The following is a 55469-nucleotide window of genomic DNA, read 5'->3' on the forward strand; positions in this document are numbered from 1 at the left end:
CGCCCGTCGTGTCTGGATCTGATCACGTTGCTGCGCAATGAGGTGGTGGAACATCCGGATCTCGTGAAAGAATTCGACCTCGTGATCACTAACCGTGCGCTCACTCACGCCGCTGCGGCGTAAAATATGTAGAAACTCCAGGGGCGCGATTCATCGCGCCCGCGGGCGAAGCGACACCTATGGAACCACCAACCCTGCACGACATCTACGACGCGCGACCCCGCGTGTACCGGCACCTGCGGCCGACGCCCTTGCTGTCGCATCCGCTCCTGGCATCGGAGATTGGTACTGCGGTCTTCGTCAAGCACGAGAATCACAATCCGACCGGCGCCTTCAAGATTCGCGGCGGGTTGAACCTGGTGGCGACCCTCGGGGCGAGTGAACGCAGCGCGGGCGTGGTGACGGCGTCGACGGGCAATCACGGCCAGTCGCTGGCGATGGCGTGCGGCCTGCACCAGGTGCCCTGCACGATCTACGTGCCCAGGGCCAACAACCCGGAGAAGAACGCGGCGATGCGGGCGTACGGGGCGACGGTCATCGAACACGGCCACGACTTCGACGAGGCGCGGGGCCGGTGCGAGCAGGATGCAGGCGAGCGCGGGTACCGGTACGTCCACCCGGCCAATGAACCGCTGCTGCTGGCGGGCGTCGGCACCTACGCGCTCGAGATCTTCGAGGAACTGCCACGCGTGGACGTCGTATTCGTGCCAATCGGCGGCGGAAGCGGCGCATCCGGGCTGGTGACGGTTCGAAGCGCGATCGGCAACTCCACGCGCATCATCGGCGTGCAGGCGGCCCGGGCCGATGCCTTCACGCGATCGTGGCGATCAGGCACGCGCATTGTGGGCGATTACGCCGACACGTTTGCCGAGGGTGTCGCGACGCGCGTGACGTTCGACTTGACCTACGACCTCCTCAAACGCGAACTCGACGATATCGTCACCTTGACCGAGGATGAGCTGGCCGAGGGCGTCCGGCTGGCGCTGCGCGCGACGCACAACCTGGCGGAAGGCGCCGGCGCGGCTTCGCTTATGGCCGCCTGGAAGCTGCGCCGCGAACTGACCGGCAAAACGGTCGTGTGCGTGATGAGCGGCGGCAACATGGACACGACGGTCCTCCGGCGCATTCTGGGCGCCTCAGGACAATCGTAAAGGGCAAGGGAAGACGTAAGAGCCCTTTACGCCATCAACAGCGGATGCTCGAGGAAGCGCTTCAGCGTCTGGAGGAAGCGGGCACCGCTGGCGCCATCGGCGACCCGGTGGTCGACCGACAGGGTCGCCTTCATGCGGTAGCCCACCGTCACCTGGCCGTCGACCGCGATCGGCACCTGGCGAACCGCGCCGACGGCCAGAATAGCCGCCTCCGGCGGGTTGATGATGGCGGAGAACTGCTCGATGCCCATCATCCCGAGATTGGAAATAGAGAACGTGGCGCCGCTGTATTCGCTCGGCTGGAGTGTTCGCGCTCGGGCCCGTTCCGCCAGCGTGCGCGCCTCTTCGGAAATCTCCTCGAGCGGCTTCAGATCCGCATCCCGCAATACGGGCGTGATCAGGCCATCGTCAAGCGCCACGGCCATGCCGATGTGCACCCGCGCGAACTGCTTGACGTGATCGCCGGCGAACGACGCATTGATGTCGGGGTGCTGCCGCAGGGCCAGGGCGGTGGCCTTGATCACGATGTCGTTGATGGAGATCGATGACTTCTGATCACGCAACGCCTTGTAGGCGTCCCAGACGCGATCCATTGCCACGTCGATGGTGAGGTAAAAGTGCGGGATCGGGCCCTTGCTCTGCACGAGCCGCTTGGCAATGGTCCGCCGGACCGGCGAGAGCTCAATCTCCTGCGACTCCGGCGCGGCGTCGCGTGCGGCCACCATGGCCAACGCACGCGAACGCTGTGGCGCCACGGCCGATCCGGCCGACGGCGCCTGGGGCGCGTCGGTCGCGAGCGCGGCTTCGATATCGCGCTTGATGATGCGGCCCTGCGGACCGGTTCCGCGCAGGCTCTTCAGATCGACACCGGATTCCGCGGCCATGCGCAACGCGAGCGGCGAGGCCTTCAGGTGGCGGCCGGCCGCCATCGGTTCGGCGGGCGCAGCCTGGACCTGGCGAGGCGCCGCGTCGGCGACGGGTGCGGGGCGGGCTGGCGCGCTCTCGACGGGGGCGGCGGCAGCCGGCCCGGGCAGCAGCGCCGAGATGTCCTCGTCGGCCGTGCCAATCACCGCGATCTGCTGGCCCACCTTGACGAACTGACCCTCGGCCGCAACGATCTTACGCACGATGCCGTTCGTGTACGCTTCCATCTCGACGGTGGCCTTGTCGGTCTCCACTTCGGCCAGTGCCTGGCCGGTTTCGACCGGATCGCCTTCCTTCTTGATCCACCGGAGGATACGGCCCTCCTCCATGGTGTCACTCAACTTCGGCATCACAACGCGGGAAGCCATGGGATATTCCTCGTCAGAAGCAAGGAGCAAGGAGCAAGGAGCAAGAAAGGGTCAAGAACACACCGCCTCGAACCCCGAACCCCGAATCCCGAACCCCGACACTAATCCAGGTACAGCACCTCTCGCACAGCCGCCACCACGCGTGTGGGTGACGGCATGGCCATGTGCTCGAGATTCTTGGCGTAGGGCATCGGCACGTCGGCGCCGGTGACGCGCGTGACCGGCGCATCCAAATCGCTGAACGCGGCCTGCTGAATCTGGTAGGCGATCTGCGCCCCGAGCCCGACGTACGGCCAGCCTTCCTCGACAATCACGCACCGATTGGTCTTTCGCACAGACGCCAGGATCGGCGCGTCGTCAAACGGCCGCAGCGATCGCGGATCGACGATCTCGCACGAAATGCCCTCGGCGGCCAGCGTCTCGGCCGCCTTCATCGCCACGCTGACCATCTTCGACCAGGCGACCAGCGTGACGTCGGTGCCTTCGCGCTTGATGTCCGCCACCCCAATCGGGATCGTGTAGTCCTCGGCCGGCACCTCACCCTTCGATCCGTAGAGCGTCTCGCCCTCGAAGAAGATCACCGGGTCGTCGTCTCGGATGGCGCTCTTCAGCAGGCCCTTCGCGTCGTACGGTGTCGACGGTGCCACCACCTTCAGTCCGGGGACGTGCGCGTACCACGACTCAATCGACTGCGAGTGCTGCGCGGCGAGCTGGTGGGCCGCCCCTCCCGGGCCGCGCACCACGATGGGGATCTTGAACTGGCCTCCCGACATGTAGCGCATCTTGGCGGCGCCGTTGATGATCTGGTCCATGGCCAGCAGCGAGAAATTCCACGTCATCATCTCGATGACCGGCCTCAGGCCGACCATCGCCGCGCCAATGCCGACGCCGGTGAAGCCTTCCTCCGTGATGGGCGTGTCGATGATGCGGCGCTCACCGAATTCCTGCAGCAGGCCTTTGCTGACCTTGTAAGCGCCCTGATAGACGCCCACTTCTTCCCCCATCAGGAAGACGTTCGGGTCGCGCCGGAGTTCTTCACGCAGGGCCTGATTCAATGCGTCGCGATAACTGATGAGCGGCATGGCTATTATTGTTCACTCCGTCGGAAGGGGCCGTACGGTTCCGTGTACACGTCGGCGTAGAGATCATCGGCCGATGGTTCCGGGCTGGCCTCCGCGAACTGAATCGCCCGCTCGACGACCTCGCGCGCTTCCCGGTCGAACTGTTCGAGGTCTTTCTGGTCAACCAGGCCGGCCGCCAGCAGGTGGCCGAAGTACGCCTTGATCGGATCCTGCTGCTTCTGCTCCTCGACTTCTTCCTTCGTGCGGTAATGACCGTGTACCGGATCCGACATCGAGTGGCCCATGAACCGGTAGCATCGGGCCTCGATGAGCGTGGGTGCATGCTCGCGCCGGCCGCGTTCGACGGCCCGGCTGATGCAGTCGCGAACGGCCAGCACGTCCATACCGTCCACCGTCTCGCTGGCCATGTCGTAGGCGCATGCCCGCGCGGCCACGTCATAGATGGCCGAGGCGCGCTCGATCGAGGTGCCCATGCCGTACCGGTTGTTCTCGACGACGTAGATGCAGGGCAGCTTCCAGAGGGCCGCCATATTCAGCGATTCATGAAAGGCGCCGATGTTGACTGCGGCCTCGCCGAAAAAGCACAGCGTCACCTGGTCCTTCTGCTGGTACTTGCTGGCGAAGGCGACGCCGGTAGCGAGGGGAATGTGCCCGCCGACGATCGCGTGGCCGCCAAACATGCCCACCTTGCGGTCGAACAGGTGCATCGAGCCGCCCTTGCCCTTCGAGACGCCATCCCGGCGGCCGAACAGTTCCGCCATCACGCGGCCGGGATCGCAGCCTTTGACGATGGCGTGCACGTGATCCCGGTACGACGTGAAGATCACATCGTCTGGCCGGAGCGTCGAGAGCGCGCCAATCGCGACGGCCTCCTGGCCGATGTACAGGTGGCAGAAGCCGCCAATCTTCTGAAGCGCGTACATCTCGGCGCACTTCTCTTCGAAGCGCCGTCCCAGCAGCATCTTGTGGAGCATGTCGAGCAGCGTGGCCTTCGGGGTGTCGGCCAGCTGTCGGCTGATATGGTCCGGTGTCGTCGCTGTTGCCATGTCCGCTGTCTGTCTCCCTGTTGCCGCCGGCGTGCGAATCGACGGCGAGCTCGTGCGGGGTCTCCCGTCAGTCGCCGGCCGCTCGGCCTTCCGCCTGATCGAACGCGTCGGCTTGCTCGTGGGCATGATAGGAGCTCCTCACCAGAGGACCACACTCGACGTGTCCAAAGCCCATGTTGATCGCCGCCACGTTGAGCATCTCGAACTCGTCCGGGTGGTAGTACCGAGCCACCGGCAGGTGTGCCGAAGACGGGCTGAGGTACTGACCGATCGTGATGATACCGACGCCCACCTCGCGCAGGTCGGCCAGCGTCGCGATGACCTCCGGCCACTCCTCACCGAGCCCGACCATCACACCAGACTTCGTGGGGATGTCCGGCGCATACGTGCGGGTGCGGTCCAGCAGTTCGAGGGTGCGCGGGTAGCGACCGCCGGGCCGCGCCAGGCGGTAGAGGCGTGGCACGGTCTCGGTGTTGTGGTTCAGCACGTCCGGCCGCGCGTCGAGCACCGTGCGCAGCGCCTGCTCGTCGCCCTTGAAGTCGGGAATCAGGACTTCGATCCGGCACGACGGCCGTTCGGCCCGAATCCCGCGGATCGTGTCCGCGAAGATGCCCGAGCCGCCGTCCGGCAGGTCGTCGCGGTCAACCGACGTGATGACCACGTAGTTGAGCGCCATGTTGCCCACGGCCTCGGCCACGCGTGCCGGCTCTTCGCGATCCAGGCCAGGGGGTTTGCCGTGCCGAACCGCGCAGTAGGGACACGCTCGCGTGCAGACATCGCCGAGGATCATGAACGTCGCCGTGCCGTGGTGCCAGCACTCGCCGATGTTCGGGCAGTGCGCCTCTTCGCAAACCGTGTGGAGTCCCTGCGTGCGCATCAACCCCTTCAGCCGCACGTAGTTGGCGGAGCCTGGTGCGCGCACCTTCAGCCACTCGGGTTTCCTGACGGGTGAGACGAGGGGAAGCGGAACGGCGATGCTCATCAAATCGTCACGGGCGACACGCCGCCCACGCCGTAGCGCGCCCAAGATCAGTTCGGGATGCTCCGAACCGCGGGGGGCGGGGTCTGGCAAGGCTCGCAGTGGGTCGCCAAATTCCGATCATAGCACTCTTCTGATGGCGAAATCGTCTGCGGCGCCGCTGCTATACTCTCCGGTGATCCCGGCGGCGTCGGGGGTATTGGTGGCGCCGGGCACTCTGCTGCGAGGTGATGCCATGCTGCTGTCAGGGCTGTCGGTGACGTGGTTGGGACATGGGACGTTTCTGCTGGTGTCGCCCGAGGGACGCCGCATCCTGATTGACCCCTGGCTGGACGGCAACCCCTCCTGTCCGCCGGCCTTCAGGACGATCGACAAGGTCGATCTGATCCTGGTGACGCACGGGCACTTCGATCACGTGCATGATGCTGCCACCGTCGCGAAGGCGACCGGGGCGACCGTGGTCGGGATCTTCGAATTGTGCGACTGGCTCGCGAGCAAGGGCGTGACGACGGCGTCGGGGATGAACAAGGGCGGCACCCAGGAGCAGTGCGGTGTCAGGATCACGATGGTCGACGCCCGCCACAGTTCCAGCTGCGTGGACGACGGCGTCGTGACGTACCTTGGCGAGGCGGCCGGGTACGTGCTGCGGTTTAGCAACGGCCTCACGGTGTATTTCGCGGGCGACACGGCCGTGTTCGGCGACATGCGCCTCATCAGGGAACTCTACAGCCCGTCGATCGCGTTCCTGCCGATTGGCGATTTCTTTACCATGGATCCATCGGCGGCCGCCAAGGCCGTCGAACTGCTGGGCGTACGCAAGGTCATCCCCATGCACTACGGGACGTTCCCCATCCTCACCGGCCGGCCGGAGCAGCTGCGCGAACTGGTGGCGCCGCTGGGCGTCGAGGTGGTGGAAATGCAGCCGGGGCAGACGCTGGCTTGACGGCCTATTGGATGGCGGGATAGTTTGATAGTTATAGGCGCGCCGATCTGAGCGTCGACGGCGGATCGCGGACCCTGGGCACCCGGGTGCGTGGGGCCAACGGAGGAATGACGAGAATGGCGTACATCATTTGCGAACCGTGTGTGGGGACCAAGGACACTGCCTGCGTCGATGTGTGTCCGGTCGACTGCATCCACCCGCGGAAAGACGAACCTGAATTCCAGACGGCCGAACTGCTCTATATCCATCCGGATGAGTGCATCGACTGCGGCGCGTGCGTGCCAGCGTGCCCGGTCGAGGCGATCTTTGCGCTGGACGAAACGCCTGAGAAGTGGAAGCATTTCATCGCGAAGAACGCGGAGTACTATCAGAAGTAGCCGCGTCTTCGGCCAGGGCGTGACGGGCCCAGGCGCCCAAGGCGCCTGGGGGCCGGCCGCCGCCGACAAGACGGTCCCCGGGAGCGAGGATGTCGACATGGGTCTGATTGATCATCGGTTCGCGGACAACATCATCACCACGAACCTGGACAGCGTCATCGCCTGGGCGCGCAAGAACTCGCTGTGGCCGATGGGATTCGGCCTGGCGTGCTGCGCCATCGAGATGATCGCGGCGGGTGGGTCGCGCTTCGATATCGCGAGGTTCGGGTCGGAAGTCTTCCGGGCGTCTCCCCGTCAGGCTGACCTGATGATCGTGGCCGGCACCGTGACCAAGAAGATGGCGCCCGTACTGCGGCGGTTGTACGACCAGATGGCCGAGCCGAAGTGGGTGATTTCGATGGGCAGTTGCTCGAACGCGGGCGGCCCGTTCCCGACCTACAGCGTCCTGCAGGGCGTCGACAAAGTGGTCCCCGTTGACGTCTACGTGTCCGGTTGTCCTCCGCGACCAGAAGCGCTCTTTTACGGCATCATGAGGTTGCAGGACAAGATCCGCAAGGAGAACACCACCTTCCGCAAGGAACGGGCGATTCACCTGGGCGGAACCGAGCCCATTCTCGTCGAGGACCGCGGCTGATGTTCAAGGACTTCCTGCGCTCGATCTTCCTGGTCGATCTGGCCAAGGGGTTGTGGCTGACGCTCAAATACACGCCCCAGCCGGCGTTCACCTTCCAGTACCCGTCCGAGCGGCGGCAGGTGGCCCCGCGATTCAGGGGCGTGCTGCGTCTTCAGGTCGAGCCCGGCACGGGCGCGCAGACCTGTATCGTCTGCGACCAGTGTGCCAAGGCCTGTCCCGACGATCTGATCTCGCTTGGCGGCCACCGTGAGGCCGGGCTGAAGATCAAGGTGCTCGACTACTTCGATTTCAATCTCTCGCGGTGCAGCTTCTGCGGCCTCTGTTCGGAGGTGTGCCCGACCAAGCCGGTCAAGGCCCTGATCATGAGCGAGGACTACGAGCTGGGCAGCTATAGCCGCGAGGCGCAGATCATGCGGGTCGACGACATGTACGACGGCGTCGCCATCGAACCCTACACGCACTGATATCCGTTTTTTTTCGCGTTACCCGGGATCTCGGTTCCATCGTCGGGCGTCCAAGAGAACACGCTTCATTTCTTGGCGGGGGATGCATGGCAGTCCGAGCACGCTCGTTGTCTGCGCTGCTGGCGGTCGTGGTCGCTCTGGGCCTGGTGAGCGTCCTTCGCGGCAGCGCGCAATCCGACACCCCTGACCTCCAGCTCCAGCGGGGGCGGACCTTCTACGGAGAAGGCCGCTATGGCGAAGCCCTGACGGCATTTATCCAGGCGGCCCGGGCAGAAACCCCGGCCATCAAGAGGCCGGCTCAGATTGGCGTGCTGCAGACCGCGCTGCGCGTCGCCGAGTTCGACCTGGCCCGGTCGACAGCGATGGCGCTCCGGCAGGAACGGCCTGCGGATTCGGGGATTCTCTCGTTGTACGGCGATGCGATGTGGTCGGCCGGCCTGTTTGAGGAAGCCAGCGAGGCCTATACGAGCGCAGCGGCGCTCAATCCGGATGAGGCGCGCGCCCACAACGGCCTGGCGAGGGTACTCTCGGCCAGAATCCGGTATGCAGAGGCCCTGGAGCAGGCGCTCACCGCAATCAGGCTGGCTCCGCAGGAGGGCGACTTCTCCTTCACGCTGGGCACCACCTACCAGCGGATGGGGCGCTACGAGGAGGCCTCGGCCGCGTTCGAACGCTTTATCACCCTGCTGCCCAGGGGAGAGAAGGATGACCGGGCGCTCTTCGCGCGCTCCACGATCAAGGCCTTGCGCTCGTACGGCAAGGATGTGCCCAACAACATTGCGGGAAGGCCCGACACCGTGTACGTGCTGCCGTTCCGTCTTTCCGATGAGAAGATCGTCGTGGCGGGCCGAATCAACCGGGGGTCGGAAATCGAGTTCGTCGTCGACACGGGCGCCGAGTTGGCCACCCTGTCGCGCCGCGCGGCCGAACGCCAGGGCGTGACCCCCATCGCGTACACCATCAGCGCCGGTGTCGGCGAGATCGGCCTGCGCGGACTGCAGATCGGGCGGATCGACAGTCTCGAACTCGGGTCGCTCCGCGTGCAGAACGTGCCCTGCATCATCAAGACGCCCGCGCTCGTGGATCTGCCCACGGCGGAACGCGAAAGCGTCTCGCCGCTGGCCCTCGGCTTGTCGATGGCCGTCGACTACAAGAAGCGCACAATCACGCTGGCGCGCCATCTTCCGGCCGACACGGCACGACCCGACGAGACGATGAGCCTCTGGATGACCCGTCTCGCGACGGTTCGAGGGATGGTGGGTGACCAGCAGCCGCGCAGCTTTGTCGTCGACACCGGTGGCCAGGTGATCTCGATCAGCACCGATACCGCGAAAGCGCTGCCCACAATGCCCGGCGTGTCTCGCATCGCCCTCAAGGTCTACGGGGCGTCAGGATGGGACCGGGACGCGTACCTGTTGTCGGGTGTGAGCCTGGCGTTCAACGACATTCGGTTCAATAAGATGTCGGTCGTCGTGCTCAACCTGCGCGCGCCGAGCGTGCTGCTGGGATATGAACTCGGCGGCATCGTTGGCCACCAGTTCCTGAGCAACTATCACGTGTCGTTCGACCTGGAGAAGGCCGAACTGAGGCTGAAGAAATAAGGAAAAGGGGTCGGACCTCATTTCAATTTCTGCAACCGGTTCGTTATCCGGCAAGAAATGAAATGAGGTCCGACCCCATTCTCCGGGGTCCTCTAGAAGTCGTAGCCGATCCAGAACTGGAAGCGGGCCTTACGGAAGGCGGCGCTCCCGCCAGTGGTCGCGAACAGGACATCCTCCCACGACTTGTTGAGAAGGGTCCGCCACGACCAGTCGAAGTGGATCGGGAAGCCTAACGCAAACGTCTCGAGTCCAATCCCGTACGAGGCCCGGCCGTCGACGAGGCGGAAGCCCGAGATCGTCGTGGGGTCTCCATAGATGGGAGTTGCCCCGCCGGTCACCGGGTCGATCGTGTAGTTGATGATCGGCGTCATCGTCTGCGCCTGGCTCGTCGAGAACTGGTATCCCGATCCCGAGAACCACGCGCCACCCATGTTGGCGAAGAACACGCCCCGGATGCCACCGAGGATCCCGATCGGCGTGGCCATCGCGTCAATCAGCGGGAAGCGCAGTTCCGCGTTTCCGAAGAACGCGTTCTGGCCGATGAACTCCAGGTAATCGTAGCCGCGCATGTCGGAGTTCCCGCCGAAGTACGTGTAGCTGGGCGTCGAGCCCCAGCTCTTGTATCCCTTCGCGCGGAATGCGAGCAGGCCCGTCGAACCAAACTTGAAGTACTTGCGGACATCGCCGTCCACCGCCTGCCAGGACAGATTCTTGGTGACCGGCGGCGCGACCTCGTAACTCGCTCGCATCGTGCTGCCCGCCAGGGGGCCGAACTCCCTGAAAATCGTGGTTTCCTGCACGAACGCCAGGCCGATCGGCGCGTACCAGCCATTCCGGAAGAGCGAACGCCCGTACGTCTGCTGCTGGTACTGGGTGGAGTAGTCCGCCAGGGACTGGTCGTTGTAGCTCTCCTTGACGTAGGCGAATCCCGCCGACAGTTCCACACGCGAGTACCGGCTCAGCGGGTAGATCCCAAACGCCGTGACACCCCGGTTGGACCGGGTCGACGTGGCGAGGCTGCGATCGATATACGGGTCGTAGATCGGATCGTAGTAGACCCCCGCCAACTGGGCGTAATAGAACTCATCCTGCCAGTATCCCTGGAGCGCGTACTGGAACCGGTGCTCGAGATTGATCATCGATCCCGCGAACGTCCGGTACTGGGACATGGACGAAGCGAAGAAATCCAGGCGCTTGTCGCCCAGCACGTCGGTGAAGGAAACCGCGGTGCCCCCGAACAGATTCCCGCCGCTGGTGACGCCGACGTTGATTGGCGGTCGGCCTTCGAGGAACAGTTTGTCCCAGCTGCCTTTGCGCTTGGAGTTTTCCGCGATCAGCGTGTGGCTGAGCGGCGCCTGGAAGTCGATGATGGGCCCGGGAGCGCCAAAGTCGCTCGTATTGGCCGTCATCGTGGCTTCCTTGCGGTCGAGCATGTGCAGCTCGTAGTCGCCCTTGTAGTACGACACGAACGCGGTGCGCGTCGTCTTGCCGTCGCGGAGGATGACGGGCGAGAAGTTTCCGCCAATCGTGTCGGTCCACTGCTTCAGCTCGCCGGTCTTCAGGTTCAGCGTCCACAGGTTGTAGATGCTGCCGTTGCGGGCGACCTCCGGTTCGATCGCCTTGTTCGGGTCGGTGGCGGTCGACGGGAAGATGACCGTCTCGGCGTCGGTGAACTTTGCCGCCGCATCGTCGTGCGTGCCGAAGGTCAGTTGCGTCTTCTTGCCCGTGGTGAGATCGATCTTGAAGAGCTTTTCGTTCCCGCTGATCCGGGCCAGGTACACCACCGTCTTCCCGTCGGGCGAGAAGGTCGGCGCGTAGTCGGCGAAGTCGTCCTTCGTCAGGTTGTCAACCTTCCCCGACTCGAGATCCAGGGTGAAGATGTCGCCGATGCCGTTCTGCATCGCGGCAAACGCGATCCGCCGTCCATCGGGCGAAAACGTCGGCGACTCGGGCTCGTCGACGGTCTTCAGCTCGATGCGCTTCTCAATCTTCCGCGTGAGGACGTTCTGGATGACGATGGCCTTGTACTTCTCCTTGCGCACCACGTAGGCCAGGCGGTCACCGGTAGGGGCCCAGGCCAGCCAGGGAATCGTGACCCAGCGCTCGCCTGGCGTGACGATGTAGTCGAAGCCCATCCCCTGGTCGAATCCCGGCGTCAGATTCCGGATGACCTTTCCGTCCTTGGCCGAGATGAGGACGATGTCCATCTCCCGGTCCTTGCGGTTGACCGTGGCTGCCGCGAGCAGGTCGCCCGACGGCGAGGGTTCCACCGTGAAGACATCCATGAACGACGTCCGCTCCGGCTTCGGGGCCAGGTTCTTTCCGTAGTCGCCTGGCGTCTCCTTGTCGCGGAACGGCTTGAACCGCGCCTTGAGGTACCGGTCGAACTGCTGATCGAAGTCGTCGCCGTCCATCTGGAACGCGGTCTGGAAGGCGCTCTCGCCCCCGCCGATGATGTTCTTGCGCATCGAGAACAGGAACTGGCGCAATCCTTCCTTGCCCCATTTCGATTCGATGAACTCGAAGGCGGCATGTCCGAGGTTGTAGACGAGTCTCGGGTTATTGGTATCCCCGTAACCCTCGAGGTGGCTCATCTTCGGGATGATGTCGGCGATGGCGGCATCACGCACGGTCATCAGGTCGATCGGCCGCCACAGGCCGGTCATGTAGTCCGACAACCCCTCGGCCACCCACAGCGGTGTCGACTGCCGCACGAGCGACTGCGGGATGATGTCGAACTCGAAGATGTGGGTCAGTTCGTGGACGATCAGGTGATAGAGCAGGTCCGGCGGGCTGTCGAGCGGCAGCAGCATCCGGTTTCGGGTCGGTTCGGCGAATGCCCCGACGCCCTCTTCGGCAGCGCCGGGAATGACGTTCTCCTGCTCGAATTCGCTGTGCGTCTTGAAGACAATCAGCGGGATCTTGAACGCCAGATCGTGCTTGAGGTCGGCGCTGATCTGCTGGTAGGCGCTCTCGGCATACCCGGCGATCTTTTCGAGATGCTTGTCTACACCGGTGTAGTAGTAGATCTCGAAGTGCTCGGTCTTGTAGATGTGCCAATCGAACCGGTCGTACCGGACGATGTTCTTCCCGTAGTACGGGACGTACGGCGTCTGGGCGGATACGTCGGCGGCCGGGCACAGCAGAGCCAGGGCCACGACGACGGCCAGCCAGATCGCCACGACAGTGCGCGTCGGGCGCGTAGGCATTCCATCACCTCGCCAGCGGAATCTCAAAGGCAAGCGGACATCACGTGGATGCCATATTACCGTCTCTAAGACGCGGCCTGCAATCCTCCAGATCCGCCCGATTGACCTTTGGTGGCGGATGGGGTTCTATGTAGAGGAGCGGGGCGCTGACTCCGGCCAGGGGGCCGAGGCTCGGCCTGAACGTGCTGAGCGAGCTTGTTGACCGGATCGCCTCGCGAGAATACCCGACCGTAATTGCGAGTCGAAGCACGAAGGACGACACATGAGTATCCGTTGGCTGGTGGCGGCGGTCGCAGCGGCTGGGCTCGCGGCGGCCGTCATTTGGGGTGGAACGCACGCGCCCGCGGCTGGAGGAGCGACGACGTCGGGAGCAGCGGCGACGGCGTCGAAGGCACTGAGTCCTGAGGTGTGTGACGCCGGCGCCAAGCCGGCCAATCTCAACTTCACGCTCAAAGACGTCAACGGGGCGGATGTCAGCCTCGCGTCCTTCACAGGAAAGGTCATTGTGCTCGACTTCTGGGCCACCTGGTGCGGGCCCTGCAAGCTCGAGATACCCGGGTTCGTCGAACTGCACGAGAAGTACAAGGACCGCGGCGTGACGGTGGTGGGCATCCAGGTCCAGGACAACGAGGATGGTCTGAAGCCGTTCGTGCAGCAGTTCAAGATGACGTACCCGGTGCTGGTCGGGAATGGAAATGCCAACCTCGAAGAGGCCTTTGCGCCGATCTGGGGGCTGCCGACCACGTTCATCATCAGCCGGGATGGACTGATCTGCCGGAAGCGCATGGGGCTGCATGCGAAGGAGCAGTTCGAAAAAGACGTGCTCGGTCTCCTGTAGTATGATCCTCCTGTGACCACCAAAGGATTCGCCAACGCCACCCTCGCCTGCGGTTGCCGTCTGGCGTTCCGCGATGGCGTGGAGGGCAGCCCGGTCACCGTGGTGCTGGAGTCGAAGTCGCCAGGTTGCGCCGTGCCGTGGCACGTGTCTGGGCTTCCGGTGTTCGACCACCGCGAAGCGCTGCGGCCGCCGACACGCCTGCTGCCGGCCAAGGAAGAGGGCTTCGAAGAAGAGGGCTAGCCCCGCGACGAGCGGGGTTTGATCAGGATCGCGGGTCGCCGGATTCACTCCGGCGACCCGTTTTCGTTTCAGGAGCATGCCGAACCCGGCCCGCATCCTGCACCGCCCGCCTGAGCAGAAACTCGATCTGCGCGTTGAGGCTGCGCAACTCGTCGTTGGCCCAGCGCTGGACCGCGTCGAGCAGGTCCGGATCGACACGAAGCAGAAACGCGCGTCGGTCGGCCATCGCTATTGGTAGAGCGTCCCGGTATTGACCACCGGCTGCGCCGCACGCTCGCCGCACAGCACGACCAGCAGGTTGCTGACCATGGTCGCCTTCCGTTCCTCGTCCAGGCGCACGATGCCTTTCCGGTTGAGCATCTCGAGCGCCATCTCGACCATCCCGACCGCACCCTCAACGATGCGCTGCCGTGCGGCGATAATCGCCCCGGCCTGCTGGCGCTGGAGCATCGCGGCCGCGATCTCCGCCGCGTAGGCCAGGTGGCTGAATCGCGCCTCAATCACCTCGACGCCGGCCTTCGACAGCCGGTCCTGGATTTCGGTCTTGAGGTGTGCGGCGACCTCGGCAGTATTGCCGCGCAGCGACATCTCGTGCTCGATGTGCGTATCGTACGGGTAACTGGTCGTCAGGTTGCGCAGCGCGGCCTCGCTCTGCACGTGGACGTAGTTGTTGTAGTCGTCGACTTCGAAGCAGGCCTCCGCGGTTTCGACCACCCTCCAGACGACAACGGCCGCGATGTCGATCGGGTTGCCATCCCGGTCGTTGACTTTCAGCCGGGTTGTCTCGAAATTCCGGATCCGCTGCGAAATCCGTCGCTTGGTGAAGAACGGATTCGCCCAGCGCAGGCCCGGCACCTTGACGGTGCCCACGTAGCGGCCAAACAGCTGCAGCACCTTGGCTTCGTTCGGGTTGATCACGAACAGGCCCGTCAGCAGGGTGAAGTCGATCACCCAGACGAGCACCCAGAACACGATCATCCAGACGGAGATGGGCTCCTGGACTGCGTTGATGAAGCCGAACGTGCTTCCAACCAGCACGACCAGCAGAACGGGCAGCGCCACCCAGCCCGATATGGCGGAACGTTCGATTTCTCTGATCATGAGTCTGCCTCCTCTATGCTTTCGAAATGATATCACTATGAAATCTCGGTGTCAACTGTCTTTGGGCGGGAGATGGTTCCCGGAGCGGCCCCTCAAACCAGGCCGACAGCAAAGCCCTGAGCGAAGTCGAAGGGCGGCAGTCTGCAAAACTCGTTGGAGGCCAAAGGGATCAGCCGGCGTTTTCGTCCGCGGAGCGGCAGCCGGCGTCGAGCGGCCCGCCTCCGGACGGAAATGAGTTTTGCCGGCTTGCGTGAGCGGGGCTGCGGAGGGAACCGCCTCACGCCCGCTGTGCAGGAGCGTTGTGCTCCCGGTACTCGGCGGGGTCGATGGGCACCTCGATCACAGCCGGGCAATCGAGGCGCTGCGCTTCGATGACCGCTGTGTCGAGTTCATCGAGCGACTCGACCCGACGCGCCCACGCGCCCAGGCCACGCGCAATCGCCGCGACATCGACCGGGCCGAATCCAACGCCGTAGTCTGGGTACCCGCGATTGGCCTGCACCACGCGAATCAGGCTCAACGCGCTGTCGTTGTAAACCACCGTCACGAAGTGAATCCCGCGACGCACGCAGGTCTCGATCTCGGCCATGGTCATCCCGAACCCACCGTCTCCGATCGTGCACAGCACCGGCCGTTCGGGATGTGCGAGCTTCGCGGCCATGGCCGCCGGAAGACCGTAGCTCATGGAGGAGAGCCCGTTCGACACGAAGAACGTCCCGCCTTCGTACGTCGTCCAAGCCTGGGACACGATGAACTTGATAGAACCCACATCAGTCGCGTGAAGCGTCTCACGCGGATAGAGTGAGCGCAACCGTCGCGTGACCTCGTAGGGCGAGAGGCCAGACGATGGCCGCTCGCGAGGCTGCAGCGCGTGGAGCAGACGCTCCCTGTGGGCCGACCAGTCGGCATCCGACCATTCGAACGGACCGAAGCTCATCTGCAGCAGCGCCGCGAGGCCGTCGCTGACGTTCCCTGTCACCTCGAATCTTGGACGAAACTCCCCCGCGGCGATCGACACGGGTGCGAGCGAGACCAGATTCATCGTCTGATGCCAGAGCTTGTCGGATTCGACAGGATCGTAGCCAATGCCCACCAGCAGGTCTGATTGGCCGAAGAGGTCCAGAATGGCGCCGTCGGCGGCAACCCCCGCGCAGACACCGCAGAACAACGGGTGATCCTCGGGCAGAATGCCCTTGGCTTTCGGGGTAACAACGACCGGCATGCCGAGGTGTTCGACGAAAGCGAGCACCATGGCAGCGTCGGTTGAGGGATCGAGGTCGACGCCGAGCACCAGGATGGGCCGGCGCGACCGGCGGATTTCCGCTGCGAACTGGTCGAGCGCGGCAGGCGACGGGGCATGTGCCGGCGTTACGTCGAGGCCGATTGACGGCGGGTCGGCTCCGGGTCGATCCTCGGCCCTCGCGACATCGCTTGGGATGGCGAGGTGCACCGGGCCCATGCGCGGCTGGAGGCACAGGCGGTACGCCTGCCGGACCTTGGCCGCCGTGGCCTCACCATCGAGCGTGATGGCGGCTTTCGTGAACGGTCGGTAGATGGCGTTGAGGTCGAGGTTCTGATGCGTCGCGTACGGCGCCGCCGATCGCGCGAGCGCCGCCGTGATCGCCAGCACGGGAGACCGATCGAGGTAGGCGTTGGCGACGCCGAGCGCCATGTTCACCGCGCCCGGCCCGAGCGTCGACACACAGACGCCCGGCCGTCGTTCGATCTGCCCCGTCACATCGGCCATGAACGAAGCGGCCGCTTCGTGGCGGGTCAGGATGAAGTCGATGCCGACCTTGCGGGCGGCCTCAATGAAATCCAGGATCTCGCCGCCCGGTAGCCCGAACATCCGTGTGATACCGGCTTCGGCCAGTGTTCGAGCGACCACGTCAGCACAGCTCGCCATTGATTCCTCTCCCGAATAGCACGTTTGCTGCTGCTTCCCGCCTCGATCGCTGTGGCCGCCAGCGCCTTCGCGGCCCGCATCATGCCATTCTCGCCGATGTCATGCCGCCCCAGGCAACCTTCTGCCAGTTGTGTCCCGATGCGCCGCAGTTGACAGTCATCGCGGTCAGAACCGGGAACTCGCCGGGGTGTGACTCACCATGCCCGGACAGAGGAGCGAAGCAAGAAGTCAAGGAGTGTAGGCCGGGTGGCCGGGTCTTCAGACCCGGCGACGTGGGCGGGGCGGCCAGAGGCATTACTATAGGAGCCGTGCATGGACGTGTCTGCGGTATCGCGCGGTCATTGGTCCTGTCGGCCCTGGTGCCGGTGGTGGCCGGGTTCGCGTCCTGCTACAAAGAGCAGCCGCGCCCGATTATCGTCGCGAACAATGTGGTCACGGTGCAGAACCTGAGCTCGGAGGAGTGGCGGGGCGTCGAGGTCTGGTTGAACTACCATTACCGGGTGACCAAACCCTCGATGCCGCCGGGTGAACGGCTTGGCATTCCGCTGGACGTCTTCGTGGCTGGTTTCGGGCAACGATTCGACGTCAGGCGGCAGGTGGTTCAGACGATCCAGGTGAAGGCGAAGACGACGTCGGGTGCGCCGGTCGACCTGATGTTTGGCAGCGGCCCCCGACGATAGCGGCGCGCGACGCGAGAATATCAGGAATGGAGACCGCTTGAGTTGATGGCGCCTCTGGCGCGGGCCGATGAGACGTGCGGGTGAGGAGTGGGAGTCCGTTGTGGCGAAAATAAAGTCCGAACTCGAAATCACGTGCCCGTGCTGCTCGGCCGTGATCGTTATCGACAAGAATCTCGACCAGGTGATCTCGCACCGCGAACCGCCTCGCGCGGACACGCCTGACCTTGATCGCGCTGCACAGTTGGTGGCCGCCGAGAAGACGCGGCGCGAAGCCGCCTTCGAGCAGTCGGTGCAGACCCAGAAGACCCGCGGTGACGCGTTGTCGAAACGGTTCGAGGAGGCGATGCGTGCCGCACGCGAGGAGCCGATCTCGAAGCCGAAGCGGGATTTCGATCTCGACTGACACGTTATCGCCAATTTCAAAGGGGCGACCATGAAGCGACAGTGGGCGCGAAACTTCGCAGGTGTTGTTCTGATCCTCGTGATGCTCGCGTGGACGGTCTTCGCCTGGCCGGCGTCGCGAGCCGGCGCTAGTATCCGGGTTCAGTCTTTGCAGAGCGCAGGCGCGTACGAGGTCTACGCCGTGCGCTACGGCATCCTGCCCGATTTCCGCGTCTCAGCGCTGGTTGTCGGTGCAGAGCCCACACGCCGCCTCGACATTCCCGTGGCCTTCTGGGTCATCAAGGCACCCGGGCGGCGCGTGTTCCTGGTCGACTGCGGGTTCTATCGCGATAATTTGATCCAGCAGTGGAAGGTCAAGGACTATGTCCGGCCGCCGGCCGCGATCGCGGCGCTCGGCCTCCAACCCGAGGACGTCACCGACATCGTCATCACGCATATGCACTGGGACCACGCCGGCAGCCTGGACCTGTTCCCGAAGGCGGCCATTTGGATCCAGCGCGACGAGTTCACGTACTACACCGGCGACGCATGGCAGCCGGGCGGCTCGCACGGCGGGATCGAGGCGGCCGACGTGCAGGCGCTGGTGCGGGCGAACACGGAGGGCCGCGTGAAACTGCTGCAAAGGGACCAGGAAATCCTGCCGGGGCTCGAGGCGCACCAGGGCGGTTGCCACACGCACGCGTCGCAGTTCCTCTCCGTCAAGACAGATGCGGGAACCGTGGTCGTCGCGTCCGACAACGTCTATCTATACGAGAACCTCGAGAAACAGGCGCCTGTGGCTGGTGCGGATCGCGCGTGCAACCTGGACGCGCAAAAGCGCATCCTGCAACTCGCGTCCGATCCGCGCTTGGTGGTACCCGGTCACGATCCCGCGGTGTTCACGCGGTTCCGCGCCGTGGCTCCCGGCGTCGTGCGGATTCAGTAGCCGACCTGCCTGCGAGGGGGCGTCTTCGCAGCGTCGCTCTCGTACGATCACACCCACGGCCGGAAATAGCCGCGGCGCGTGTATGGGTCCGGCAGGGCCGTCCAACGTTCGCGGCCGGGGTAGTCGAGCGGTTTTCGATCTGGATACCGTTCGCGAAACGCTTCGTAGCGCGCTCGAAGGCACCGCTCGCGCCGACGATCGTAGGGTAGCGCCGCGTGCGAGTACTCAATGAGCATCTGCTCGGCTTTCCAGACGTTCTTGTCTGATAGCCGCCAGTCGTACCCGCCAAGCTCCTTCTGCAGATCGACGACGGCAAACGCCGTGACGCACGCGGTAAAATCGATGTAGGACTCGAAATAGCTCTGCGCCAGCGCGCGGGCCGAGCGGAAGACGGGCTTGCGCCCGTGCAGTCCAGGGTCACGTGATCGGGCGACCGATCCCCATCGACCATTCCGTCGGTAGACGAACAGCACGTGGTCGAGCTTGTCGATCGACTCGAAGCTCAGCACGAGCGGCGGGTAGCCATGCTGCTCGAGGATGACGGCCGCCGCGAGCGCGGCCTCCAGGCAATGCGCGGTCCGATCGTGGACGACGCCCCGGAAACTTCTCAGCGTCTCGCCGATCGGCCTGGCCTCGTTGTTATAGGGCAGTTCGTTGAGAAACGCCTGGACCAGTTGGGGCGTGCGCAACCGGCGGATGAGGCGCCGCTCCTCGGCGGTGAATTCCGTGAGCGATGGGGGCATGCGTTCAGCTTACAATGACCCGCGCATCCGCGACGCGCAGTACACGTTGAACAGCCGCATCGCCCGGTCGGCGGCCCGAAACGTCGGGATGCCAGCCGCGACCAGGTGCCTGGCCATCGCGTCGTAGAGCGCACCGGCGTCGACAACGGCAATCCACGGTTTGCCGTTCCTGCCGCGCATGCCGGCGAGGCGGCTCACGAAACTGTCCGGTCGGTGGAAGTCCTCGCGATGACCCTCGCCACCCGGCAGCGAATTGAGGGCGCCGGTCATCGGCACGCAGCCGATCACGGCCGCATCGAACCGTTCATCGTCCAGAGCCGCTTCCACAACTTCCGCGTACGCCGTGTCACCGATAATCGGCGTGAGGTCAATCGGGTTGTGCACGTCGACCACCTGATCGATGCGACTTTTCGCGAAGATCTCGCCGAAGGCGCGCTCAGTGGCCGGGCCGTACGGCGGAAGCTGGAACGACCCCAGACTGTCGGCGATGGCCACGCATTCGAACCCGGCGTTGGAGACGGCGGCGAGGTTCCAGCCCTTGGGGCGCGAGGCGCCAAGCAGCGTAAACATCTGCGTAAGATCGTCGAAATCCTCCAGCGAGTCGGCCACGATCACGCCGGCTTCGCGCCCCAGCGCCCGGATCACGGCATAATCGCCGGCAATTGACGCCGTGTGGCTGGCCGACGCCTTTGCGCCGGCAGGGGTCCGGCCCGCCCGGTACAACACAACGGTCCGGCCCGAATCGGTAATCGCACGGGCGGCCTTCAGAAACCGTAGCCCGTCGAGCGGCCTGAACCCCTCGACGTACACCGCGAACACGTCTATGCCGTCATCGTCTTTGAGATACGTCAGATAGTCGCCAACCGTGAGATCCATCTGATTGCCAAGCGTGATGGCGTACTTCGGATTGAGCGTCGCCAGCTTGCTGGCCCGTGCGACAGCAAATGCACCGCTTTGCGAAACGATGGCGAGGCGGGACGGGGCGCCCGTTGGCACCGGCAGCTTGTACTCGGGAATAAAGGTCGTATCGTAGCGACCGGGCATCGATCGGATACCGAGACAGTTGCCGCCGTTGATCACCGGCCCGCCCCACGCGCTCTGGCGCGCCTGCGCCAGCGCGTCGCGCATCCGCCGCACGATCGCGTCGCTGCCTGCCTTTTCTTCGAGTCCGCCGGGAATCAGCACGACGCTTTCGGCCGCCTGCCGCTCGACAATCTCGACCAGCGCCCCCGACGCCTGCGCGGCGTCGATGCAGATCACAAACATGTCGACCCGCTCGGGCAGCGATCGAATGTCCGGGACGCACCGGCATCCCTCGAGACGTTCGCTGCCGGGCTTGATGATAAAGATCCGGTCGCGGTCGAATCCCTCGCGGATGAGGTTGTTGACGATGATGTGGCCGGGATTGAGCCGCTCGGACACGCCCATGATCGCGGCCGACCGGGGTTCGAGCAGGTACTTCAGCTTGGCGAGGGGCCTGGGCGGTGCCGCCGTGCCGAGGCGCTGATCGGGGTCGCGCAACGTGACCAGCACGTCGAGCGCGGTCAGGCGGCCGTCAGATGCAAGGACGAACGGATTGACCTCGCATTCTGCGATCTGGTCGCCCAGGGTGCGCCCCAATTCCAGGAATACCTGGACCACGCCGATGATCGCATCGAGCGCAAGCCTGGCTGGTTGACCGCGCAGCGCACGCGTCGCCAACTGCACCACCGCCACCTGCTCCAGCGCGTGGCGCACGGTGTCCGGTGTGGACAGGTCCGGCGACAGCACGGCAACATCCCGGCCCACCTTGAAGTGGTCTGCCAGAAACTCCGTGTAGATGCCGCCCGCACCGATTGTCACCACCGGGCCGGCATCGTCTGTCCAGCGAAGGCCAACGAGAAACTCGTTCCCCAGACCCGTGGCATGCGGCACGAACTCGCTGATGGTGTAGCCCACCACGCCGCGCCCGCCCAGGCGCGCGTGCATATCCGCGATCGTGGAAGCGACCTGCCGCAGCGTCTTGTCGACGATGGCGACGCCGCCAATGTCGCTCTTGTGCAGGATCTGCGGTGACACGACTTTGATGGCGACCCGGGTGCCAGCCAATCGTCCCAGCGCCACTTCTGAGACGTCAGCGGCTGAGCCGACAAAGACGTGCCCTGGCGCCGGAAGCCCGAGCGCGGTGAGGAACTGGAGGCCTTCGGTTTCGAGCAGGACGTCACGGCCGTCGCGGCGCGCCGTGTGGAACACCTGTGTGATGAGCGCTGTATTCATATGCTGTGCACGGACCTACCGGCTGGCAGCGGCTTCGCGTCCCGCCGCCAGCGCCTTCAGGTTGGTCTCAACGACCTTCGTCCCCTTCGCCGCAAAGAGCGTGCGGACGAAGTGTTCGATCGTCTCCAGCTTGACGGGCAGCAGGTGGGACGCCGCGCCGACCATCACCATGTTGGTGGCGCGGGCCGACCCGGCCTGTCGTGCGAGGCGTTCGGCGTCGATCAGAATGGCGTGCGGCAACGCCCGGATTTGCGCCAGCAATCCCTCCATCTCCGGGTAGCTGGCGAAGTTGGTGACGGCGTCGGTCGACGTCAGCACCGTGCCGGTGTCCGACAGATAGGGCAGGTACCGGAGACTCTCGAGCGGCTCCATGCTGAGCACGAGCGACGCCATTCCGCGCGGAATCAGGTCGCTCGCGATGGGCTTGTCGGAGAGCCGGAGGTTGGCCTGCACCTCGCCGCCGCGCTGCGACATGCCGTGCACCTCGGATTGCTTCACCGACAATCCCTCGTGCATCGCGCTCGACGCGATAATCGCCGAGACCGATAGCACGCCCTGTCCGCCGACGCCCGCAACGATGATGTCGAACTTCATGATGGCGTCCTCAGTGCTTCGACTCGCAATGGCGGCTGCGCATTCTTACGAGGTGATCCGGTGAACAATGCTCGCTCAGGCCGTCGCGGCCGCCTGCTCCTGCTTCCCGCGCTTGATCGTTTCGAGGCATTCGCGCACGGCGATGACGACCGACAACCCGCGATGCTCGAACTCGCGTCGCAGCACCTCGGTATTGTGCGCGTCGTGGCGCGGATGCGCTTCGAGCACGTGCAGGTGATCGGCGGGGATGCCCAGTCCCCGGACCAGCCCTTCCAGTTGGGAGGACGGCCGGATGGTCGGCTGGCCGCCTGTCATCCCGACCGTCTTGTTGTCGAGGATGAGCAGCGTCATCGGCGTGTCTTCGGTGATGGCATCGAGCAGCGGTGTCACGCCCGAGTGCAGGAACGTGCTGTCGCCGATGACCGCGACCACCGGATGCAGACCGGCTTCGGCGGCGCCCTTGGCCATCCCCACCGACGCGCCCATGCAGACGCACGACTGGATCGCGCTGTAGGGCGGCAGCGCCCCGAGCGTGTAACACCCGATGTCCGAGGTCACGACCGCATTGGGGAATCCGGCGAGCGCGGCCGTCATCGCGTGGAAACTGTCACCGTGCGGGCAGCCGGCGCACAACTGTGGAGGCCGGGATGGCAGCGTCAGTCCTTCGATCATCAGCCCTCGCCGCGCTTCCAGGCCGAGCGACGTTCGTACGATATCAGGGTTCAGTTCGCCGTCGGGCGGCACGTGGCCGGATTCGCGGCCCTGGATGTCGACAGCCGGCGGGACGATGCCGCGCAGTGCCCGCTCCAGGTAGGGATACCCCTCTTCGAGCACGAGGACTCGCCGGAGACCGCCGACAAACGCGCGAATGGCGTCGGCGGGAAACGGATACGCACCCACGTGCAGATGCGGAGGCGCGATGCCGAGGTCCTCGAGGTTTTCGATGTAGTAGTTGCGGGCCAGTCCCGTCGTGATGACCCCGAATTCCGCGGGAGATCCGGCCCCGGTCACGGTGTTGTGGGGACACGATGCCGTATAGCGCCGCATCTCGGGCTGCCGATCGAGCAGGGCCCGCCATTGCCGGCGCGCATTGGCCGGCAGCAGTATCCAGGAGGCCGGCGTCGCGGACTTCGCCACGGGATTCTCCGCCCTCGGCTCACCAGCCGTGACATTGCCCCGGCTGTGCGCGAGCCGCGTCACCAGCCGGATCATGATGGGGATCTGAAAACGCTCGGACAGATCGAACGCCTCGCGCGTCATGTCGTACGCCTGCTGGTGCGACGACGGCTCCAGGCAGATCACACGGGCGAAGTCGGCGAACAGGCGGCTGTCCTGCTCGTTTTGCGAACTGTGCATGCCCGGGTCGTCGGCGACGGCCACGACCAGGCCGCCGTTGATAGAGATGAGCGCCGAGTTCATGAAGGGGTCGGCCGCGACGTTCAACCCGACGTGCTTCATCGACACGAGCGCGCGCCGTCCGGCAAACGACACGCCAAGTGCTTCTTCGTACGCCGTCTTTTCGTTGGCGCACCACTGGGCGATCGGCCGTCCGTGCTTCCGCTGATAGCGAATCAGATACTCGGTAATCTCGGTCGACGGCGTGCCCGGATACGCGTACGCGGCCGTGAGGCCGGCGTGAACCGCGCCGAGCGCGACAGCTTCGTCGCCAAGCAGGACCATCTCACTCATGGGGAACTCCTGCGCACGGTTGGGGGGCGTTGGGGGACCCCAGAACGCGACCCGTGCGTTGTCGGGTGCCGGAGAGGCGGGGCTACTTGATGAGTGCCTCTACATCCCTGACGACCTCGTCAGGGGACCAATCACTACCATTGTATGTTTTCACAAGTGTGCCGCGGCGGTCCATCAGGACCGTCCGCAGATTGTGGGTGATGTTCTCACCTGTTGGGCCTTCGCGCGTGACGCTCAGGCCGAGCGCCGATCCGAACGCGTCGATCTCGCGGCGCGGCGCGGTCGCGAACCGCCAGATCGCGGCATCGGCTCCGACGTTTCTGGCGTAGGCCTTCAGCGTCTGCGGAGAATCGAAGTCCGGATCGAACGAAATGGAAAGCAGCCGCACGGCCATTTTGAGCGCGCGTCGCTGGACGAGGGCGCCTTGGATGGCGGCGAAATACTTGCTCATTCGTGGGCAATAGTCTGGCAACGGGCACCGGGTGTAGATGAACGTGAAGAGGAGATACTGGCCCCGGTAGCTCGAGAGCGCCAGCGGCTGTCCCGTTTGATCGGTCAGGGTGATATCCGGAATGGCGGCGCCAGGCTTGATGGGGTCGGGCAGCATGGGCTGGCCATGGCTTCGGCGTTCGGGCGGAAGGCTCCCGGTTTTCTGCAGCGTCGAGAGGAATGACTCCTCGTCAGTGACCACGAGCGTCGCCTTGACCAGGTCGCCTGCAGCGAGCCCGTCCAGCAGCGTCGGATTCTTGATGGGGAACGGCATCGTCATCGCGGGCATGAACCCCTTGATGTCGCCGTGCTTGATCGTGATCTCCGTGCGGTCGGCCTTGATGCGAAGGACTTCGCCTTCGAGTGGGTACTCGCGCGAGTTGACCGGCTTGCTGCCGCCGCAGGCGGTCAGGAGGACGAGTGGGGGAATCAGAATGAGCGCGAATCGTGCCCGTGTCATGTGGATCACTGTAGCGCGCCGTCGAACCCAGGGTAAAGCCGCGCCCTCGGGCGGAGCCGATCAGATCCGTGCGTGGGTCGCCGCAAACTCCACAATCTGCTGTTCGGCCCAGTAGCCGTCGTACCCGTCGCGCGCATCCTCGATATAGCCGCAGTGCCCGCCGTAGCGCGTGATGCGCAGCGAAATGTGCGGATTTCCCGTGACCTTCGGATCGCGAAACGGCTCGACCGGGATGAACGGATCGTCCTCAGCAGTGATGATGAGCGCGGGCACGCGGATCTGGTCCACCACCCGCATCGACGCGGCGCGGTAGTAGTAGTCGGCCGCGTCCTTGAACCCGTGATGCGGCGCGGTAAAGCGATCGTCAAATGCTCTGATGCTCCAGAGTCGCCAGAGTCCGGTAACGTCATAGCGTTCCGGGTGCATGCGTGCCTTCCGGCGAATCCGCTGCCGGAGACTGCGCATGAAGTGCCACTCATAGAGGTGGTTCTCGCCCCGTTCCATCGCGTCCATGCAGGCGCCGAGTTCCAGCGTGGGCGAGACCGCACAGACCGCGCGGAGCCAGGCCGGCGCCTCATCGCCAAACGTGCCCGCAAGCCGCAGCGCCAGGTTGCCGCCGAGCGAATAGCCCGACACCGCGATGGAGGGAAGGCCATCCACCTCGGCGAGTTCCTTCAGCACCGCGACCACATCAGCAGTGAGGCCCGAGTGGTACAGCCCCTCGGACAGGTGCTCGGTCCCGCCGCAGTTGCGTTGATTCAGGCGGACGACGTTGAAGCCGCGACGAAGCGCCTTGTCGGCGATGCCCAGCATGTAGTGCGCGGTGCTCGACCCCTCGAGGCCGTGCAGCGTGACCAGCGTGGGATGGGCCCGCGGATCGTCCTGCCAGTGGCAGTGCGCGAGGACGCGGGTTCGGGCCTCCACATCAAAGAGGCGCGTCGAGGCCGACGGCAGGTCCGGAAAACGGCGGCGCCGGGCCCAGGCGTAAATGGTCATCCGGTGGCCGCCACGCAGCCAACCCGGTGGAGCGAAGTCGTGCATCAGACGTCCAGTCTATCGCACGCACCGCCAAGCCTCCTCCCGACCGACGCGCGCGGCGGCAGGACGAGGCGTTTGGTGCCCGGTGGCAGCGCGCCTGGCCTCCGGCTGGAGTAGACTACTGCGCGATTGGCTATCCCGAACCATGTAGACGCGAGGAGCGCATGATGTCTAGAGCCAGACAGGTTGCTACCACCGTGCTGTCGCTACTCCTTGGCGTGGCCCTCGTCGCCGCGCCGCCGCCTCAGGCCCCGAAGAAACTCACCGTTGATCCCGTCGACGCGCGCGTGCAGGCGTTCAAGCAGCAGGCCATCGCCGATGTCGACCGCATGAAGGACCTGACGCAGCAGATGATCGATCAGGTGTACAGCTTCGGCGAACTGGGCTTTCAGGAGATCGAAACGTCCACGTACCTGAAGGGCGTGCTGCGCAAGAACGGGTTTGCCATCCAGGAAGGTGTGGCGGGCATTCCCACGGCGTGGACCGCGACATGGGGTTCGGGCAAGCCCGTGATCGCGATCGGGTCGGATATCGACAGCCTGCCGCAGACCAACCAGAAGCCCGGCGTGCCGTGGCACGAGCCGCTGGTCGAGGGCGCACCGGGACATGGTGAGGGGCACAATTCCGGCGTCCCGATGAACATCACGGCGGCGCTCGCCGTGAAGGCGATCATGGAACGCGAGAAACTGGCCGGCACCCTCATCATCTGGCCTGGCGTGGCCGAGGAACTCGTGGCCGCCAAGGCGTTCTACGTGCGCGACGGCCTCTTCAAGAACGTCGACGTCGTCCTGTTCTCGCACGTGTCAAGCGCGATGGCCGTTTCGTGGGGGTCGGACGCGGGCAACGGCCTCGTGTCGGTCGAGTATCAGTTCAAGGGACAGACGGCTCATAGCGCCGCCATGCCGTGGCGTGGTCGCAGCGCGCTTGATGCCGTCGAGTTGATGGATGTCGGCTGGAACTTCCGCCGCGAGCACCTGCGCATCCAGCAGCGATCGCATTACGTGATCACCGACGGCGGCGATCAACCCAACGTCGTGCCGGGCACGGCGTCGGTCTGGTACTACTTCCGCGAGACCGACTACCCGCACATCAAGGACATGTGGGATATCGGCAACAAGATGGCTGACGCGGCCGCGATGATGACTGATACGACCGTGACCTCACGCGTGCTGGGTGCTGCGTGGCCGCAGCACTTCAACAAGGTGGTCGCCGAGACCACCTACGCCAACATCAAGCAGGTCGGCATGCCGAAGTGGGATGAGGCCGATCAGGCCTTCGCGAGGGCGGTGCAGCGCGAGCTGAAACAGACCGAGCGCGGACTCGAGATGGAAGTCGGCAAACTCGGTGAGCCGATCAGGGAAGAGGACAAGCGCGGCGGCGGGTCTGACGATATCGGTGATGTCTCGTGGACGGTGCCCACCATCACGCTGCGGTACCCGGCGAATATCCCCGGCGCCACCGGCCATCACTGGTCGAGCGGCATCGCGATGGCGACCCCGATCGCGCACAAGGGGTGCACGGCCGGCGCGAAGGTCCACGCCCTCACGATGATCGATCTGCTCCTGAAGCCGGCCCTCCTCCAGCAGGCGTGGGAGTACTACAACACCGTCCAGACGAAGGACCAGAAGTACATCCCGCTCCTGCGGCCGCAGGACAAGCCGCCGACGTTCCTCAACGCGAAGATCATGGAGCAGTACCGCGAGAAGATGAAGAAGTTCTACTTCGACCCGGCGAAGTACAAGACGTACCTCGAGCAGTTGGGCGTGGCGTATCCGACGCTCTCGAAGCCGGCGGGGAAGTAGGGGCGCGATTCATCCGCCTTCGCGTGTCGCTTCGGCGGACCGCCGTAGCCTTGGCGGAGGTGGTCGCGCCCTTCGAGGCCGGGAGAAGGCGCCGGGTGGACGGACGCTTCCCCCGGCAAGTCAGCGCACGCGGTAGACAAAGAACCGCGCGTTGCGGTACGCGACCGGCAGGTCGAGCGTCCGCTCGCAGACCAGATAGTCAATCTCGAAGCGTCGCGCCAGTTCGCGCGCCCGTTGCGGCGTGAGCGCGTCGAACGAGCCGAGGGCCCTGATCCGTTCGGCGACGCGCATCGCGATGGGGCGCGAGTACATCGCGAGCGCCGCGTCCTTGACCTCTTCCAGATAGACATCGCGCGACGCCGCCACGCGCACACTGGTGCCGTAGCGCCACGCGTGTCCCGGGTCCGCCAGCACATGCGTCGTCGTCGGCGTCGCCTTCAACCAGTCCATCGCGTCCTGCCAATCGGTGTGCGGCAAGGACAGTTCCAGGACCGGCCGTCCGGGATGTTCGATCCACATGACGTACGCCCCGCGACCGATCGCCGCGCACACCATGATGATGGCGACGACCATGGCGCGACGATGGGACGTCGTTCCGCGCGATGTCGAACTGGTCCGGAGTCCCGGACCGTCAGCGACGGCCCACACCAAGTAGATCGTGCCAAGCACGTCCAGCATCCAGAACAGTCGCGAGATCTGTAGCTGAACGGCCAGCGCCATCCCGCGCGCGACCAGCGGAAGGGTGGCGAGAAAGATCCCGACCAGCACCAGCGCGCCCATGACGAGACCGGTTTCACGCGGGTGCAACTGGCCGGCCGAGCGGCGAATCAGAAAGACCGCGAGGACGACCGCCACGTAGAGGCCTGCGACGAGCCACATGCTGGCGGGCCAGGCGTTCGCAAACAGATAGTCCTTGGCCGCGAGCACCGCGAGCCACTCGGCGTCCATCCGCACGGTCCTTTCGGCGAGCGGACCCCATCCCACCGTCCAGACCATTCCCACGGCGGCCACCGCAGCAGCCGAGGCGAGCAGCCTCCGCCATCGCGGATCGCTGACGTAGATCGCCACGCCGAGCCACACCGCAAACCAGAAGGCCGTGGTCGGATGCACGATCGCAGCGAGCGCCACCAGGCCGATGGCCAGCCAGATCCGGGACCGCAGATACGTGCTGACGGCTGCCATGCCGATGCCAAACGCCAGCATCCTCGGCTGCATGTAGCTTTCGAGCGTGTTGACGCCGGTCAAGCCTACGCGATGGCGCAACGTCATGGCCGCGATGAGGGCCACCTGGGCCCATGGCGACAGTCCCAGCTGACGCGCGACACTCAGGCTCGCGGCCAGTAGTAGCACGAGCGTGAGCAGGTAGGCTCCGGCGAACAGCTGCGCGACGGTCGTTCCGGTTCTCGAGACCACGAGGGCCGCGACGCGGTTGACGAGGGTGAGCCCGTCCTGAGCCTCGATGACCACACGATCGCGAGGAAACAACTCGGGAGCGAGATGACGTTCGATGGCCGGCAGGTGGAACGCCTGATCGCCTACGCCAAAGCGGTAGCCACCGCTGTTGAGCGTGGCCACGAGGCAGAATGCCAGCGCGGCGAGACCATAACGAAGCGGCGTGAACGGCGAACGCATCACAAGAGTGGTCGCCGACGCCCACGCCAGATCAGTTCTGGCGCCGACGTGCGGATCGTGGCGATCACGATTCGTCCGCGCTCGGTCCGTAGATGCTGGGCACCTTGGATCCGGTCTGCCGGAGGTAGACGCTGAGCTGGCCCCGGTGATGAATCAGGTGGCTCATCACCCACGAGCGCCAGGCCACCGCCCGAGGCATCGAGAAGAGTTCCTTGCCGTCCTGCTTGAACACCCACGGACTCATCAGGTCCGCGTCGCTCATGCCTGCCAGCAGTCCGCGGATCTTCTTTGTGTTGTCGTCGAACATTTCCAGCACATCGGCTCGGGTCGACTTGGTCCGAGTCACGGAAGCCCCGGAGATCATGTTGAATTCCGCGTCCTTCAGGATCGTCTGGCCCCAGGAAGACACATCGGCGACGTGCGAGGCCAGACGACCGAGCGTCATCGACTTCTCGTGGGGCTGGAAGGCGAACCGGTCTTCCGCGACCCGCTCGAGCACCTTGCGGGTGACAGCCATCTCGTGATCGAACTCGGGGAGCAACCCGTCCTTGATTGCCATGGTGATCTCCTTCGGAAGCAGTCGCGCGGTGACCGTGTGGCTATTCGAGAATCCGGACGTAGCAGCCGAGGTGCCGCCGATCGGTGCTGCCCGGTTCCGTGTCGACGGGGTAGAAGCCGCGATCGGCAGTGATGACCAGGCGCACGGTGCCATCCAGTGACGTGGGTTTGATCAGGATGGCCCGTTCCTCGTCTGCGGCCAACTGTTCGGTCCACACGCGATCCGGCATCTCGATGTGGATGGTATTGGGCACCCGGCTGCGCAGCATCAGCTTCAGGTCTGAAATCAGCAGGCCCGATCGCGAGACCACCGACACTCTGGCCCGGCTCGCGCCACGCACCCAGAATCCGGTGGCGTCGGGATACGCCTGCTCGTCGTGGAACAGGAACAGCAGGCGGTCGTACGCGGCCGCCGCGCGCACGTCTTCGGCGGCAATCCGATCCAGAAACGGCACGACCCGGTAGGGAACGATCCGGAGTTCTCTGACCTGCTTCCCGAGCTTGCCGGATGTCGCAAAGCTCACCAGGCCCATATCGGCGGGCAGATCAAAGGCATCGCTCCACTGGCGCGTATCGGTACCCTCGATGCCCCACTCGATCATCGAGCCGCCCCAGGTTCCGGCCCGAAGCGCCAGGCGTCCCGAGAGCGGCCCCTCGTCCGACAGCGTCGCACGTCCAATGACCTGAATGCGGTACCGTCCGGCTGGCAACGCAAACCGGGCGTTGAACTGCGCGCCTTCCTGTTGGCCGGCCACTGGGGCCACCGGCCTGGCAGACAATTCGAACAGACTCGGCACGGTCCGCGCCTCGACGACCGAGAACGGATCCATCCGCAGGGCGATTGGGCGCGCGTGCGGATCGAAGCTGTCGAGCATCTCAATGTGGCGCCGGTCGCGCGCGTCCGGACCCGGTTTAAGCCACGATCCGATCATGACGGGCATGACACTGGTGGCCAGCAGGACCGCGAGCAGGGAACCCGCGTCGGCTCGCAGGAAGGCGAGCCCGCGTCCCGTGCGCGAATCTGCTGGTCGTCGGCCTCGAGTCGAGAGCCAACCGACCAGGCCCGTGCCGACCAGAATGGCCGCCAGCCAGATGCCAGCCTGCACGAGGCCGAGCCACGCCGACTGCGCGAGCAGATCCGGCGCATACACCCAGAGGTGCCAGTCGGGCGACAACCATGCGATCAGGCGAGACACCCCTTCGTGCCCATGCGCCATGAGCGCACCGCCGCCAACCGTCAGCGTCGCGACACTCGCCCCGAGGCCCATCAGGAGCAGCAGTCGGTAGATGGCCCGGCGTTCCGGATGCTGTCCCGCACGGCGATACTCGTAGGCCAGGGGCACCGCGGCCACCAGCAGCGCAGGCAGGGCCAATTCGCCAGGACGCGACGCGCCACCGCGCCACGCGTCAACCACCGCCGCCGATCCAACAAGGGCCGCCAGCAGCAGGCTCAACTCGATCGCGAATGCGCGAGCCTGTCCCCGTTGCCGCCACAGGGCCCAAAGCCCGACAATGGCAATGGCGAACGCTGGCGCATAGCTGATGGCGCCATACTCCTGATCGACCAGCAGCGCGAGCGCGTGCCGTCCCACCAGATTGAGCCCGGGAAACGGCGCCGGGCCTCCGAAGTAGGCAGGCGACAACCACAGGGACCCGGTGGTGGCGAGATTGAACGTCAGCCAACCCGCCACACTGGCCGCAGTTGGTGCGACGATCAGGCCGACCGACGCCACGAGTCCCCGGCCACCGGCCGCCCGTGTCGTCTGCCAGCAGCGCCACACGCCGATGCCAACGATGACGCCTGCGGCCGGAAGATAGGCGACGTGGAACCACGGCAGCGCTCCAGCGGCGAGACCTACGAGAAGCGATCGCCATGGACCCATCGCCAGCGCGCGTCCTGGGCCGCCCGTCATCGGCAGCGGAGCGTTCCACAGCGCACACGCTCCCGCCAGCACGAGGAGCAGTGCCGCTGGAACATCTGGTGACACCGTCACGCTGCCCACCACAACCGGCACGGACAGCGCCGTCGCCGCCCAGGCAAACGTCGCGGCGGAGACCGAATCGGTCACGTGTCTGGCCCACAGCCAAACCACGGCGGCAGCCAGAGCCGCCAGCACGCTCAGCAACAGCGCGGCGCCCGCGTAGCCGGCGATCCAGAAGCCAGGCATCAGTATCAGGGGCAGGCCAATCGGCAACAGCGTCGCCCCGGCCTTCGCGGCGCGGGCGTCGAGATCCTTCGCGTAATACGCCGAGTACGACCGCAGTCGATAGTTGTTCTCGACGTTGAGATCGCCGTCGTTGACCAGGCTCTGCGTGGCGACCAGGTAATGAGGTTCATCGCCGCTCGGAAGCACTCCGGACGGCGCCAGCCCGCGAGAGGCTCCGACCAGCACAAGCATGGTGGCCGAGAAGACGATCAGGAAGGCGCGAGAGGCGGGCAGCACGTGCAGTGCGGCAACCACCTGGCGTCCGCCGCCCGATCCAAGGGCGGCCCACACCACCTGGGCGAGCACGATCACCCACACGAGATACCGGCCTGGGCCGGCGAACACCCGCAGGACGGGCAACCCGTCGGCCAGCCACGGCACGTAGGGAAGCAGCAGCACCGCCAACCCGTAGAGCGGAAGGACCGGATCGGTCGTCGGTCTGCCTGGCGCGGCGCGGAGTTCAAACAGGACACCGAGCAGCAGCGCCAGGGACACGCTTCCCGCCAGTTGCGCGAGCCCCGGCAACATGGCGATCCGGACGGTGCCTGATGGTCCGTCGACCACGTCGAGCACGCCCAGCGAGATCCACAACGCCACGCCCGCCGTGGCCCATGCGCCCAATGACCGGAATGTCACGATGTTCTCTCGCAGATCACCCTGCAACCACCTCCAGTAATTCTACCCGGGCTCATGCGTCCGTGGGAGAATCATGAAACGACGGATATCCGGCGAGGGGCGATTTCGGCTTTGACGTGTCTTTCCGTAACATCTTGCGATCAAAGCGACTCGCGCACGGGAACAAGCTGGCAACCGGCTTGCTGTGACAACAGCCAGCCCCCGCTCCCGCGGACGGACTTGCCGGAAACTCGGCGGGCCGCCGAGCGCTGCTGTCAGTCTCCCCAACTCCCCCTCGCGCCGGCACGTCCGCCCGACAGCGCCCTCTGCGCTATGCTGCTTGTTGGGACAAATGCGTCCATGTGCGCCGTGTTCTGGCGCAGGCGGACGCCGAAAGCCTCCGGTCACGAGAGCCCATGAATGACGCAACGACAGAACGCCGGGAGCGGGTGACGCTCGAGCCGGCCGCGCTGCAGCAGATCATCGATGCGCTGCGGGTGGATGGATATCGGGTCCTCGGTCCAGTCCTTGGCAACGGCGCCATCGTGTATGACGACCTGGCGTCGACCGACCAACTGCCTGCCGGGAAGACCGACCGGCAGCTGCCTGGATCATACAGGCTCGTGCCCGACGAGTCGGGGGCGTGGTTCGCGTACACCGTGGCCCCGCAGAGCTGGAAACGCTATTGCTACCCGCCGGTCTCACGGTTGTGGCGGGCGGAGCGCAAAGGCTCAGGCTTCACGCTGGTCGCCGAGACCGACGCGTCCCCGCCGATGGCGTTCATCGGTGTGCGGGCGTGCGACATCGCCGCGATGCAGGTGCAGGACCGTGTGCTGCTGCAGGGGCCGCATGCCGACCCGGTGTACCGGCACCACCGCCAGCGGGCGTTCGTGGTCGCGGTGAACTGCGGTGAAGCCGGCGGCACGTGCTTCTGTGCCTCCATGGGGACCGGGCCATCGGCCACAAGCGGATTCGACATCGCGCTCACCGAAGTCGTCGATGGCGGCCGGCACTACTTTGTCGGCGCGGCCGGGAGTGATCGCGGTGCGGCCGTGCTGCGCGGCGTGACGACTCGACCCGCGACCATTGAGGAAACCGGCACAGCCGACGCGCTGGTGGCCAGGGCCGCGACGCACATGGGCCGGGCCGTGACGACCGACGGGTTACAGGAGCGCCTGGCCCGCAACGTCGAGCACCCGCGCTGGGATCGGGTGGCGCAGCGATGCCTGACCTGCGCCAACTGCACGATGGTCTGCCCGACCTGTTTCTGCGCGACCGTCGACGACCAGACCGATCTCTCCGGTGCGCACGCCTCACGCCTGCGCACGTGGGACTCCTGCTTCAATCTCGACTTCTCGTACATCCATGGCGGCAGTGTGCGGCCTTCGCCCTACGCGCGATACCGCCAGTGGTTGACCCATAAGTTCAGCACCTGGGTCGATCAGTTCGGCACGTTTGGCTGCGTTGGATGCGGCCGCTGCATCACGTGGTGTCCTGTCGGCATCGATGTGACCGAAGAGGTGCGGGCCTTTGCCGGCGAGATCCCGGCCGAGCCGCCTGCCGCGTCCGTGTAAGGAGAAGATGATGCACACGCTCGAACCCATCCTCGCCGAGCATCCATTCCTCAAGGGCTTGAAACAGGAGCACCTGGCGCTGTTGGTCGGCTGCGCCTCGAACGTGCGGTTCGAGGCCGGCGCGTTCGTGTTCCGCCAGGGCCAGGAAGCCAATCACTTTTACATCCTCCGCGACGGAAAGGTGGCGGTGGAACTGTTCGCCCCGCAGAAGGGTGCCGTCGCTATCGACACCTACGGCGAGGGCGACGTGCTCGGCTGGTCGTGGCTGATCCCGCCGTATCACTGGCGGTTCGACGCACGTGCGATCGAGCCGACGCGCGCGATCTCGCTCGATGCCCGCTGCATGCGCACCAAGTGCGAAGACGATCACGAACTCGGATACGAACTGATGAAGCGGTTCGCCAGGATTATCGAGCAGCGCCTCGACGCCACCCGGTGGCAGCTGCTCGACGTCTATGGCGTGCGTTCCTGACGGGGTGCGGGTGATGAACGGATTGGCTCAGAGCCCCATGCTGCCGGACCTCTACACGGTCCAGCAGGTGCGCCGGGAGACCGACGACACCTTTACGCTTGAGCTGGGATTGGCGGCCGGACGGCAGCCGTTCCGATTCTTGGCCGGGCAGTTCAACATGCTCTACGTCCGCGGGATCGGCGAGGTGCCCATCTCGATCAGCGGGGACCCCGGCAGCCCGGAGACGCTCGTGCACACGACGCGCGCGGTCGGCGCGGTGACCCGGGCCATGCGAACGATGAAAGTAGGCGACATGCTGGGGGTGCGCGGGCCCTTTGGCGTCGGCTGGCCGGTGGAGCAGGCGGTGGGCCACGACGTCCTGGTGGTGGCGGGTGGAATTGGCCTGGCGCCGCTGAGGCCGACGGTCTATCAACTGCTCGCCAATCGCGATCGCTACGGCAAGATCGTCATCCTCTACGGCACCCGCACGCCGGCCGACATCCTGTTCCGCAAGGAGGTCGAAGCCTGGCGCGCGCGGCTCGACATCGAGGTGTACGTGACGGTCGACCGCGCGACCGAGGGGTGGCACGGCAACATTGGCGTCGTCACCAAATTGATCCCGAGGGCGCCGTTTGACCGAACGCGGACGGTGGCGATGATCTGCGGCCCGGAGATCATGATGCGCTTCACCGCGCTCGAGCTCGAGAAGCGCGGCGTCGACACCGATCACATCTACCTGTCGATGGAACGCAACATGAAGTGCGGCATCGGACTGTGCGGGCACTGCCAGTGCGGTGCCACCTTTATCTGCAAGGACGGGCCGGTGTTCCGGTACGACGCCATCCAGGGACTGCTGTCCCAGCGGGAGATCTGACATGGCAGGCAGGTCCACACCCACACTGGCCGTCTGGAAGTTCGCCTCGTGCGACGGCTGCCAGCTGTCGTTGCTCGATTGCGAGGACGAACTGCTCGAGGTGGCCGGCGCCGTGGAGATTGCGAATTTCCCGGAGGCCTCCAGGGCGGTTGCGAAGGGGCCGTACGATATTTCGCTCGTCGAAGGCTCGATCACGACGCCGCATGACGCGGAGCGCATCCACAAGATCCGCCGCGCGTCGCAGGTGTTGATCAGCATTGGCGCCTGCGCGACGGCGGGTGGCATCCAGGCGCTGCGCAACTTCAAGGACGTCAAGGAGTACATCTCGATTGTCTACGCCACCCCGGCGTACATCGAGACGCTCAACAAGTCGACCGCCATCCGCGACCACGTGGTTGTCGATTTCGAGCTGCGCGGGTGTCCGATCAGCAAGACGCAGCTGGTTGAAGTGCTGAGCGCGTACCTGAACGGCCGCAAGCCAAACATCCCGAACTACAGCGTCTGCGTCGAGTGCAAGCTGAAGGGGAACGTGTGCGGCCTCGTCGCGTTCGGGCCGACGTGCCTGGGGCCGGTGACGCAGGCCGGCTGCGGTGCCCTGTGCCCGACCTACCACCGGGGCTGCTTCGGGTGCTTCGGTCCGAAGGAAGCGGCCAACACGGCGTCGCTCGCCGCCACGTGGCGGGCGCAATGGGTGACGAGCGAACAGCTCGTGCGGCAGTTCCGCGGCTTCAACGCCTACGCCGAGGCCTTCCGCAAGGAGAGTGAGGCCAATGAGAAGTAAGACGATCAAGGTCGACATGCTCGCCCGCGTCGAGGGCGAGGGCGGCCTGACGGTGAAGGTGAAGGACGACAAGGTCACCGACGTCAAGTTCACCATCTTCGAACCGCCGCGGTTCTTCGAGGCGTTCCTGCGAGGGCGGTCGTACGACGAAGTGGTCGACATCGTCGCGCGCATCTGCGGCATCTGCCCGGTGGCGTACCAGATGAGCGCGGCGCATGCCATCGAGGACGCGTTCGGCGTCACCGTGTCGGAAGAGCTGCGGCAGTTGCGCCGGCTGCTGTATTGCGGCGAGTGGATCGAAAGCCACGCGCTCCACGTCTTTTTTCTGCATGCGCCGGACTTTCTCGGCTACCAGGACGCGATCGCGATGGCCCGGGACCATCTGCCGGTGGTGCAGCAGGCGCTTCAGCTCAAGAAGACCGGCAACGATCTGGTCGCGCTTATCGGCGGGCGCGAGATCCACCCCATCAGCGTGCGCGTCGGCGGGTTCTACAAGGTGCCGACCAGGGCCGAACTCGCGCCCCTGGGCGAGAAGCTCAAGTGGGCGCGCGATGCGGCGATCGAGGCCGTCATGTTCACGGCCGGACTGCCGTTCCCAGACTTCGAGCGCGATTACGAGTACGTGGCGCTCCGCCATTCCCATGACTACCCGTTCAACGAGGGGCGCCTGGCGTCGAACAAGGGGCTGGACATCGCGGTCCGGGAGTACGACCAGAATTTCGAGGAGCAGCACGTCGCCCACTCGAACGCGCTCCATTCCATCCATACGGGACGAGGTCCGTACCTGGTCGGGCCGCTGGCGCGCTACAACCTGAACTACGACCGGCTCTCGCCGATTGCCCGCGACGCCGCTATGCGGGCGGGTCTTGGGCCCACCTGTCACAATCCGTTCAAGAGCATCATCGTCAGGGCCGTCGAAATTGTGTACGCCTGCGACGAGGCGCTGCGCATCATCGAGTCGTATGAGAAGCCGGCCAAGGCGGTCGTCGACTTCAGGCCCACGCCTGGCGTCGGCTACGCGTGCACCGAGGCGCCGCGCGGGATCCTCTTCCATCGCTACCGCCTCAATCCGCGCGGGCAGGTGCTCGACGCGAAAATTGTCCCGCCGACATCGCAGAACCAGAAAATGATGGAAGCGGACCTGCGGGAGTACGTCACGCCCCGCATCAACACGCCCGTCGATGCCTTGACGTGGCAGTGCGAGCAGGTGATCCGAAACTACGATCCCTGTATCTCGTGCGCCACGCATTTTCTGACGCTCAACGTCGAGCGCGTGTAGAAGGAGTACCGTCGCATGTCGTCTGACCGGGAAGCCGTTTCACTCAAACCGCCGTTCAAACCGCCCTCCAACGTGCTGGGGATCGATCGCCATCCGCTCGAGAATTTCTTCTCGCCGCGTACGGTGGCGGTGGTTGGCGCCACGGAGAAGGTCGGCAGCGTCGGCCGGACCATTCTCTGGAACCTCATCACCAACCCGTTTGGGGGTACGGTCTTTCCGGTCAATCCGAAGCGATCCAGCATCCTCGGCATCAAGGCGTACCCCTCGCTGAAGGACGTGCCAGAAACGGTGGACCTGGCCGTCGTCGTGACGCCAGCTGGGGCGGCGCCAGACGTCATCAAGGAAGGCGTGGAGGCGGGCATCACGTCGACCGTCGTCATCTCGGCCGGCTTCAAGGAGATTGGTCCGGTTGGTGTCGAACTCGAGCGTCGGATTCTCGAAGAAGCAGCCAAAGGCGGCATGCGGGTCATCGGTCCCAACTGTCTGGGCGTGATGAGCCCGATTTCCGGCCTCAATGCCACCTTTGCGAGCAGCATGGCGCGCAGCGGGTCGGTCGGGTTCATCAGCCAGAGCGGCGCGCTCTGCACGGCCGTCCTCGACTGGAGCCACAAGATGTCGGTGGGCTTCAGCGCCTTTGTCTCGATCGGATCGATGGTGGATGTCGACTGGGGCGATCTGATCGGGTACCTCGGGCAGGATGCGCGGACCAGGAGCATTGTGCTGTACATGGAGTCGATTGGCGACGCGCGGTCGTTCCTGTCGGCGGCCCGTGAAGTTGCGCTCACCAAGCCGATCATCGTCATCAAGGCGGGGAAGACGCAGGCGGCGGCCAAGGCGGCCGCGTCGCATACCGGCGCGCTGGCCGGCAGCGACGAGGTGCTCGACGCGGCGTTCCGGCGCTCCGGCGTGCTGCGCGTCAAGACTATCGCCGAGCTGTTCTACATGGCCGAGGTGCTCGCCAAGCAGCCGCGCCCGAAAGGCCCGAGACTCACCATCCTCACCAATGCCGGCGGGCCTGGAGTGCTCGCCTGCGATTCGCTCATCAGTCATGGCGGGGAACTGACCGCCATCTCGGATGAAGCGATGGCGGCCTACAACGAGTTGCTGCCGCCGCACTGGAGCCACAACAACCCCGTGGACATTCTCGGAGATGCCGAGCCCGAGCGGTATGCCAGAGCGCTCGACATCGCGGCCCGGGACGCGAACGCCGACGGGATGCTCGTCATCCTCACGCCCCAGGCGATGACCGATCCCACCCAGACCGCCGAGGCACTCAAGGCGCACGCGCGCCAGTACACCAAGCCGGTGCTGGCCAGCTGGATGGGCGGCGCGGATGTGGCGGCCGGAGAATCGATCCTCAACAAAGCCGGGATTCCGACGTTTTCCTATCCCGACACCGCGGCGAAGACGTTCTCGTACATGTGGCGATACAGCGACAACCTCCGGGGGCTGTACGAGACGCCAGCGCTGCCGGAGGACATCGAGGGGATCCCGGATCGCGACGCTGCCGCGCGCATCATCGGACATGCCCACTCCACCGGACGGACGCTGCTGGCCGAGCACGAGTCGAAGCAGTTGCTGGCGGCGTACGGGATTCCGACGGTGCCGACGCGGATCGCCGTCGCGATTGACGAGGCCGTGCTCCACGCGGACAGCCTCGGTTATCCCGTCGTGCTGAAGCTCTACTCCGAGACGATCACCCACAAGACCGACGTCGGGGGTGTGCACCTGAATCTTCGAGACGCCGATGCCGTCTGTCGGGCCTGGCAGTCCATCAAGGCGTCGGTGACCGAAAAAGCCGGGGCACAGCATTTCCTCGGCGTGACCGTTCAACCGATGGTCCAGTTCGAGGGCTACGAGCTCATCGTCGGGTGCAGCCTCGATGCGCAGTTCGGGCCGGTGCTCCTGGTCGGGGCTGGCGGCCAGCTGGTGGAGGTATTCAAGGACCGCTCGCTGGCACTGCCGCCGTTGACGACGACCCTGGCACGGCGGATGCTGGAACGCACCCAGATCTACTCGGCGCTGAAGGGCGTGCGCGGGAGGGCGCCGGTGGACCTGGCCGCGCTCGATGAACTGCTGGTGCGCTTCAGTCAGCTGGTGGTCGAGCAGCGCTACATCAAGGAGATCGACATCAACCCGTTGAAAGTGTCGGCCGAACAGTTCGTCGCGCTCGACGCGCGGGTGGTGCTCCACGGCGCGGACGTCAAGCCGGAGGCGCTGCCGCGGCTCGCGATTCGCCCGTATCCGCGTCGCTACGTGCGCGAGGCGACGCTCAAGTCCGGGGCGGCCGTCACGATCCGTCCCATCCGCCCCGAAGACGAACCGTTGATGGTGACATTCCACGAAGGACTGTCGGAACGCAGCGTGTACCTGCGGTACTTCCACCTGCTGAAGCTCGGGAGCCGCGTCACCCACGAACGGCTGACGCGCATCTGCTTCATCGACTACGACCGCGAGATGGCGCTGGTGGCCGAGATCCGCGATCCGCAGACCGGGGAGCGCGAGATTATCGGCGTGGCACGTCTGCACAAGATCCACGGCACCAATGACGGCGAGTTTTCCATCCTCGTGATCGATCGCTACCAGAGACAGCGCCTCGGGTCCGAGCTGATGCGGCAGCTGATCGAGATCGCGCGTGGGGAAGGCTTGTCGCGCCTACGCGCCGACGTGCTGACTGAGAACACCGACATGCAGCGCATGTGCGAGAAGCTCGGCATCATCATCCGCAGGACCGACGACCCGCAGTTGGTGGCCGCGGAGATGTGGCTGTAAGGGCGCAATGAATTACGCCCGCGTGAGCCAATCGTGACCTCGACTCCCGACTCCCGACTCCCGACTCCCGAACCCCGAACCCCGAATCCCGGTCAGGTGCTGGTGATCGGCATCGGCAACGAGTTCCGCCGAGATGACGGGGTGGGCATTGCCGTCGCACGGTCGATCAGGGCCCTCGCGCTGCCCGGCGTCGAGGTGTACGAACGTTGCGGCGAGGGCACCGATCTGATCGCGTCGTGGTGCGATCGCCCCTTCGTCTTCGTTATCGATGCGGTCAGTTCCGGCGCGCCGGTCGGAACCGTCCACAGATTCGAACTCGCAGGGGGGCAGGCCGTTGTCCCCATCCCTCCCGCGCGCGTCTTTCGCGGGACGTCCCACCAGATTGGCCTGGGCGAGGCCATTGAACTCGGCAGGCTGCTCGGGCAGCTTCCGTCACGACTGGTGGTCTACGGTATCGAGAGCGCGGAATTCCGCGACGGGGTCGGGTTGTCCACGCTGGTTGAGCAGGCCGCCGCCGAGGTCGTCGCTCGCGTCACGGCCGACTGCGCGGCGTTATGAGAAATGGGGTCAGACCCCAATTCTCGCGCCAAACCCAGCCGCAGCAACGCCAGCGACTGAGCACCCAGGGGATAGACAGACGCATCGGCGCCAGCGCTGATCGCGGGCGGCGTGCCGTTGGTGTCGAACAGGCACGTCCACGTGCGTCCCTCCGCTGATGGCGGGAGGGTAAAGCGGATGGGCGCGACGTCGGCATTCAGCAGGATGAGCAGCGTATCGTCGCGGACTGGGGCGCCACGGTCGTCGAGTTCCGCAATCGCGTCCCCGGCCAGCATGGCGCCGAGCGAGCGGGCCTGGAATGCGTTCCACGTGGCATCGGTCATCTCGCGCCCGACCGGATCGAACCACAGAATGTCGGTGACGTGTTGACCGCGACCGCCGCGGCCCTGGAAAAACGTCCGACGGTGCAGGATGGGATGACTGGTGCGGAGCCGGACGAGGTCACGGACAAACGTCAGCAGGTCGGCCTGCTCGCGGCTCAGGTTCCAGTCGAGCCAGCTGATCTCGTTATCCTGGCAGTAGGCGTTGTTGTTGCCGCGCTGTGTCCGGCCGAACTCGTCACCCGCGCAGATCATCGGCACGCCTTGCGACAGCAGCAGCGTCGCCAGCAGATTGCGCATCTGCCGGGCACGCAGCGCCAGCACGGCGGCATCATTGGTTGGCCCTTCCACGCCGCAGTTGCAGCTCAGGTTGTTCGCCTCGCCGTCGTAATTGCCTTCGCCATTCGCCTCGTTGCGCTTCGCCTGGTAGCTGACCAGATCGCGCAGCGTGAACCCGTCGTGTGATGTCAGAAAGTTGATGCTCGCGTAGGGACGTCGGCCGCCCTGCGCGTACAGGTCGCTGCTGCCCGCCAGCCGGCTGGCCAGTTCAGAAACCTGCCCGCCCTCGCCGCGCCAGAAGCGACGGACCAGATCGCGGTACCGGCCGTTCCATTCCGTCCCGCCGGCGGGGAAGTTGCCGACCTGATATCCGCCCTCGCCCAGGTCCCACGGTTCGGCAATCAACTTGACCTGCGAGAGAACCGGATCCTGCTGGATGATGTCGAAGAACGATCCGAGTTTGTCGACCTCGAACAGCTCGCGAGCCAAGGCGCTTGCCAGATCGAACCGGAAACCGTCGACGTGCATGTCGACGACCCAGTACCGAAGGCTGTCCATGATGAGCTGCAGCACGCGCGGGTGGCGCATGTTCAGCGTGTTGCCGCAGCCGGTGAAGTCCTGGTACAGACGCGGATTGCCGGGCATCAGCCGGTAGTACGACGCGTTGTCGACGCCGCGCATCGAGAGGGTCGGCCCGACGTGATCGCCTTCGGCCGTGTGGTTGTACACCACGTCGAGAATAACCTCGAGACCCGCTTCGTGCAGCGCCCGCACCATCATCTTGAACTCGCGCACCGCCGCCATGCGCCCCCTGGCCGAGGCGTAGCGGACGTCGGGCGCGAAGTAGGCCAGCGAGTTGTAGCCCCAGTAGTTGGTGAGACCGCGCGAGACGAGGTCGCGATCGGTGGCGTGGAGATGGACCGGCATCAGCTCCACCGCGGTGACGCCGAGCTCCTTCATGTGCTGCAGGGCCGCGTCCGACGACACGCCCAGGTACGTGCCCCGCAGCGACTCGGGCACGCCCGGATGGCGGTACGTGAAGCCCTTGACGTGCAGCTCGTAGATGATCGTCTTGTGCCACGGCGTGCGCGGCCGGCGATCGTCGCCCCACGTGAAGGCGGGGTCGATGACCGCCCCAAGCGGCGCCACCGCCGCGTTGTCACGCGTGTCTGGCGTCAGGTCCTGCTGGCTCGCGTCGCGGTCGACTCCGTAGATCGCATCGTCCCACTGCAGCTTCCGGCCGATCGCCTTGGCGTACGGGTCGAGCAGGATCTTCGCGGGATTGAACCGATGGCCATCCTGCGGCGCATACGGGCCGTGCACCCGATAGCCGTAGAGTTGCCCGGGTCTGACGTCCGGGAAGTAGCCGTGCCAGACGTGATCGGTCCGCTCGGGCAGCCGGACGCGCACCGTCTCGCGCGCGTCGGCGGCCGAGTCGAACAGGCAGAGATCAACCGCCGTCGCGTGTTCCGAGAACAGAGCGAAGTTCACGCCCAGGCCGTTCCACGTCGCGCCAAGCGGATGCGACCGGCCGGGCCACGCACGCATGGTCATTTGCCGAAATTGACCGTCGGGACCTTCTTCGCCTCGGGGGGTGTCTGGAAGTAGGGGTATTCCTTGAAGCGGAACATCGACGCCGTGATGTTCGAGGGGAACTCGCGGCGCTTGGTGTTGTACGCCTGGACCTTCTCGTTGTACCGCATCCGTTCGACGGCGATGCGATTCTCGGTGCCGGACAACTCGTCCATCAACCGGTTGAACGACTCGTTGGCCTTGAGCTGCGGATAATTCTCGACCACCATCAGCAATCGCGCCAGCGCGGACGACTGCTCGTTGGCCGCGGCCATCTTGGCCTCGGGCGTGCTGGCACCCGCCAGTTTCGCCCGCGAGGCGGCGACGGCCTCGAAGACTTCCTTCTCGTGGCTCGCGTAGCCCTTGACCGTGTTCACCAGGTTTGGAATCAGGTCGTTTCGGCGCTGAAGCTGGTTCTCGACCTGCGACCACTGGCTCTTGATGGCCTCTTCCTGGCCGACAAACGTGTTGTACGAGCATCCCGACAGCGCCATCGCCGTCAGGACGATGCAGGCATTGATAATCAGTCGTCTCATCGTGTCCATCCAGATGTCGATTGCATTCATTCTACGCGTTTAGGGGCGTGCCGGATGTCTGGTGGCTACCAGCTCGACCCGCCGCCGCCCCCGCCACTGCCGCCTCCGCCAAACCCGCCAAATCCACCCCCGCCGCCAAACCCACCACCGCCGAATCCTCCCACGCCGCCGGTCCACCCGCTCCACCCCCCGCCACCCCAGCGATTCGACCGGCGCACCGAGGATGGCGAGATGAACCACCCGATGATTCTTGCGATGCCAAAGAGGAGCACCAGAATGATGATGCCGATCGACGGTAACCCGGTCGAGCGCGTCGACGGCCGCTGGCTCACGGGCGCGGGCCGGCGTACGCCGCCGACTGAGACCCCTCGCGCATCCGCGATATGGAGCGCGAAGTACTCGACGCCGGCGCGCAGGCCCTGACCATACTCTCCGCGCTTGAAGCTGGGCGTCATGACCTGCCGGCTGACGTCGCCCGCGTACCCGTCAGTGATGATCTCTTCGAGGCCGTAGCCCACCTCAACCCAGACCTGCCGCTCCTTGATCGCGAGCAGCACCAGCAGGCCGTTGTCCTTGCCCTTCTTGCCGATGCCCGAGCCTCTGTTTGCGAACATCTTGACGGCGAGTTCCTTCGCATCCGCGTACGGGACCACCGTCGCGACGGTGGCGACAATCATGGTGTCGCCCGTCGCCGCGAGCAGATCGCGAATCGTGCGGTCCATCGCGACCTTGCTCTGTCCGTCGATCACGTTGGCGAAGTCGTTGATCGGGGCCGTGAGCGGCGGGGGCGGCGGCTGGGCATGACTCGGGCGAGCCACGCCAGCGCAGATGCCAAGCGTCATCACGATCGTGATGAACCCGGACGCGAGAGAGCGACCGCGAGAGGTCATGCGAGGGGCCATCTCACGCCTGCCACGCATCAACATAGTGCACTAGGCGTTCGACCACGTGGATGTACGCCGGATAGAGACTCTGCGCGTCGGTGGCGCTGATGCCCTTCGATCCACCAGCCGCCAGGACCTGTTGTACGACTCCGGGCGTGAGGCCCACCGTGGCTTCGAGGTGGCCCGCGAACCGGGCGGCATCCGTGACGTCGACGCCCTCGAGACGGGCCATGCTCACCAGCAGCAGCCGGAACGGACGCGCCGACGCCTGGATGATAGCCCCAAGTTCTCGAGGCTGAGCCGCAGCCTGGATGTAACCTTCACGCAGATGCAGCAGATGACTGCGCGCCTGGACCTCGCACGCCCGACGAATATCGGCCGGAGCTACGGTCAATCCCGCCAGCACATCGGTGCCGAAGACGACGCGGTGATGGGCGAGGATCTCGCCGAGTTCGAGCGGGAACGCATCAAGCGACCGTGCGAGCTCGGACCCCGGTATCAGGAGCGGTGTCGCCAGTCCACGTCGCTTCCACGTGCTGGCGAGGTTGGCGCACGCGCGCAGATCGCTGGCGTCAATCGACTCGACGATCACCAGCGTGTGAACGTGGCCATGCGCCTCTCCAGCCGCACCGCCCGTCAGCGCCTCGGCCTCTCCATTGCCGCCGTAGATCGACACGGACTGGAGCCGCTTGCCGAAGATGGTGTCGAGTTCGTGGAGGAGCTTGATGACGGGTTCGGGAATGGTCTCTGGGTCTGCCATAGGCTCTATTCTACTAAGTCATACGAGAAAAGACGCCGTCGGGGTTCAAGACGCGGGAAGGACTGGTAGAATCCCCGCATGCGCCTCCGGATCATCAAAGTCGGCTGCTTCGGCGGGGGAACGGGGCTGCCGAGCGTGCTGGGCGGATTGAAGCGGAATCCCTGGATCGACCTCAACGCCATCGTCACGATGTTTGACAGCGGCGGAAGCTCGGGCCAGCTTCGGGACGAACTGGGTGTGTTGCCCCCGGGCGACATCCTGAAGTGTGCACTGACATTGGCCCGCAACGAGCGCGAGGCGCGGCGGGTGCTGCTGTCGCGCTTGCCGACGCTCGAGGACTCGCGGCTGGCCGGGCACACCGGCGGCAATCTGCTGCTGTCGATGATGGAGCGCTACAGCGGCAACTTCATGGCCGCCGTCGAAGGCCTGCGCTCGCTGCTTGGCTGCAAGGGCCGCGTGTGGCCGGTGAGCATCGATCAGGCATCGCTCTGCGCGCGCTACGCCGATGGTCACGTGACGAAGGGCGAGAACCAGATCGATGCGCGCCAGACGGCCGGGCATGTGATCCAGGATATCTGGCTCGAGCCGGAGGTCAGTATTCACGCGCAGGTGGCTGCGGCCGTGCAGGATCTGGACGCGGTGGTGATTGGCCCCGGCAGTTTCTACACGAGTCTGCTGCCCGTGCTCGCCGTGCAGGGCATGGCCGAGGCCCTGGCACCGGTTCCTGGCCCGATCGTGCTCGTGGCCAACCTGCTCACGGAAGGGCGTGGCATGGACGGATTCACGGCGGCCGATGAGGTGAGCCGGATCGAGTCGTTCATCAAACGCCGCGTCGATGCGGTCGTGTTCAACGAAGGTCGGCCATCAGCCGACGTGCTCGCGCGGTACGGCGCCGAACACAAGCGGCCGCTCGAACTCGGCTCGCTGCCCGACCATTGCCGGCTTGTCAGCGGCACGTTCTGGCGGCGGGACATCGCGCGTCACGATCGGCCGAGACTGGGGCACGCGCTGTGGGCGGTACTGGCCGGTTCGCTGGGCGCCGCGCGCCCCAGGGAGGCCGGCGAGGCCGTGACCACCCATGGATGACGCCACGCTTCGCGACCTCGGATTGCTGCTGGCGATGTGTGGCGGCGCAGCGGTCGGGGTCGAGCGCGAGCGGTCGGGCCATCTCAAAGGCCAGGAGGGTCGTTTTGCCGGCGTGCGGACCTTCACGCTGCTCGGGGGCTTGGGCGGCGGCGCGGGATGGCTCTACGCCGCTAATCTCACATGGCTCGGGGTCGTGCTGCTAGCGAGCGGGGCGATGATGGCGCTGCTCGCGTACGCGGCCGCGTCGCGCGAGCACGACATCGATGGCACCACCGAGGTGGCCGCGCTGGTCACCTTGATGGCCGGCGTCTTTGCCGGAGCGGGGCAGGCTCGCCTGGCTGGCGCGATCATCGCCGTCACCGTGCTGATCCTGGTAGAGAAGTCGCGAATGCACGACTTCGTCGATCGGATGGACGAGATGGCAATGCGCGCCGCCATTCGATTTACAGTGATGGCCGTCGTCATCCTCCCAATGCTGCCCGAAGGCCCGTACGGTCCGCTCGGCGGATTCCGGCCACGCCAACTGTGGATGTTCGTGCTGTTTTTTTCGGGCCTCAGCTTTATCGGCTACGTGGCGCGCATGTTTGTGGGCGCGCGGCAGGGATATCTCATCGCCGGGCTGCTTGGCGGAATGGTGTCGTCGACGAGCGTGACGCTGACGTTTGCGCGGGCGAGCCGGACCGAAGATACGCAGGTCGGCGCGCCACTCGGCTATGGGGTGATCGGGGCGTGTACCGTCATGTTCGTGCGCATCGTGGCGGCCACGGCCGTGCTGTCGATGACGCTGATGCTCACCATCCTGCCGTACATCGTGGCGCCTTTTCTGGTTGGTCTCGTGGGCGTGCTGATCGGCTGGCGCCGGAAGCAGGAGGAGCGTCACGAAATCGAGACGCACCAGAATCCGCTCCAATTCTCGGCTGCGCTCCAGATGGCGGTTCTCTTCCAGGTCGTCATGTTCGTCGTGGACGCGGTTCGAGCCGCGTGGGGCGATGTCGGCGTCATCGTGTCGGGCGCACTGCTCGGCTTCGCCGACGTCGACGCGCTGCTGCTCTCGATGGCGAAGAACGCGTCGACCTCCGGTTTCGCCGCGACATCGGCGCTGGCTGTGGCCGCTGGGGCCCTCTCGAACACACTGCTCAAGCTGGGCTTCGCGCTGGCGGTTTCGCGGCCGCCGTTCCGCCGCGTCGTCGGCATCGGACTCGGCGCCATGGCGCTGGCCGCCCTCGCGTCGATTCTGCTGGTCAGATAGTGCGAACCTGCGCAGTTCGTTCAGGCGGACGCCTGAAGACTATCCGATGACGGGTACGCCAAGTCCACGACAGATCTTGCGGATGAGCGTATTCGGAATCTCCGTGTGGCGGGGCACGGCTTCAACGGTGCCGGTTCTGGGATTCTGCCACAACGAGTGCGAGGCGCCTTCACGCTTCAGCACACACCCATGCTTGCGCAGGTGCTGCAGCAGCGCGGTTCGTTTCACGCAACAGTCACCGTATCACGCTCAGCATCGGGAGGCACTCCCCGCAGACCGTCCTCGAGACGATCATGGAGGATTAGGGCAATCGCTTCGGCGAGGCTCTGACGGGCCTCGTCTTTACTGTGGCCCTGGCCGTTCGCGCCGGGAATCTCGGGGCAGTACGCAACGTACCAGTCCCCGTCGCGTTCGAGGATTGCCGTAAACTGGTGAGCCATGATGTACGCAGTATAGCATCCGGCCAACAATGCCCGCTACACCGGGCCAAGCCGACGTCGCTCCCTCGATGGAGCCTCGATTGCGCGGGTGAGTCGGTCACAACTCGATCCCTCCGCACCCGCCATATTCAGCTGTTCGTGTCGCTCGGGTGCATCAGTCACCCCCGATCGCCGTCTCAGAAACCCCCGCGAACCGGCCATCTGTTTCGCCCCGATTCCCTCGTCAATCGGCTAGCTGGACGATGAGAGCGCAAGTCTCAGAAACCCCTTGATTTCGGTACGCGGCCGGTCGCAGGGTAGGCGGAACCGACGTTTCGCGCTCACCCGCCGGCACTCACAATACCACCGGCGGCGGTCGGGTGCAGCGCGATGTTGGGCGGCTCACCTGGGAACAAAGGCCGAGTCATTGAGCGTATCAATTGCCGAAATCCATGCCGCTGGGACAGTGGCGCGAAAGAACAGGCCGCAGTCCGTTTCCAAGCGCCGAGATTGGAACTCTGGATGAACCTGCTTGTAGCTCCACGACGCCAAGAGATCACCTACGAGATTGGGTACCTCGCCTCGATCGCGCATCATCTGGACGCTGAAGAAGGGATGGGTTGTCTGGATCGCGGCCGGCCCAGGTACGGCGAACTGGATTACTCGAGCTGTGCCGTCTTCGCCGAGAAGAGCCCGCCCGTCTTCCCCAAGCAAATCAAGAGCGACCTGCTGGTCGAACTCGGAACCACCGATCAAGTAGTGATTGAAAGCGTGCACCAATCCAGTTTTTGAAAGCGTAAGGTGTACTTGGCCCTCGCGAATGCCAGCTGTGCCGCCGGCACCGTACTTCCGGAGTGCCTCCGGCAACCGACCGCACACTTGTGGCCACAGCGGATGGCGGGACAAGGCCCTCTCCAGTCGGTTGCGCCGCGCGTCTGCGACTAGGGGAACAAGCCCTTCGGATCGAACCGAGGCGAGCTCGGAATCGGTCAAGCGGGTTCCGTGGTACGCGGCGACCGTCGTTGATTCGATCCAACGCAAAGTGAGATCGATGACGGCGTCGCGCCCAGCCTGTGCCAAGGTCACGTCCAGCGCATCCTCGATGTACGTGGGCGCGGCTCGAACGAGGTGCTGCCGCAGATCGGTGGGAATCCCAGAGGTAAGGGCGCGCGAAAGGTCAGGAGCCCACTCATCGATGCTATCGAAATCAATCATGCTGAACAGTCGAAACCCCTTTGACATCGTACCGTTCGAGTATGCCTACCGTCACAGGTCACCGGCGCCAGTCAGGCCGTCCGATGCACCGCCTTGTTGGGCGCGATAAGCTTAAGGTGTTCTCAGGAAAGACTCCGACATACTGCTCCTCAGATGTTTAGTCTAGAACCAAGGTAGCCGTACACGCACTATTGGCAATCGAACGGCTGGCACATGTAAGGCCTTGGTGCAAAGAACATGGGCCAAGTAAGTGCAATTATCTGGGCGAGCTTCTACGGCTAGGAGGGCAAACGCACTTCGCGAAATGCCTCACCAAGCTGAAGCGCCGCACTACGCCGATCGCCCATGTCGACCAGCATGTCGAGAATCCGTAGGAACTTCTGGGCCAGAGCCAGCGTCATAGGCGCGTCACGATAAGCGAAGTGCTCCACCAGCTCCGCTATGCGCGCCGGAATGAACGTTCCATGCCAACCCTTTAGGTTGTCGGGTCCGTCGCCGATAATCGCGAGAACTTGGTCCGCGAAGGCTTCGGCCGGGTAATTAGCCCCAGCGCGCTCAGAGAGCGTCAAAAACGGGTCCATCACGGAACCAGCCCATCCGCCCGCGCGAACGAAACGATCAATCAGGGGCAAGATGCGGCTGATTTCTGACCAGTCGCCATTGACGTAGCGAGCGGCCAAGTCCGCGCGTTCGACTGAGACAAACATCAACGTGCGAACAAGCTCGGGCTGATCGAAGCCCGAGAATTCTCCGCTCCGATGGGCATCTCGCTTGAAGGCAGAGGCGTGGAGAAGTCGCCCAAGACAGAGGTCAAGTGTCGCGACTGCGTCGGCTGGAACGACCGGCGCATCGTACACGTGGGCGCAGACGTAGGCGCTCGCGAATGGAGAGAGAAGAGCCCAGCAATTGTCGCCCTCGAGCCCCAAAATCGGACCGAGGAAGCGGGCGTGAAAGTCGCTAAGTGGGAGAAGTCCGGCTACATGGCCGAGTTTCATTCCTAGGGCGTGAGTCCACTCAAAGATGCGGGTCGCCGAACGATCTCGACGTCCGGGCTTCACCCAAGGCGGCGCATTCTTCTGGTTGGTCCAGTCGAGAACACCGGCGAGGTAGTCGAGTAGCGCACTTCTCGCGCTACTACTCAGGACGTCTTCGAAGGGGATGCGGTTGAGGATTGCCGCGGCCTGCTCTGAATGCCAGAAGACAGCAGGTTCACCCCACACCTCAGCCGCGTCGGCCGCGTCATCCGCGTCGTACTCTTCATGGCTTTGACGCCCACCCCCGCCCTTCCCGGGTTCGACCTTCACCCAGGCTGGCGGTGGTAACGGAAGGGAGGGCCATCCGCTGCCGTTTTCATAGAACGCAAGCGCCGCGTCGACCGCCGCTCGCGCTTCATTTGACGAGTGGAGCACTTCACCGTGTTGACGGAGTTGCTCGCGCGGCCGCAGTGGAACGTGGCAGAGCGAAAATGCCAAGATCAGCGCGGCCCAAGTCAGCTTGGGGTCCTTGGACCAAAGTTTACAGGCTTCTTCGAGCGCGGCCAATGAAACGACTTCAAGTGGATGTGCAATCAACTTGAGGAGGTCGCGAGCCGCGCCGCTCGCCGCTGTACCTTCGCGGAGGTCCGCTGCGACGCCTCGCGCAACGTAGATCGCCTGGTGCCACGGGATGATAGAACCTGGCGACCACATCAGATCGGGCTTTTCTGGCAGACGGATCGCGCGCCCTAGGACGTCACGAGCCCACTCAAGGTCTTCTTGAGTGCGCCCTTCTCGGAAGTTGAGCGCGATGGCGGCGGTCGCGGCGACCGCACCTCGACGCATACCCAAGAGCTCTTCTTCGTTCTCGCCGTTCGGGTGCTCGAACAAGTCGCGGACATCCGCTTTCCTGGCCAACGCGATGGCACCCTCGACCGTGTAGGTGTCGCTCAGTATCTTCTCTTCGAAAGACTTGGACGCCCATGTCCAAAGGCTCGTCTGCCTAAGCTGCTTAGAGGCCTCTTTGGCCCTAGCAACCTTTTCAGGCTTGGCGGCAGAAGGGCTGACGTGGACAATCGCAATCTGGTCTGAATCCTCTTTGGTACGGTAGGCCTGATAATTGTTCTGGTCCGCCAGTTCGGCATATTCGAGTGCCTGTTCTGTCAGGTGCTCCCGCGCCTCCGGAATGTTTCGGTGCTCTTCGTACTGGTAGGGCAGATCGTCCTTGAAATTGAGGATCGCTTCGCGGGCTCGGTCGCGTATGGGTCCCGTCGTAAAGATGAAGTTAGGCACCATCCAGCTAAGCTGGGTCTTACGGACCAGCCGGGCATTTGCTGCTTGAATCGCGTCAATGTGAGGCTTGTCGGTGCGATGCGTGAAGCCGATCAAGTTCGCCGTTGACGAGAGGTCTTGCCCCATTCGGTTGTGGTCTGCAGCCAACAGGCGCTGCGAGGTGACGAGCGGTAACGTCGCTTCGGACACCGTCTCGGTGTGGAGCGCAAGCATCGACGCGATGCCCAGAATGGCGATGCACTCGTTCCCCTCGACGACTTGCTGGATCAGTTCGTCAACGGGCCGGCCGCGCGCTAATTCGGCGAAGCACCACTCTTCAAGCGCCAAAAACCCGCAGCCGATGGACATCGGCGCCCACGTCGACCGAAACCAAAGATACTCCCGATCAGTGCCCCAGAATCTTTGGGTGCCCCAGAGAAATGTCATTTCGAGCGGTATTGGGCTGCCTCCACGGTCGCGCGAGTGGCGATGCAGTTGTCGCCACGCGGTCATCGCGTGATTGCAGAGTTCCCGAAGGAGCCGCAGTGCCTCGTCGGGCGATGATAGGAAAAGCGAGTGAAAGGGCTCTCGAAGCGGCGAAGGGGGCCAAAAGCCCTGGTAGTCATCGTGGATCGAAAGCCTCTCCCAGTCGTGGTAGCTGAAATCGCCGATCGTTCGCAGTGAACACCCGACCGAAAGCGCGATTTGATCTCGACGCGTGCGCTCGGCTTCCGGCTTGGCCAGAGCAGCTTTACGCCACTCGGCTGCGTCACTAAGTTCCTGTTCTTCGCGGGCGACTTGTTCGTCTGGAAGCTCCTCTCTCAGGAACGTCAGTGAAAGCGCGACGACCGAATGGGGCAGCGATTGCGCGAGGACCGGTGAGAAGGCGACGATGTCATGATACGCATCGTCACGGATGCGCTCTGAGTTGGTGACCCGCTGCAAATAGTCGGCCGCGAGGGTCGGTTCGGCTCTCGACGATCTTAAGAGGAGCTGGCTAAGGGATTTTCGGAAAGCGCCTAAGTCGGGCACCTTCTCCCAGTACACAGAGTTCTCGTCAGGCCCATCGGCGGTACTGATCGCGTCGATGGCGGCGAGCCAAGTCGCGCATTCTTGTAGGAGAGCACGAGACGTCGGATTGCGAAGGTCGGCTAGCGCGTTCTGCCAGACCTCGAAGATAGCGACGATCTCCGGATAGAGCCTCTGCGGAATGTCTGAAATGCGCCGGAGGATAAAGTCGATGAGGCGGCGCCACGCGGCGAAGTCGGAAGGCCACCCGAGAAGATCAGCGAACCGTTGGCGCTGCTCCTGTGGGAGCGCGCCAGCGAGGATGTTCGCATTCGGGGAGGTCTTCTCAGCCTGAAACCAGACGAGCGCCTTCCTGAAGAGACGGAAGTCGTCGGCAAAGACCGCAGTCGCGAATTGGTCCTCATCAACCTCGAACCTCGCAGTTCCAAGGGGACCGACCAGCCACGCTCGCAGCCATTGTGATCTAAGGGGCGAACCCTCAGTTTGCGTGAGGTACACCGACCAGTCTTGTCCCCGCGCGTACTCCCATTGGGAGACGAGTTCGACTACGCGTGCGACCGCCGGAGGCTCGCCGCAGGCCTTGATCTCTTCCATCCATTGGGACCCGCGATCGGCCAAGACATGGACAAACGCCCATTCGAAGAAGATGTCGTGAGCAAAGCGGACAGAGATCCCTTCGCGAGCAGCTTGGAGTATACCGTCCGATCTTAGGTCATCGATGTGTGCGACCGAAGTGAGCTGGCTGAGGTGAATGGGCTGGCTAAGCTGGCGCGCACGAACACTTGCCAAACCGAGCAGTGCAAGCCGGCGTTCAATCGCGCCTTGGCCGGTCGCGTTATAGCCACCCCGCTGCCACCAATTCTCAAGCAGATCGACTTCAGATTGAGGAGTGAATGTCGGAACACTAGGTGATGCCATGTAACTCTGATTCAGCACCTTCGCAAAGAAAGGGCGGCGGACGATCTCCCGCACCTGGGCTGAGCCAAACAGAAGCGGCCTCAGGTGTGGTTTGGCTCTTGCGAGCGTCTCGGCCTCTTCGTCGGTTAGCTGACCAACGCTAAGCGTTTCGACCTTCAGGGCATCAAGGAACTCGCCCAACCAATTGCGAAGCACTTCAATGCCGGTGTCGCGAAGGGAGACGACGACGCGCCAGTTGTCGAGCCGCGGCGACTCCACAATGGCGCGGATCACGTCGAGGATGACGGGCTGGTGCTCTTTCTCGATGCGATCGATCGCATCGATGAAGAGAATGGGAGTGCCGGCGGCCCCGACCTCCACGAGAAGTTGCACTAGGGGGGCACCCGAGAGACCTTCCGATGTCGCGTAGCTGATCCAACTGGTGCCTTCGAGCTGTTCGGCTTTCAGGAAGAGAACCGGCCCGCGTTCTAGCGCGCGCTGTACCGCTCGCCTCACCACGACTGATTTGCCACTTCCTGGCAGGCCGCGAACCTGGACGACACGGGCCGTCGTGAGCTTGGCGTCCAGGTCCTCAAGGAGTGAGGTTCGGTCGAGTTTCGTTCCGCCAACATCGTCCGGAATGAGGTTTATGTAGCTCCTTGCGAGCTCCGTCAACTTGGCAAGGTCGAGGCGAAAGGAGTTCGCGCCGCGAAGGCGTGCGACAGGTGAGATCGAGCGCACAAGCCGCGTGCGATCAAACTGGCCTGATTTGCCGGCTGACGCGCGAGCCAGTTGAATGACCCGCGACCAGACGAGGGGCGCCTTGGCTGCGTCATCGGACGCGAGGCACTCTCGGATACGATTAATGGCATCAGGGGGAACTGTGGCGCCTTCGCGAAGGAAGTCGAACTGAATGAGCACGAAGTGCGCAAGGAACCGATGCACTTCTTCACTCGTGCACGGAGTTCCCTTCGCTTCGTCCAGTAAGGCGACGATGTCGTTCTTGACTGCTTTAATTTCGGCGCTGGCGCTGCCAGCGCTCGCAAGGCGAGCATCAAAATGCTCAGCCGTCAAGCTTTCGCGGGCCCAATCGCAAAGGGTCTTAAGCACTCGTTCTTTGGCAGGAGTGACCGTGCCAATTGCTGCTCCGTAACGGTCGGCGTTGATGCGGAAATCAGACTTTTTGAAGGTGGCCCAACTGTCGCGGATGATGTCGCGATAGTCTGTGTTTGTCGTCGCCTGGCTGATCGTGAGCGAACGCTTTACCTGGAGGCTAAGGCGAGCGGGGGTCTTTTCGGCGTCTTCAAAATCGACGATCACGTCATCAAGGGGCTCGCCGAAGTCGCGCTGCTGAACCGACACGCGGGCAACGGTTCGATCATCGATGCCCGGTGCATGTGCCTCGGCTAACAGCGCAACGAGATAGAACGCAGCTACGTCGCCCTCGAAGGTGAAACCCTCGCCGCCGGCGAGTTCAGGTGATTGCGGCATCGCTAACCTGCAAAACTCGTGGATCAGTCATGAGTTGTGGACCCGAATTGGCGGCTGCAGACACTGACTGCTTGCCAAGGTCGTGTCCTTGTTTCATTTGCCTGCCCAACAGATAGGGTTTTATCCGCGCGCGATGCCCGTTCGAGATCGAGGCCGCTGTGGTCGCGCGCGGATAAGGCCCGTTGAACTGAACCGCATTGGTGGCCTGCGGCTATGGGGATTGTAAGGCCGGCGACCTCAGACC

Annotated in this window: 45 protein-coding genes; 21 read left to right on the forward strand and 24 right to left on the reverse strand. The window is 64.6% G+C overall.

The features are described 5' to 3' along the window. Positions 1-179 precede the first annotated feature (179 nt). A complete protein-coding gene (locus tag NT151_11255; GenBank protein ID MCX6539490.1) occupies positions 180-1151 on the forward strand; it encodes a threonine dehydratase in 972 nt (323 codons plus the stop codon). 26 nt (positions 1152-1177) lie between these two features. Here NT151_11255 and NT151_11260 read toward each other — a convergent pair whose 3' ends face one another. From NT151_11260 to lipA, 4 genes are all read right to left on the reverse strand, one after another. Continuing rightward, a complete protein-coding gene (locus NT151_11260) occupies positions 1178-2443 on the reverse strand; it encodes a dihydrolipoamide acetyltransferase family protein (protein MCX6539491.1) in 1266 nt (421 codons plus the stop codon). Positions 2444-2544: 101 nt separating this feature from the next. Continuing rightward, on the reverse strand, positions 2545-3525 hold the full coding sequence (locus tag NT151_11265; protein ID MCX6539492.1) for a pyruvate dehydrogenase complex E1 component subunit beta: 981 nt from the start codon (positions 3523-3525) through the stop codon (positions 2545-2547). Between the two features lie 5 nt (positions 3526-3530). Further along, entirely contained in the window at positions 3531-4571 is a 1041-nt protein-coding gene (gene pdhA / locus NT151_11270; GenBank protein MCX6539493.1) for a pyruvate dehydrogenase (acetyl-transferring) E1 component subunit alpha, read from the reverse strand. 67 nt (positions 4572-4638) lie between these two features. Then, on the reverse strand, positions 4639-5553 hold the full coding sequence (gene lipA / locus NT151_11275; protein MCX6539494.1) for a lipoyl synthase: 915 nt from the start codon (positions 5551-5553) through the stop codon (positions 4639-4641). 232 nt (positions 5554-5785) lie between these two features. On the opposite strand from lipA, the gene NT151_11280 reads away from it, so the two are divergent. The 5 genes from NT151_11280 (at position 5786) to NT151_11300 (ending at position 9569) form a co-directional block, all read left to right on the forward strand. Further along, positions 5786-6493, forward strand: coding sequence for a metal-dependent hydrolase (locus NT151_11280; GenBank protein ID MCX6539495.1), 708 nt, complete (start codon positions 5786-5788; stop codon positions 6491-6493). Positions 6494-6609: 116 nt separating this feature from the next. Further along, complete coding sequence (locus NT151_11285) at positions 6610-6870, forward strand: ferredoxin family protein (GenBank protein ID MCX6539496.1); 261 nt, start codon at positions 6610-6612, stop codon at positions 6868-6870. Between the two features lie 97 nt (positions 6871-6967). After that, positions 6968-7504, forward strand: a complete 537-nt coding sequence (gene nuoB, locus NT151_11290) for an NADH-quinone oxidoreductase subunit NuoB (protein ID MCX6539497.1) — start codon at positions 6968-6970, stop codon at positions 7502-7504. Then, complete coding sequence (locus tag NT151_11295; protein ID MCX6539498.1) at positions 7504-7968, forward strand: NADH-quinone oxidoreductase subunit I; 465 nt, start codon at positions 7504-7506, stop codon at positions 7966-7968. The genes nuoB and NT151_11295 overlap by 1 nt, the downstream gene beginning before the upstream one ends. 86 nt (positions 7969-8054) lie before the next feature. Beyond that, on the forward strand, positions 8055-9569 hold the full coding sequence (locus NT151_11300) for a retroviral-like aspartic protease family protein (GenBank protein MCX6539499.1): 1515 nt from the start codon (positions 8055-8057) through the stop codon (positions 9567-9569). Between the two features lie 92 nt (positions 9570-9661). Here the strand turns inward: NT151_11300 and NT151_11305 are convergent, their stop codons facing one another. Then, on the reverse strand, positions 9662-12778 hold the full coding sequence (locus tag NT151_11305; GenBank protein ID MCX6539500.1) for a hypothetical protein: 3117 nt from the start codon (positions 12776-12778) through the stop codon (positions 9662-9664). Between the two features lie 262 nt (positions 12779-13040). Here NT151_11305 and NT151_11310 point away from each other — a divergent pair, with 262 nt between their 5' ends. Next, positions 13041-13616, forward strand: coding sequence for a TlpA disulfide reductase family protein (locus tag NT151_11310; protein ID MCX6539501.1), 576 nt, complete (start codon positions 13041-13043; stop codon positions 13614-13616). A 12-nt stretch (positions 13617-13628) separates the two neighbouring features. Next, positions 13629-13856 carry a hypothetical protein gene (locus NT151_11315; GenBank protein MCX6539502.1) on the forward strand — a complete coding sequence of 76 codons (228 nt, stop codon included), beginning with the start codon at positions 13629-13631 and terminating at the stop codon, positions 13854-13856. A 22-nt stretch (positions 13857-13878) separates the two neighbouring features. Here the strand turns inward: NT151_11315 and NT151_11320 are convergent, their stop codons facing one another. The 3 genes from NT151_11320 to NT151_11330 all read right to left on the reverse strand — a co-directional run bounded on the left by NT151_11320 (position 13879) and on the right by NT151_11330 (position 16863). Continuing rightward, complete coding sequence (locus tag NT151_11320) at positions 13879-14082, reverse strand: hypothetical protein (GenBank protein ID MCX6539503.1); 204 nt, start codon at positions 14080-14082, stop codon at positions 13879-13881. A 2-nt stretch (positions 14083-14084) separates the two neighbouring features. Beyond that, positions 14085-14957: an SPFH domain-containing protein gene (locus tag NT151_11325; GenBank protein ID MCX6539504.1), complete on the reverse strand. Its 873-nt coding sequence runs from the start codon at positions 14955-14957 to the stop codon at positions 14085-14087. Between the two features lie 277 nt (positions 14958-15234). Further along, a complete protein-coding gene (locus NT151_11330) occupies positions 15235-16863 on the reverse strand; it encodes a thiamine pyrophosphate-binding protein (protein ID MCX6539505.1) in 1629 nt (542 codons plus the stop codon). Positions 16864-17171: 308 nt separating this feature from the next. Here NT151_11330 and NT151_11335 point away from each other — a divergent pair, with 308 nt between their 5' ends. The 3 genes from NT151_11335 (at position 17172) to NT151_11345 (ending at position 18870) form a co-directional block, all read left to right on the forward strand. Beyond that, the gene (locus NT151_11335; GenBank protein ID MCX6539506.1) at positions 17172-17543 is read left to right on the forward strand and encodes a hypothetical protein; all 372 of its coding nucleotides are present in this window, start codon (positions 17172-17174) and stop codon (positions 17541-17543) included. Between the two features lie 100 nt (positions 17544-17643). Continuing rightward, positions 17644-17946 carry a hypothetical protein gene (locus tag NT151_11340; protein MCX6539507.1) on the forward strand — a complete coding sequence of 101 codons (303 nt, stop codon included), beginning with the start codon at positions 17644-17646 and terminating at the stop codon, positions 17944-17946. Positions 17947-17976: 30 nt separating this feature from the next. Next, the gene (locus NT151_11345) at positions 17977-18870 is read left to right on the forward strand and encodes an N-acyl homoserine lactonase family protein (GenBank protein ID MCX6539508.1); all 894 of its coding nucleotides are present in this window, start codon (positions 17977-17979) and stop codon (positions 18868-18870) included. 47 nt (positions 18871-18917) lie between these two features. Here the strand turns inward: NT151_11345 and NT151_11350 are convergent, their stop codons facing one another. From NT151_11350 to NT151_11375, 6 genes are all read right to left on the reverse strand, one after another. Beyond that, positions 18918-19613, reverse strand: a complete 696-nt coding sequence (locus NT151_11350) for a hypothetical protein (GenBank protein MCX6539509.1) — start codon at positions 19611-19613, stop codon at positions 18918-18920. A gap of 9 nt (positions 19614-19622) precedes the next feature. Next, positions 19623-21869, reverse strand: coding sequence for an acetate--CoA ligase family protein (locus NT151_11355; protein MCX6539510.1), 2247 nt, complete (start codon positions 21867-21869; stop codon positions 19623-19625). Positions 21870-21884: 15 nt separating this feature from the next. Further along, positions 21885-22463, reverse strand: coding sequence for an indolepyruvate oxidoreductase subunit beta (locus NT151_11360; GenBank protein ID MCX6539511.1), 579 nt, complete (start codon positions 22461-22463; stop codon positions 21885-21887). Between the two features lie 75 nt (positions 22464-22538). Beyond that, positions 22539-24152 carry a thiamine pyrophosphate-dependent enzyme gene (locus tag NT151_11365; GenBank protein MCX6539512.1) on the reverse strand — a complete coding sequence of 538 codons (1614 nt, stop codon included), beginning with the start codon at positions 24150-24152 and terminating at the stop codon, positions 22539-22541. A gap of 82 nt (positions 24153-24234) precedes the next feature. Beyond that, on the reverse strand, positions 24235-25101 hold the full coding sequence (locus NT151_11370; GenBank protein ID MCX6539513.1) for an SCO family protein: 867 nt from the start codon (positions 25099-25101) through the stop codon (positions 24235-24237). 60 nt (positions 25102-25161) lie between these two features. Beyond that, positions 25162-26142 (reverse strand): alpha/beta fold hydrolase, encoded by a 981-nt coding sequence (locus NT151_11375; protein ID MCX6539514.1) that lies wholly within the window; start codon positions 26140-26142, stop codon positions 25162-25164. 164 nt (positions 26143-26306) lie between these two features. Here NT151_11375 and NT151_11380 point away from each other — a divergent pair, with 164 nt between their 5' ends. Further along, a complete protein-coding gene (locus NT151_11380) occupies positions 26307-27941 on the forward strand; it encodes an amidohydrolase (GenBank protein ID MCX6539515.1) in 1635 nt (544 codons plus the stop codon). A 120-nt stretch (positions 27942-28061) separates the two neighbouring features. On the opposite strand, the gene NT151_11385 is transcribed toward NT151_11380, so the two are convergent. From NT151_11385 to NT151_11395, 3 genes are all read right to left on the reverse strand, one after another. Continuing rightward, positions 28062-29573, reverse strand: a complete 1512-nt coding sequence (locus NT151_11385) for a hypothetical protein (protein ID MCX6539516.1) — start codon at positions 29571-29573, stop codon at positions 28062-28064. Positions 29574-29637: 64 nt separating this feature from the next. Further along, a complete protein-coding gene (locus NT151_11390) occupies positions 29638-30132 on the reverse strand; it encodes a DinB family protein (protein ID MCX6539517.1) in 495 nt (164 codons plus the stop codon). 40 nt (positions 30133-30172) lie between these two features. Beyond that, a complete protein-coding gene (locus NT151_11395; protein MCX6539518.1) occupies positions 30173-32974 on the reverse strand; it encodes a hypothetical protein in 2802 nt (933 codons plus the stop codon). 395 nt (positions 32975-33369) lie between these two features. Between NT151_11395 and NT151_11400 the strand changes: the two genes are divergently transcribed. Genes NT151_11400 through NT151_11430 form a run of 7 tightly spaced genes read left to right on the forward strand, consistent with a single transcriptional unit; the run spans position 33370 to position 41242 of the window. Further along, positions 33370-34527 carry a 4Fe-4S dicluster domain-containing protein gene (locus NT151_11400; GenBank protein MCX6539519.1) on the forward strand — a complete coding sequence of 386 codons (1158 nt, stop codon included), beginning with the start codon at positions 33370-33372 and terminating at the stop codon, positions 34525-34527. A gap of 10 nt (positions 34528-34537) precedes the next feature. After that, positions 34538-34999 carry a cyclic nucleotide-binding domain-containing protein gene (locus NT151_11405; protein ID MCX6539520.1) on the forward strand — a complete coding sequence of 154 codons (462 nt, stop codon included), beginning with the start codon at positions 34538-34540 and terminating at the stop codon, positions 34997-34999. A 13-nt stretch (positions 35000-35012) separates the two neighbouring features. Further along, on the forward strand, positions 35013-35852 hold the full coding sequence (locus NT151_11410) for an FAD/NAD(P)-binding protein (GenBank protein MCX6539521.1): 840 nt from the start codon (positions 35013-35015) through the stop codon (positions 35850-35852). A 1-nt stretch (position 35853) separates the two neighbouring features. Further along, on the forward strand, positions 35854-36633 hold the full coding sequence (locus NT151_11415; protein ID MCX6539522.1) for an oxidoreductase: 780 nt from the start codon (positions 35854-35856) through the stop codon (positions 36631-36633). Further along, entirely contained in the window at positions 36623-37912 is a 1290-nt protein-coding gene (locus NT151_11420) for a Ni/Fe hydrogenase subunit alpha (GenBank protein MCX6539523.1), read from the forward strand. The genes NT151_11415 and NT151_11420 overlap by 11 nt, the downstream gene beginning before the upstream one ends. A 15-nt stretch (positions 37913-37927) precedes the next feature. Further along, positions 37928-40684, forward strand: coding sequence for a bifunctional acetate--CoA ligase family protein/GNAT family N-acetyltransferase (locus NT151_11425; GenBank protein MCX6539524.1), 2757 nt, complete (start codon positions 37928-37930; stop codon positions 40682-40684). A 33-nt stretch (positions 40685-40717) separates the two neighbouring features. Further along, positions 40718-41242, forward strand: a complete 525-nt coding sequence (locus tag NT151_11430) for a hydrogenase maturation protease (protein ID MCX6539525.1) — start codon at positions 40718-40720, stop codon at positions 41240-41242. Here the strand turns inward: NT151_11430 and glgX are convergent. The 4 genes from glgX to NT151_11450 all read right to left on the reverse strand — a co-directional run bounded on the left by glgX (position 41131) and on the right by NT151_11450 (position 45593). Further along, positions 41131-43389 carry a glycogen debranching protein GlgX gene (glgX, locus tag NT151_11435; protein ID MCX6539526.1) on the reverse strand — a complete coding sequence of 753 codons (2259 nt, stop codon included), beginning with the start codon at positions 43387-43389 and terminating at the stop codon, positions 41131-41133. The two genes, NT151_11430 and glgX, sit on opposite strands and share 112 nt — an antisense overlap. Positions 43390-43391: 2 nt before the next feature. After that, the gene (locus NT151_11440; GenBank protein ID MCX6539527.1) at positions 43392-43949 is read right to left on the reverse strand and encodes a LemA family protein; all 558 of its coding nucleotides are present in this window, start codon (positions 43947-43949) and stop codon (positions 43392-43394) included. Between the two features lie 65 nt (positions 43950-44014). After that, on the reverse strand, positions 44015-44839 hold the full coding sequence (locus NT151_11445) for a TPM domain-containing protein (protein MCX6539528.1): 825 nt from the start codon (positions 44837-44839) through the stop codon (positions 44015-44017). Positions 44840-44852: 13 nt separating this feature from the next. After that, positions 44853-45593: a hypothetical protein gene (locus NT151_11450; protein MCX6539529.1), complete on the reverse strand. Its 741-nt coding sequence runs from the start codon at positions 45591-45593 to the stop codon at positions 44853-44855. A gap of 78 nt (positions 45594-45671) precedes the next feature. Here NT151_11450 and NT151_11455 point away from each other — a divergent pair, with 78 nt between their 5' ends. Further along, entirely contained in the window at positions 45672-46679 is a 1008-nt protein-coding gene (locus NT151_11455) for a YvcK family protein (GenBank protein MCX6539530.1), read from the forward strand. Then, entirely contained in the window at positions 46672-47928 is a 1257-nt protein-coding gene (locus NT151_11460) for an MgtC/SapB family protein (GenBank protein ID MCX6539531.1), read from the forward strand. The genes NT151_11455 and NT151_11460 overlap by 8 nt, the downstream gene beginning before the upstream one ends. Positions 47929-47967: 39 nt before the next feature. On the opposite strand, the gene NT151_11465 is transcribed toward NT151_11460, so the two are convergent. The 3 genes from NT151_11465 to NT151_11475 all read right to left on the reverse strand — a co-directional run bounded on the left by NT151_11465 (position 47968) and on the right by NT151_11475 (position 55225). Next, positions 47968-48156, reverse strand: coding sequence for a type II toxin-antitoxin system HicA family toxin (locus NT151_11465; protein ID MCX6539532.1), 189 nt, complete (start codon positions 48154-48156; stop codon positions 47968-47970). 593 nt (positions 48157-48749) lie between these two features. Beyond that, the gene (locus NT151_11470) at positions 48750-49562 is read right to left on the reverse strand and encodes a hypothetical protein (protein MCX6539533.1); all 813 of its coding nucleotides are present in this window, start codon (positions 49560-49562) and stop codon (positions 48750-48752) included. Between the two features lie 278 nt (positions 49563-49840). Further along, positions 49841-55225: an ATP-binding protein gene (locus tag NT151_11475; GenBank protein MCX6539534.1), complete on the reverse strand. Its 5385-nt coding sequence runs from the start codon at positions 55223-55225 to the stop codon at positions 49841-49843. Positions 55226-55469: the final 244 nt, after the last annotated feature.

This window comes from Acidobacteriota bacterium (assembly GCA_026393675.1).
Taxonomy (GTDB): Bacteria; Acidobacteriota; Vicinamibacteria; order Vicinamibacterales; family JAKQTR01; genus JBAXOX01.

Coding starts and splice junctions, on each gene's coding strand:
- NT151_11255 (MCX6539490.1), top strand. CDS start 180: ATGGAACCACCAACCCTGCACGACATCTACGACGCGCGACCCCGCGTG.
- NT151_11260 (MCX6539491.1), bottom strand. CDS start 2,443: ATGGCTTCCCGCGTTGTGATGCCGAAGTTGAGTGACACCATGGAGGAG.
- NT151_11265 (MCX6539492.1), bottom strand. CDS start 3,525: ATGCCGCTCATCAGTTATCGCGACGCATTGAATCAGGCCCTGCGTGAA.
- pdhA (MCX6539493.1), bottom strand. CDS start 4,571: ATGGCAACAGCGACGACACCGGACCATATCAGCCGACAGCTGGCCGAC.
- lipA (MCX6539494.1), bottom strand. CDS start 5,553: ATGAGCATCGCCGTTCCGCTTCCCCTCGTCTCACCCGTCAGGAAACCC.
- NT151_11280 (MCX6539495.1), top strand. CDS start 5,786: ATGCTGCTGTCAGGGCTGTCGGTGACGTGGTTGGGACATGGGACGTTT.
- NT151_11285 (MCX6539496.1), top strand. CDS start 6,610: ATGGCGTACATCATTTGCGAACCGTGTGTGGGGACCAAGGACACTGCC.
- nuoB (MCX6539497.1), top strand. CDS start 6,968: ATGGGTCTGATTGATCATCGGTTCGCGGACAACATCATCACCACGAAC.
- NT151_11295 (MCX6539498.1), top strand. CDS start 7,504: ATGTTCAAGGACTTCCTGCGCTCGATCTTCCTGGTCGATCTGGCCAAG.
- NT151_11300 (MCX6539499.1), top strand. CDS start 8,055: ATGGCAGTCCGAGCACGCTCGTTGTCTGCGCTGCTGGCGGTCGTGGTC.
- NT151_11305 (MCX6539500.1), bottom strand. CDS start 12,778: ATGCCTACGCGCCCGACGCGCACTGTCGTGGCGATCTGGCTGGCCGTC.
- NT151_11310 (MCX6539501.1), top strand. CDS start 13,041: ATGAGTATCCGTTGGCTGGTGGCGGCGGTCGCAGCGGCTGGGCTCGCG.
- NT151_11320 (MCX6539503.1), bottom strand. CDS start 14,082: ATGGCCGACCGACGCGCGTTTCTGCTTCGTGTCGATCCGGACCTGCTC.
- NT151_11325 (MCX6539504.1), bottom strand. CDS start 14,957: ATGATCAGAGAAATCGAACGTTCCGCCATATCGGGCTGGGTGGCGCTG.
- NT151_11330 (MCX6539505.1), bottom strand. CDS start 16,863: ATGGCGAGCTGTGCTGACGTGGTCGCTCGAACACTGGCCGAAGCCGGT.
- NT151_11345 (MCX6539508.1), top strand. CDS start 17,977: ATGAAGCGACAGTGGGCGCGAAACTTCGCAGGTGTTGTTCTGATCCTC.
- NT151_11350 (MCX6539509.1), bottom strand. CDS start 19,613: ATGCCCCCATCGCTCACGGAATTCACCGCCGAGGAGCGGCGCCTCATC.
- NT151_11355 (MCX6539510.1), bottom strand. CDS start 21,869: ATGAATACAGCGCTCATCACACAGGTGTTCCACACGGCGCGCCGCGAC.
- NT151_11360 (MCX6539511.1), bottom strand. CDS start 22,463: ATGAAGTTCGACATCATCGTTGCGGGCGTCGGCGGACAGGGCGTGCTA.
- NT151_11365 (MCX6539512.1), bottom strand. CDS start 24,152: ATGAGTGAGATGGTCCTGCTTGGCGACGAAGCTGTCGCGCTCGGCGCG.
- NT151_11370 (MCX6539513.1), bottom strand. CDS start 25,101: ATGACACGGGCACGATTCGCGCTCATTCTGATTCCCCCACTCGTCCTC.
- NT151_11375 (MCX6539514.1), bottom strand. CDS start 26,142: ATGCACGACTTCGCTCCACCGGGTTGGCTGCGTGGCGGCCACCGGATG.
- NT151_11380 (MCX6539515.1), top strand. CDS start 26,307: ATGTCTAGAGCCAGACAGGTTGCTACCACCGTGCTGTCGCTACTCCTT.
- NT151_11385 (MCX6539516.1), bottom strand. CDS start 29,573: ATGCGTTCGCCGTTCACGCCGCTTCGTTATGGTCTCGCCGCGCTGGCA.
- NT151_11390 (MCX6539517.1), bottom strand. CDS start 30,132: ATGGCAATCAAGGACGGGTTGCTCCCCGAGTTCGATCACGAGATGGCT.
- NT151_11400 (MCX6539519.1), top strand. CDS start 33,370: ATGAATGACGCAACGACAGAACGCCGGGAGCGGGTGACGCTCGAGCCG.
- NT151_11405 (MCX6539520.1), top strand. CDS start 34,538: ATGCACACGCTCGAACCCATCCTCGCCGAGCATCCATTCCTCAAGGGC.
- NT151_11410 (MCX6539521.1), top strand. CDS start 35,013: ATGAACGGATTGGCTCAGAGCCCCATGCTGCCGGACCTCTACACGGTC.
- NT151_11415 (MCX6539522.1), top strand. CDS start 35,854: ATGGCAGGCAGGTCCACACCCACACTGGCCGTCTGGAAGTTCGCCTCG.
- NT151_11420 (MCX6539523.1), top strand. CDS start 36,623: ATGAGAAGTAAGACGATCAAGGTCGACATGCTCGCCCGCGTCGAGGGC.
- NT151_11425 (MCX6539524.1), top strand. CDS start 37,928: ATGTCGTCTGACCGGGAAGCCGTTTCACTCAAACCGCCGTTCAAACCG.
- glgX (MCX6539526.1), bottom strand. CDS start 43,389: ATGCGTGCGTGGCCCGGCCGGTCGCATCCGCTTGGCGCGACGTGGAAC.
- NT151_11440 (MCX6539527.1), bottom strand. CDS start 43,949: ATGAGACGACTGATTATCAATGCCTGCATCGTCCTGACGGCGATGGCG.
- NT151_11445 (MCX6539528.1), bottom strand. CDS start 44,839: ATGACCTCTCGCGGTCGCTCTCTCGCGTCCGGGTTCATCACGATCGTG.
- NT151_11450 (MCX6539529.1), bottom strand. CDS start 45,593: ATGGCAGACCCAGAGACCATTCCCGAACCCGTCATCAAGCTCCTCCAC.
- NT151_11455 (MCX6539530.1), top strand. CDS start 45,672: ATGCGCCTCCGGATCATCAAAGTCGGCTGCTTCGGCGGGGGAACGGGG.
- NT151_11460 (MCX6539531.1), top strand. CDS start 46,672: ATGGATGACGCCACGCTTCGCGACCTCGGATTGCTGCTGGCGATGTGT.
- NT151_11470 (MCX6539533.1), bottom strand. CDS start 49,562: ATGATTGATTTCGATAGCATCGATGAGTGGGCTCCTGACCTTTCGCGC.
- NT151_11475 (MCX6539534.1), bottom strand. CDS start 55,225: ATGCCGCAATCACCTGAACTCGCCGGCGGCGAGGGTTTCACCTTCGAG.